Origin of the sequence: Mesorhizobium ciceri biovar biserrulae (assembly GCF_001618845.1) — a bacterium.
GTDB classification, from domain to species: Bacteria; Pseudomonadota; Alphaproteobacteria; order Rhizobiales; family Rhizobiaceae; genus Mesorhizobium; species Mesorhizobium ciceri.
Map to the genome: position 1 here is coordinate 57190 of NZ_CP015064.1, position 53969 is coordinate 111158.

Here is a 53969-nt window from a genome sequence, read left to right on the forward strand (position 1 = left end):
GAAAACGACATGATGACGATGATGATCGACGGTGCGATCAGGAACAGCAGCACGAGGCCGCCGAGGCAATAGAGCCATAGGCGTTGCCGGTGCGAGATAGGCAGGCCGAGATCCCTACTCATCGTGAACTCCACACGCCGGTGGCACGCGCGCCGAGCAGCCACTGGAACAGGCCGAGAAGCGCCAGCGTCACCACCAGCAGCACCACGCCCAGTGCTGCACCCGCGCCCCAGTTTGAATAGAGGCTGGTGGTCTGTTCCATGCGCATCGCCCACATGATGACCTTGCCGCCGCCCATCAAAGCCGGCGTGACGAAGAAGCCCAGGCAGAGCACGAAGACGATGACCACGCCCGAGGCGAGGCCTGGCAGCGACAGCGGAAAGAAGATCTGCCGGAAGGTGGCAGTCGGGCCGGCGCCTAGATTCATGCCGGCGCGCAGGCAGTCGGTGTCGATGGTCTTCATCGAAGCGTAGAGCGGCAGCACCAGGAACGGCAGCAAGATATGCGTCATGCCGATGACGACGCCGGAAAAATTGTTGGCGAGCGATAGCGGCTGGCTGATGATTCCGAGATCGATCAGCCAGCTGTTGATCAGTCCCTTGCGCTGCAGGATCACCAGCCAGGCATAGGTGCGCACCAGAACCGATGTCCAGAACGGCAGGATGACGAAGATCAGGCAGATCGACGCCGCCCGCCGCGGCAGTTGCGACAGCATGTAGGCCAAGGGATAGCCGAGCAGCACGCAGGCGCCGGTGACGATGAAGGCGACCTTGAAGGTGGTGATGAAGGTCTTGATGTAGGAGGCCTGCTCGAAGAATCGCGCATAATTGGCGACGCTGAAGCCGCCCGCTTCGTCGAACAGCGACAGCCAGAACAGCCAGCCGATCGGCACGATGATGATGGCGAAGACCAGAAGCAGGCTTGGCGACAACAGCGCCAGCAGCCTTAGTGATTCACGCCGGGCGTCGGCGTGAAGTCCCTGCGTGTTGAGCTCCCGGCCTGCGGCGCTGCCGATCTCTTCCATGAGGGCGGGCTGCGCGCTCATCAGTCTGCCGCCACCAGGATCGTGTCCTGCGCATCGAGACCGAATGAGACTGGCTGGCCGGGCGCCGGCATTTTGGCCAGCACATCGCTGCGGCAATAGTCGCGCAAAGTCAGCTGGCGGCCGTCGCGCAACGCCGCGTAGCAGACGAAGCTGTCGCCCTGATAGATGATGTCGCTGACTTTCGCCTCGAGCACGTTGACGCCGCTTGTCGGTTCGGCGTCTGCCAGGAGCCGCAGCTTTTCCGGCCGCACCACCATCAGGTGCTGGCCAGCTGCCGGCACTGGTGCCGCGGTATGGATTCTCCGGTCCTCGTACCAGACGGAGCCGTTGCGGCACTCGACCGGAATGAAATTCGATTCGCCGATGAAGCCGGCTACAAATCGCGTTTGCGGCCTGGCGTAGAGGGTTTCAGGCTTGTCGAGCTGTTCGATGCGCCCGGCGTTCATGACCGCGATGCGGTCGGACATGGTGATGGCTTCGCGCTGGTCGTGCGTGACATAGACGGTGGTCATGCCGAGCCGGCGATGCAGGGCGCGCAGCTCGATCTGCATGTGCTCGCGCAGGCCCTTGTCGAGCGCCGACAAGGGTTCGTCCATCAGCACGATGCGCGGCTCGAAGACGATGGCGCGTGCCAGCGCCACACGCTGTCGCTGGCCGCCGGAAAGCTGGTCGACCCGGCGTTCGCCCAGGCCCTGCAATTTCACCAGATCGAGCGCCTTCTCGACACGTTCGGCCGTCTCGGCGGCGGCGACGCCGCGCTGCTTCAGCGGAAAGGCGATGTTGTGGAAGACGTTCATGTGCGGAAACAGCGCGTAGTTCTGGAACACCATGCCGATGTTGCGCTTGTGCGGCGGCGTGGTGATGATCTCGTCGCCGCCGACCCTGATCGAGCCGGCATTGGCCCGCACGAAACCGGCCAGGATCATCAGCAGCGTCGTCTTGCCGGAACCGGAAGGGCCGAGCAGCGTCAGGAATTCGCCGGCCTCGACATCGAGGTTAAGGTCGCGCAGCACAGGCACGCTGCCAAATCGTTTCTCGATCCCGCGCATGCCGATGGGCAACGCGGATGGCGCAATGGACAAGATTTTTCGCTCCTTAGCCGCAGAGAACAGGTGGCGAGGCAGTGGCTGGTTACGCTGCCCGCCGTAAGCTTGTGTCCGCAGCCTATTGCTGGATCAGATTGTTGAACTTCTCCGTCGCCTCGATCAGATTGTCGCGCCAGAACTCGGCGTCCTGCAGCACCTGTTTCTTGACGTTTTCGGGCGCCGAATTGATGTCCTTGATCCTGTCCTGCGGGATCTTGCCGGTCTCGAAAGCCTTCTCGTTTACTGGGCCATTGTCGACGTAGAGCGGCAGATTGGCCTGCAGCTGCGGGCTGACGAACATCGCAAGCGCCTTCATCGCGGCTTCCTTGTTCTTGGCACCCTTGGGGATGACCATGCAGTCGGCGGTCAGCACGCCCTGGTCGAAGGAGAAACTGACCGGCGCGCCTTCCTTCTTCAAGGTGCCGGCGCGGCCGTTCCAGATGCTCGCCATGTCGACTTCGCCATCCTTGACCAATTGCATGGCCTGAGCGCCGGAGGTCCACCAGGCGTCGACATGGCCACGGATCTTGTCGACGGATTTCAGCGCGCCGTCGACATCCACGGGATAGACCTTGTCGATCGGCAGGCCCGAGGCGAGAGCCGCGACGCTCAGCGTTTCGGTCGCCTGGCTGCCGCTCAACGCGCGCCGTCCCGGAAACTTTTCCACGTTCCAGAAGTCGGCCCAGGTCTTGGGGCCTTTGTCGCCGAACACATCAGTCCGATAGATCAGCACGACGGAGGTGTAGGAAATGCCGACCCAGTCATCATGGACAAGCTTCGGATTGATGCCGCTCTTGTCGATAATGCCGTAGTCGAGCTTCTCGAACAGCCCTTCCTTCGAACCGCGTGCGCATTCGTCGGCGCCAAGCTCGGTGATGTCCCATTTCACCGCATTGCCGGTTACCTGCAGCCGGACGTCGTCGAGGCCGTTGGTGGTGTCCTCCTTGATGGTGATGCCGAGCGCGTCGGCTGTCGGCTTGAAGAACGCCTTGGTCTGCGCTTCCTGGTAGGTGCCGCCCCACGAGGCGACGGTGATGGTGTCGCCCGCCATTGCGGGGGCCGCGACCGCTGCCATGAGGGCGGCCACCGCGACAACGCTGATGCTTCTGGTCCTGTTCATTTTCGGCTCTCCACCGGTGTTCCCATTGTTTTTGATTTCGCATGCTATTTTGTATACAATTTTGAGTGTAGCTTCGGGATCAGCGATGTCAACACCGATCGGCGCGCCTGGGGTCGTCGACCCGGGCTGGGAGATGGGGCGCCGGGGCGTGGCAAACCGCGCCGACTTTGAATACAGCTATGCGTGAGAACATATGCCGGCGGAAAGACCGGAGAACTGGAAACGGAACTTGGCCAAGGAAACCAAAAACACGCTGCGCGACTCGGTCTATTCCGCGCTCAAGGCGATGATCGTGACCGGCCAGATCCCGCCGGGATCGCGCGTCACCGAGAACGACATCGCCGCAAAACTCAATGTCAGCCGCACGCCGGTGCGCGAGGCCTTCAACCGCCTCGAGCGCGACGGCCTGGTCACCGGCCGGCCGCGCCAGGGCTATGTCGTCACCGAGTTCGACATCAACATGTTCCGCGAGGCCTTCGAGATCCGCGAACTGCTCGACGGCCACGCGACGGAACTGGCCGCCGCTGCTGCGACGGAACAGGACAAGGCGCGGCTGCGTGCCATGCTGGCCGAATGCGAGCGGCTGGCCGCCATTCCGGAGCGCACCACGCGCGAAAAATTCCAGGAGCTCGAAGTCGGCATCGACCTGCACCGCGTCATCGCCGAAATCAGCGGCAATGCGATGCTGCATGGCATGCTGTGCGGCATCCTCGACAAGTGCCAGCACTATGTCTGGACCGAACTGTTGTGGCTCGACGAATGGAAGATCGCCCGCGACGAGCATGCCGAGATCGTCGAGGCGATCTGCGCCGGCGATGCCGCCCGAGCCGGCACGCTGGCCCGCGCCCACGTAAGGGGCTCGCGCGACAATGTGCTGCGCCTGCTGCAGGCGAAATCGGACTACCAGAGTTTTCTGGCCAAGGCGTCCTGAGCGGCGCTGGCGGCGGCGTCAGATGGTCCGAGCGGCCATGGATATTGCTATCGACAGCACTACTATATGTCTCACGAACTGCGACGAGGACGGTCCAGTGCTTCCCTCGACAGGGCTCGATCGGTTGAGCGCATTTTCGGATGGCGTGTTCGCCGTCCTCATCACGGTGCTGGTCCTCGACTTGCGCCCGCCGGAGTTGCCGACGTTCAAGGCGCTTCTGGAGCTCTGGCCGACATGGCTGAGCTACAGCGTCAGCTATCTCTTCATCGCCATCGTCTGGGCGAACCATCATCATCTGTTACGCCACGCCAGGGAGGCGACAGCCAGCCTGATGTGGTACAATTTCGCGCATCTGTTCTCGGTTTCGCTGCTGCCGCTGGCGACCGCGTGGATGGCGGTCAGCGAGCTGGCGCCGCAGCCGGTCGCCTTCTATGCCGCCGTCTTCTTCCTGGTGAACCTGACCTACATTCTTCTGATCCGCGAACTCATCGACCCGATGCCGGAGAACGCGGTTCCGCTCGCGGTGCGCAAGCGCATGCGCATCCGGTCGCTCGCGACGCTCTGCCTATTCACGCTGGCGGGGCTGGTCGCCCTGAAATATCCAGTCGCGGGCTTGGCGATCTGTTGCTGCTGCTTGGCCGTCTATCTCAGGCCGGAAGCGCCGGGGGCAGCCAAAAACTCGGGCAAAGGCTGAATTCTCGCACCCGACGCGTTGGACGGCTTCAGCCCTTGCGCTCCTGAAGGCTGTTGCCGCCATCGACCACCAGCAGGGCGCCGTTGACATAGCTGGCGCCTTCCGAGGCCAGGAACACGACCGCGGCGGCCACCTCATCCGGTCGCCCGGCCCGCGCCGGCGGCGTATTCAGGGCGGCTTGCCGCTCCATCTCGCTCGACGACCCTGTTTCGATCCAGCCGGGAGCCACTGCGTTGGCCGTGATGCCGTTTTTCGCCACTTCGAGCGCCAGCGTGCGTGTCAGGCCGACCATGCCGGCCTTGGCGGCGGAATAGGCTGATGTGCCTTCGAAAGACACCAGCGGTCCGGTGACTGACGCCACATTGACGATACGCCCATAGCCCGCTTCGACCATCGCCGGCAGAAACGCCTTGGTGACGAGGAATGCCGTCTTCAGGCTGACGTCGATCCCATGGTCCCAGTCGGCCTCGGTCATGGCGAGAAACGCCTTGTCGACCGATGGCGATGCCAGCGAGCCCATGCCGGCATTGTTGACCAGTATATCGACCGCGCCGACATCAGCCCGCAACCGCGCGACATCGGCAGCGATGGTGAGATCGGCGACCACGGCCTTGGCGTCGATGCCTTCTGCACGGAGCTCAACGGCGCGATCGAGCACACGCCCACTGGCACCGGTGAGAAAAACGGCATGGCCGGCATGGCCGAGCTGGCGGGCAATGGCGAAACCGATGCCGTCGGCCGCTCCGGCCCCGGTGATCAAAGCGCGCTTGATGGGGGTAGAGGTCATGGTCAAATCAGGCTCCGCTGGTTGCGCCTGTCGCGGTCTTACCACGCACATTGGGGTGATGGCGCTGCGAAGATTTGCTCTGCAACATCCCGCCCGCTGTGCGTTCTCGACGTGCGAAGACGAGCCGAACGAGGCGTGGCGATAGAGCGGGCGTGGCAAGGACGATCTTGATGCCCGAGATCCGGAAAATACCGTGTCTTCCGCAGGTGGGTGCTATGCGAGCGGGGCGAAACGGGCTCGGCGTGCAGCCAATCGCGCGGGTTAGATCCTCTTGTCTCAATTCCGATGTCGTAGCGCGTCGACGATGACCTTGAACGCGGGAAGATTCTGACGACGGCTCGGATAATAGAGGAAATAGCCGTCGAAGAACGGCGACCAATCGTCGAGGACCTGCACCAGCAGGCCCGAGGCGATGTGCCGCTCCACGATGTTCTCGGGCACATAGGCGATGCCGTAGCCGTGCACGGCTGCGTCGATCATGGCATAGGAATTGTTGAAGGTCAGCTGGCCGTTTACCCGGACGCGCAACGCCTGCCCATCCTTCTCGAACTCCCATGCATAAAGACCGCCGGCGGTCTCGTGACGCATATTGATGCAGACGTGGCGGATCAGGTCCTGTGGGTGCTCAGGCACACCACGCGCGGCGAAATAGTCGGGAGAAGCCACGGCCACCAAACGCCAGTCCGGACCAATTCGGACCGCGATCATGTCCTTCTCGACGCTCTCTCCCAACCGGACGCCCGCGTCGAAGCCCTCCTCGACGATGTTGCGGAACGTGCTGTCCAGGATCAGTTCGACACCGATATCGGGATAGGCGCTGAGGATCGGCTTCAGCTTGGGCCAAACCACGCTTTCAAGCGCGTGGTCGGACAGCGTCAGCCTGATCGAGCCCGAAGGTTTTTCACGAAACGCCATCAACGCGGCGATCTCATCCTCGATTTCGCCGATGCGCGGGGCGATCGTCTGTAACAGCCGCTCGCCTGCGGCGGTCGTCGCGACATTGCGCGTGGTGCGGGTCAGGAGGCGTATGCCCATTTGCGCTTCGAGCTGCTTGATCCTGTGACTGAGCGTCGACTGCGCGACGCCGAGCTTTGCCGCCGCCTTGGTGAAGCTGCGCTCCTCGGCGACGGCCTGAAACCACGTCAGTTGATTGAGGTCGGTTTTGGCCATGAGCTTCTCTCGTTTGCCATGCCGCAGCACATTATTCGATGCGGTCGATTAGTTCATGCGAATTTCGATGGCTAATCGCTTTATGGCAAAGCCACTAGTTTTGCGTTGCAACAATTCAGCAGGAGCAAACGACATGGCGATTGCCGCCGCAACCGATGCGGATAGCAAACCGGACGCCGCCTGGGGCGCGGTTCTTTCGATGGCACTGTGTGTGGCAATGCTGATCGCCTCGGAATTCATGCCGGTCAGCCTGCTCACCCCCATGGCCGAAGGATTGCGCGCAACTGAGGGACAGACCGGACAGGCGATATCGATCAGCGGTCTTTTCGCCATAGCGGCGAGCATGGTCATCACCACTGCCGCTGGAACGCTGAACCGCAAATGGGTCTTGGTCGCGATGACGGCTTTCATGCTGTTGTCACTGGTTCTGGTTGCGGCGGCCCCGAATTTCTCCGTGCTGATGCTCGGTCGAGGCCTGTTGGGCATCTGCATCGGCGGCTTCTGGGCACTGGCCACCGCCGTCATCATGCGGCTGGTCCCTGAAAGGGATGTGCCGCGCGCGCTCGCCTTGATGTATGGCGGACAGGCGATCGCTGCGGCCTTCGCCGCGCCGATCGGCAGCTATCTCGGCGCCGTGTTCGGCTGGCGCGCGGTGTTCTGGGCGCTGACGCCAATCGTCGCCATCAACCTCGTCTGGCACTTGATCGCGCTGCCGTCGTTGCCCGCGCGCCAGCGGCAGGATTTCCGGACGATGTTCGGCCTGCTGAAGCGCCCCCATTTCCTGCGCGGCCTTATTGCCTCGATGTTATCCTGGGGCTCGGCCTTCACCATGTTCACCTATCTGCGCCCCTTCCTGGAGCAGGTGACGGGCGTCAACGTGGGGACGCTCTCGATCCTGTTGCTTGTACTGGGCTGTGCGGGCTTCCTCGGAACATGGGCGGCAGGGCGTTTCGTGAGCGGCAATGTCGCACCGCTGCTGCGGTTGCCCGCGCTGCTGATGGGCGGCTGCACGCTGGGGCTCCTGCTTCTCGGCGGTTCGGTAGCCGCCGCCGGCCTCTTCCTTGCTCTCTGGGGCGCGGCGAACACCGCAATGTCTGTGATCTGGATGACGTGGATGTCCCAAAACGCGGACGATGCGCCGGAAGCCGCCGGAAGCCTGATGGTCGCAGCCATCCAGGCGTCGATCCTGCTCGGTGCCATGGTCGGCGGGCTGCTGCTGGATGGCATGACGGTCTTCGCGACCTTCGCCGGCAGCGTGGTTCTCGCCGGCCTTGCAATCGCCCTGATCGGCAATGGCCGGCGGTTGCTGAAGCCCGGACGCCCCGCACTGACGTTCGTTCAACGAACTGCCCAATCCCAATTCATACCAACAGGAGATCGGAAATGCCCATGAATACCCCTGACACGAAAAATTCGGCAAGCGTCATCCACCGGCGCGAACTGTTGAAGTTGACCGGCGCAGGCGTCGCCGCCTTCGGTGCAGTTTCAATATCCAACCCCTTCAAAGCAAAGGCTCAGAATATGTCAAAGCAATGGGATAAGGTCTTTCCGCTCAGCGATAAGATCGATCACGAGAAGATCACATTCAAGAACCGCTACGGCATCACACTGTCGGGTGATCTCTATCTGCCGAAGGACCGGGCCGGCGGACGTCTGCCGGCGCTTGCCGTCGGCGGTCCGTTCGGCGCTGTTAAGGAACAATCCTCTGGCCTTTACGCGCAGACGATGGCCGAGCGCGGCTTCGTCGCACTGGCTTTCGATCCGTCCTACACCGGCGAAAGCGGCGGCGAGCCGCGCAATCTCGCTTCGCCGGACATCAACACCGAGGATTTCAGCGCGGCCGTCGACTATCTCGGCCTGCACGCCGCCGTCGCCCGTGAGCGCATCGGCGTCATCGGCATCTGCGGCTGGGGCGGCCTGGCTTTGAATGCCGTCGCCGCAGACAAGCGCGTCAAGGCCGTGGTGGCGAGCACCATGTACGACATGACCCGTGTTATGTCGAAGGGCTACAACGACAGCGTGACCCCCGAACAGCGCGCACAGACATTGGAGCAACTGGGTCGGCAGCGTTGGACGGATGCGGAAAACGGCGCGCCAGCCTATCAACCACCCTACAACGACCTGCACGGCGGCGAGGCGCAGTTCCTGGTCGACTACCATGACTATTACAGGACGCCGCGCGGCTACCATGCGCGCGCGGTCAACTCAGGCAATTCCTGGACGCAGACCACGCCGCTGTCGTTCATGAATATGCCGATCCTGACCTACATCGCTGAAATCTCGCCGCGCCCGATCCTGTTCATCCATGGCGAAAAGGCCCATTCGCGCTACTTCAGCGAAACCGCCTTCGCGGCAGCGGCGGAGCCGAAGGAACTCATGATCATTCCAGGCGCCAGCCACACCGATCTTTACGACAAGGTGGACGTGATCCCGTTCGACAAGCTGACCAGCTTCTTCAACCAGCATCTCGCTGCCTGACCAGGTCGTATCGTCGAAGGGTGCGGCCGTGTGCAGGAACGATGGACATGGCCGCACCGACCGGGAGACTTTAAATGACACGCGCCGCCGTATGGCTTTCACGCCGCACCTTGCTGGCAGGTGCTGCCAGCCTCGCGCTCCCCTCTTCGGTGCGCTCTCAGACCGACGCAGCCACGGATAGGAAAGGAGCCACCATGCGCCTTAGATTCATCTTCGGGGATCAGGATTTCACGGCGACGCTGGAGGACAATCCTTCCGCGCACGATCTGGTCTCGATCCTGCCGCTGGATCTGACGATCGACGACTATTCGACCAACGAGAAGATCGCCTACCTGCCGCGCAAGCTCACCGAGGAAGGCAGCGGTCGCTTCGGCAACGAGGCGACTGGCGATCTCTGCTACTACGCCCCCTGGGGCAATCTGGCGATGTTTCATGGTCCCTACCGCTGGTCGCGCGGCCTGATCCGGCTCGGGCGACTGGACCAGGGCCCGGCGCCCCTTCTGACGCGCGGAGAACATCCGCTGCGCGTCGAAATGCTTTCCTGAACCCGGGAAGGCCGCTGCGCATGGGGACAATGCCGCGGATGCCGGAAAACCGAAGCAGGTTTCGAGTGACTGACACACGCCGACCAAGTGGCATGAGCGCCTGCTGACCTCGATCCATGATCTGATACAAATACATGATGCTCGCCTGTCGGGAGATCGCTGTCAGATCGTCGTCGGCACCATCCACATCAATCACCGCTTGGAACTCCGCTCCGGCCGCGTCGGAACTCCGCCAATCTGAAGAGCTTCGAACTCTTTACTGCCTAACGCCGCCGTTTCTACGCTTTTTCGCTCGCAGGCTATTCCCCGCTCGTCGCGTAGACACCAATTCGGCAGCTATATCGTCGCATAGAAACGATGAATGGTTTTGGCGCGCCCGAAGAGATTCGAACTCCTGACCCCCAGATTCGTAGTCTGGTGCTCTATCCAGCTGAGCTACGGGCGCGCAACAGGCCATGCTTTCCATGACCCCGCGATCCGATCGTGAACGACCGGTCGCGACGAGACGTGTTCCCTAGCGACTGAATTTCCGAAAAGCAAGCCGATCCGGTAAAAGTTTTGTCGCAGGCGTGTCATCCGGCAATGACAGCTCGCTTCTCGGCGCCTCAAAACAACCAAAGCGCATCGTGTCTGGGTGGTTCAGACGATGCGCTTTCCATGCATGCCGGCCTCTCAGGGCAAAAGGCCGTTTCGCGGGCGACATGTTTCTGGAAGGAAGGGGTGAGACCGAAAAGCTAGGTGTTGCCAAGCGGAAACCGGTCAAGAACCTCAGGCCGGGCGGCGCAGGCCGTTGCGGGCCTGGTCGAGCCGGACCGGCTGGTCGGGGATGGTGACGGCGAATGTGGTGCGCCCGCCAATGCTCTCGACCAGCTCGACCGTGCCGCCATGCGCGCGGATCAGTTCGTGCGCGATCGCCAGGCCAAGGCCGGTGCCGCCGCTGCGCGCCGAGCCGCGAAAGGCCGCGAACAGGTTTTCGCGCGCCTTGGGCGGCAGGCCGGGGCCGGTGTCGCTGACGGCGATGCGGCTGACGCTGCCCAGGCGCACGGCCGACACCGCCAGGCGGCGCACCAGGGCGCTTTCACTGTCGGCCGCCATCGCCTGCACGGAATTCCGGCACAGATTGGTCAGCACCCTGAACAACTGGTCGGAATCGGCATCGACCTCGAAGGCCGGCTCGACCGAATTGACGAACTCGATGCCTTGCTCGATGTCCAGCAGGCCGTGCACGTCCTCGACCAGTTGCCGCAGCCTCAGGCGTCGGCGCGCCGGCGGCGGCTCCTGCGTGCGGCCGTAGTGAAGCACGCCTTCGGAATAAGACACGGCGCGGTCGAGCGCGCGCAGCAGTTTCGGCGCGAAGGCCTGCACCGTCGGATCCTTGACCTGACGCAAGCGGTCCGACATCAGCTGCGCCGAAGCCAGGATGTTGCGCATGTCATGGTTGATCTTGGAAACCGCCAGGCCGAGATCGGCAAGATGCTTCTGCTCGGAGAGCATTTTTTGCAGCCGTTCCTGCATCTGCGACAGCTCGCGCTCGGCAACGCCGATCTCGTCGGCGCGGGCAGCCGGATGGATGATCCGCCCGGGATCGTCGGGCGCCTCGGAGAAAGATAGCATCGAGCGCGTCATCGTCCGGATCGGCCCGATCATGATCAGGTCGATGGCGGCGTAGACCAGCATGGCGGTGAACAGCGAGATCAGCAGCGAGACGAAGGCGACGTTGCGCGAATAGCGCAGCATCGCGTTGCGCAGGCTGTTGTCGGGCATGATCAGCTCGAACTCCTTGTCGGACTCGCCGACCGGACCGAAGACGCGCAGCATCCGGTCGCCGCCGAAAAACAACGTGTCGAGCGCGCCGGTCATGCCCTTGATCATGCCGATCGAGGCGATATCGATGTGTTCGTCGACCTTCGGCGGCATTTCGGCCACCACCAGCAGCCGCGAGACGCCTCCGTCGCGCACCGCGATCGCCTTGGCGCCGATCGCCATCAGCACGTCGTTCTGCGCCGTGCGCGACAGCGAGGTGGGTTCACCCTGCACCAGCACGATCGACACCGCCGCCGCCGTGCTCAGCCGCTCCTTCAGCCAGTTCAGCCGGTAGCTCGCGATCCAAGGCAGGAAAATCAGCACTTCGGCCAGCAGCACGAAGACGATGGTCAGCAGCAGCAGCTTGGTCGACAGGCCGCGCGACAGCGGAACCGTGCGCACGCTGGCCGGCGCCTCGGTGGACCCCGCCGTGCCGATCCCTTCCTGGGCCTGTATGGTTTCGCTCATGCGGCTAATGTCTTCACGATCACTTGATCAACGCAGATTAGGCGATTACGGCTTTTTTGCCAATTTCATCCTTGGTCGCAAACATAAACCGGCCTGAATGGCGAAGCTTTCGGCCCGACGACTCCGGATTGACTTCCAAAAGCCTTCTTTCTATAAGCCCGCACACGCTCGGGCCATTCGTCCCGGCGCGGTTTCGATCGCGCCAAAGCCGGCCCGGCAAAGCTCCTGTTACACAGTGACAGAATCAAGAAGGGCCGCACCCCGCGGTATTAAAACAAATGAAGCGTACCTACCAACCGTCCAAACTCGTCCGCAAACGTCGGCACGGCTTTCGTGCCCGCATGGCCACCAAGGGTGGTCGCGGCGTCGTCGCAGCTCGCCGCAACCGCGGTCGCAAGCGGCTCAGCGCCTGAACGGAAGACGAGATCGTTGTCCGCATCCGGCAAGCCAGTGGGACCAAATCCCAAGCGGCTTCTGAAGCGCGCGGAATTCCTGGCTGTCCGTCGTGGTGAAAAACGACGCGGGCGGCTTTTTCTCGTCGAAGTTCTCGACCGCGGCGACGGCCTGTCGCCGCGCGTCGGCTACACCGTCACCAAGAAGGTCGGCAATGCGGTTGTCCGCAACCGCGTCCGGCGGCGGCTGCGAGAAGCCGTCCGTACGCATGCGGCAAGTGACATGGCGCCTGGCAATGACTATGTCATCGTCGGGCGCGAAGACGTGCTTACCACTCCGTTCGGCCAGTTGAAGGCCGAACTCTCCCGCCGACTGCGCGGAACACGATAGGCCAAGGGCTTTCGATGGAAAACAACCGGAACTTCTTCATCACCATCGCGCTGTCGGTGCTGATCCTGGCGGTATGGCAATATTTTTATGTGTTGCCGCGCAGCGAAGCGCAGCGCGAGGCCGCCCGCGTCGAACAGCAGCGCGTCGAGGAGCAGAAGAAGGCCGCCGGCACCAGTCCCGGTACCGACACCGGAACGCCCGCCGCCCCTGGCGCCATTCCAAACGCACCCGGCACCGATGCCGTGACGCCGGCCGGCCGCGAACAGGCGCTCGCCACGACGACCCGCGCGAAGATCGACACGCCGAGCCTCGAGGGTTCGATCAACCTGACCGGTGCCCGTCTCGACGACCTCAAGCTCAAGCACTACACCGAGACGGTCGACAAGAACTCGCCCGAGATCAGCCTGCTCAACCCGGCGGCACTGCCCAACGGCTACTATGCCGAGATCGGCTTCGTCGGCAACGACAAGACCGGCGCGGTGCCCGGTCCCGAAACAGTGTGGGCTGTCGACGGCAATGCGACACTGACGCCGACGACCCCGGTCACGCTGACCTATTCGAACGACAAGGGCCTGACCTTCAAGCGCACCTTTTCCGTCGACACCAACTACATGTTCACGGTGTCCGACACGGTGCAGAATGCCGGCACGGCCGCCGTCTCGCTGTCCAATTACGGCCGCGTCACCCGCTTCGACAAGCCGCTCGTTGCCAGCACCTATGTGCTGCATGAGGGCCTGATCGGCTTCACCGGCACGGAAGGCCTGCAGGAACACAAATACGCGTCCATCGAGAAGGACAAGCAGTTCACGCCGGGCAAGTCGACCGACGGCTGGCTCGGCATCACCGACAAATACTGGGCGGTGACGCTGGTGCCGACCGAGAAGCAGCCGTTCCAGCCGCGCTATGCCTATTTCGAGGACGGCCGCCATCGCTACCAGTCCGACTTCCTCACCGACCCGATCACCGTCGATGCCGGCCAGTCGGCGACGGTGGAGAGCGAGATCTTCGCGGGCGCCAAGGAAGTCGGCAAGATCAACGCCTATGCGGAAGACCGTCATATCAAGCGGTTCGACCTTTTGATCGACTGGGGCTGGTTCCACTTCATCACCAAGCCGATGTTCTGGCTGATCGACACGCTCTACAAATTCTTCGGCAATTTCGGCCTGGCCATTCTCGCCACCACCGTCATCGTCAAGGCCATCTTCTATCCGCTCGCCAACAAGTCGTACGCGTCGATGGCTAACATGAAGAAGGTGCAGCCGAAAATGCTCGAGATCCGCGAGAAATACGCGGACGACAAGATGAAGCAGCAGCAGGCGATGATGGAGCTGTACAAGACCGAGAAGATCAACCCGCTTGCCGGCTGCTGGCCGGTGGCACTGCAGATCCCGGTCTTCTTCTCGCTCTACAAGGTGCTCTACATCACCATCGAAATGCGGCACGCGCCGTTCTTCGGCTGGATCCAGGATCTGGCCGCGCCCGATCCGACGTCGCTGTTCAACCTGTTCGGCCTGATCCCGGTCACCCTGCCGCACATGCTGATGATCGGCGTCTGGCCGCTGATCATGGGCGTCACCATGTTCCTGCAGATGCGCATGAACCCGACGCCGCCGGATCCGACGCAGGCTGCGATCTTCACCTGGATGCCTGTCATCTTCACCTTCATGATGGCGGGTTTCCCGGCCGGCCTGGTCATCTACTGGGCCTGGAACAACACGCTGTCGATCCTCCAGCAGGGCATCATCATGAAGCGCCAGGGCGCCAAGATCGAGCTGTGGGACAATCTGGTCGCGCTGTTCCGAAAGAAACCATCACCGGCCGAATAGAAGGCGCAGCGCTTTCTCCAGCCTTCAAAGCCCCGCCTCGCGCGGGGCTTTTCGTTTAAGCAGCTCCGGCATCACGTTCCCGTGATCGGCGAAACTTGCGCCCCCTCGGCGGCGTGACTGCCTGTGCGTTTCCAAAGGCTATCAATTCCGATCAGCCCTCACACGGAGGAAGACCACATGCGCTTGCCGTCATTCAGGATCATCGCCCTTTCCGCACTCGTCGCCGGCGTGGCGATTGCCGCGCCCGCCTATGCCAAGAACCCGAATGTCGGCGGCGCGCCGATGTACACAACCAAGAACATCGTCGAGAACGCCGTCAATTCGAAGGACCACACGACGCTGGTCGCTGCGGTCAAGGCTGCGGGCCTGGTCGACACGCTGCAAAGCGCTGGCCCGTTCACCGTCTTTGCCCCGACCAACGCAGCGTTTGCGAAACTGCCCAAGGGCACCGTCGACACGCTGCTGAAGCCGGAGAACAAGGGCAAGCTCACCAAGGTGCTGACCGCGCATGTCGTGGCCGGCAAGATCTCCGGCGCCGAGATGATGAAGAAGGCCAAGGCGATGGGCGGCAAGTACGAGATGAAGACCGTCTCCGGTGACACGCTGACCGCCGAAGTCAAGAAGGGCAAGCTCTACATCATGGATGAGTCAGGCGGCGAGGCGCGAGTGACGATCGCCGACGTCAACCAGTCGAACGGCGTCATCCATGTCGTCAACAAGGTGTTGTTGCCGAAGTAACGGCTTTCGGCAAAGGGGATCAAGGCAGGTCCGTTGGGGCTTTCTCGGGCCTGCCATCCCCGCCTCATGACGAGGTGCCATGTTTCTTGGGAAGTCGTATCGGCATCGGCCGGGGTCCTGTCCCTCACAGGACCCCGGTTTCTTTTTGGCTGCTGCCTGTGCAGCCGGATAAGTTTCGAGCGTCGTCACTCCATCACGGCGCTGTGGTCGATCTTGGCCGGAGTCGCCGGCTTGCGCAGCAACAGAACCAGCGGAATGGCGGCAAGCGACAGGATCATCATCAGCTTGAAGTCGTTCATATAGCTGATGATCGTGGCCTGCAGCGTGACCACGCCGTCGAGCGCGGCGCGGCCCGCGGCGCTGTAGGGATCCATTGCATGGAAGATCGCCGGATTGCTGAACGCCTGGTTGTAGGGCGTCACATAGGTAGCGATGTTGGCGTGGTTGATCTGCACGTTCTGCGTCAACAGCGCGGTGACCACCGAGATGCCGACGCTGGAGCCGATGTTTCGTGACAGATTGTACAGGCCGGTGCCTTCCGCGCGCCGCTCCGGCGCCAGCGTGGCGAAGGTGATGGTGGTCAGCGGCACGAACAGGAAACCCAGGCCCGCGCCCTGGATGAAGCCGGTGCTGATGATCGTCCATTGCGAGACGTCAGGCGTCCAGCCGGTCATGTCGTACATCGCCCAGGCGGTGACCAGCAGGCCGGTTAGAAGCAGCCAGCGTGTGTCCACCTTGCCGATCAGCCTGCCGACCAGGAACATGCAAGCCATGGTGCCGAGACCGCGCGGCCCCATGACGATGCCGGCCGTCACCACCGGATAGCCCATCAGCGTCTGCAGATAGGGCGTCATCAGGGCCAGCGAGGCCAGATAGGTGATGCCGATGATGAAGATGAAGATCATGCCGACGGCGAAATTCCTGTCGAGGAACAGCCGCGGGTTCACGAAGGTGTTGCGGGCGGTGAAGGTGTGGACGAGGAAGATGTAGAAGGCCGACGCGCAGATCAGCGCCTCGACGATGATCTCGGACGACGAGAACCAGTTGAGCTGCTCGCCGCGATCGAGGAACATCTGCAGCGACGCGATGGTGACGCTGAGCATGCCGAAGCCCAGCCAGTCCAGCCTGGCCTTGAGGTCCGTCTTGGTTTCCTGGACGAACATCGAGACGCCGGCGAAAGCCAGCGCGCCGATCGGTACGTTGATGTAGAACACCCAGCGCCAGCTGACATTCTCGGTCAGCCAGCCGCCGATGACCGGCCCGAGCACCGGCCCGACCATCACCGAAACGCCGAACAGCGCCATCGCCGAGCCGCGCTCCTCGACGCTGTAGATGTCGAGCAGGATGCTCTGCGCCAGCGGCACCAGGGCTGCGCCGAACAGGCCTTGCAGCAGGCGGAAGCCGACGATCTGCGGCAGCGACTGCGCGAAGCCGCACAGCACCGACGCGACGACGAAGCCGGTGATGGAGATCAGCAGGATGCGCTTGCGGCCGAAGCGATTGGCAAGATAGCCTGAAGGCGGCGTCATGACGGCCGCCGCGACGATGTAGGACGTCAGCACCCAGTTTATCTGGTCGGCGCTTGCCGAAACGCTGCCCTGGATATAGGGCAGCGCCACATTGGCGATGGTGGTGTCCAGCGCCTGCATGATCACGGCCAGGATCACGCACGCGGTGATGGCGCCGCGATTGGCGACCACGCCACCTGTCGCGGACGCGCCGGTCATGACTTTTGTCCGAACCGACCGAGGAGCTCCGTCACGAAGTCCGGCAGGCCGCGCGCATGGCCGGTATCGATGCCGACCACGACGCTCATCCCGCCGCGCAGCGGCGGCTTGCCCTGGAGATCGTCCACCGTCACGCGCATCGGAATGCGTTGCACGACCTTGACCCAGTTGCCGGTGGTGTTCTGCGCCGGAAGCAGCGAAAAGCTCGACGACGACGCCGGGCTGATCGAGGCGACCCTGCCGTGCCAGACGGCACCGGGATAGCTGTCGACGCTGATCGTCGCCGTCTGTCCCGGCCGCACATAGGTCAGTTCGGTTTCCTTAGGCTCCGCCGCGATCCACAGCTCGGTCGCCGAAATCAGGCTGAACGCCGGCTGCGAAGCCGGCAGGTACTTGCCGACCTGAAGCGCGTCGACATTGGTGACGATGCCGTCGAATGGCGCCTTGACGATGGAATCGGCAAGGTTGCGCTGGGCGTCGTCCACCGCCGACTGCGCCTGGAGATAGAACGGGTTCTTCTCCACCGGCTGGCTGGCGTCGCCGCCGAGCTGGGCAAGCGTCGCCTGTGCCTGCGCTTGGGCAACGGACACTTTCTGGCGGGCGGCGACGAGGTCGTGCTGGGCGCTGTCGAAGGTCGCCTTGGAGGAGGTGGAGGTCTTGAGCAGATCCTGCTGGCGTTGGAAAGCGGCCTCGTAATAGGGGATGTCGGCCTGCGCCTGCTCGATCAGCGCCTGCGACTGCTGGTAGCTCGCCTGCAAGGTCAGCACCTGGTTGCGCACTGTGCCGAGCTGTGCCTGGGCGGCGGCAAGAGCGGTTTCGAAAGAGGCCGGCCGCAACCGGAAAAGCACCTGGTCCTTCTTCACCGCCTCGTTCTCGTGCACGTCGATCTCGGACACAGTGCCGGAGACATCGGTGGAAACGCCGAGCGACTGCGCCTGGATGTAGGCATTGTCGGTCGTCATGACCTGGCCGCCGATGACGTAGTAATAGCCGCCGACGACCAGCGCGAACGGAAGCAGGGCAAACAGGATCGGCCGTGCCCGGCCGCGCTTGGGCTTGACCGGCGCCGGAGGCGCCACCGCAACCCCGGCCTGGCGTGGCTCCTTGGACGGAGCCTCGAGCGCCGCCGGCTCCAGGGCGACCGGTGCTTCGAGCTCGTCATTGTCGATGACGGTGCTGGCTCGCCTTTGCTCGCGTTCGCTGTCCAGCCGGATGACCTGGTCGCGCGCCCGGTCGGCGGCGGATCCGTCTTCTTCGACAGGCTTCTTTGGTGAGGTTGATTCAGCCATGTGTTTTCTCCCGGTCGGCGGCAGGCTGGGCGCAAGCCGCGAGCAGATTGGATTTGATGAGGGATAGGGTTTGCAGCAGATGCAGTTGCGCATCCGCGGAAAGGCCGACAAAGGCCTCGTCACGCGTCTTCCGCCCATTGCCGCGCATGATTTCGATCAGCGGATGGGCTTGCGGCTTCAGGTACAGCAGCCATGCCCGGCGGTCAGCGGGATCGGGCCGGCGCTCGATGAAGCCGCTTGCTTCCATCTTGTCGAGCAGCCGGGCGAGCGTGATCGGCGTGATCTCGATCAGGTCCGCCAGTTTGTTCTGGTGGATGCCTTCATGCAGGCTGAGATAGGCCAGCACCTGCCACTGGGCGCGGGTCAGCCCCGATGCCCGCGACCTCTGCTCGAACCGCTTTCGAAGCAGGCGCGCGACATCGTGCAGCACGAAGCTGATGTTGGGTGACGATGGCATGGGAGGTACTGGAGTTTTTCGGCGCAACTGTTAGTGAGCATGCTTATTATCATCATGCACATAATCTTGCTGGACGCGGTGCGCAAGACGGACTAAGCCCGCCTGGAAAAAATGACGCATGGGCTGCGACCCACCCAAAGGCTCAGGTAGCGGGCTGTTGCCGGGCAAGGATACGACGATGAATTGGCTGAAGATCGCGACCGTGGCGGCCATTGCGGGATGGCCGGGCATTGCGCTCGCAAAGGGCGCCGTCAGTTGCGGCGGCGCCGCCATGCTGGGTGGCGCGCAATTGAACTGCAGCCACGTCGAACCCCAGGCGCCGCCTCAGTTTTGCACTTATAGCTGGGCTCTCCACATGCCGGCCGGCGACCAGAAAATCGTCGAAGGCAGCTTCATGCTGCCGCCCGGCGCCACGAATGTCACCGTCTATCAGGGCAGCGGTTTCGACAGTGCGCTGTCCGATCCGATCGTGATTTGCCGCGGCAGCAAATGAGCAAGGCCGTCAAGGAAAGCTCGCTCGTCGCCCGATTGGTGCTATAGGGCGGATCACGCTATTTTGAACGGGCATTTGAGTTTCGGATGCACCTGGCGGCCATTTCTCTGACGGATTTCGACATGGACGGACCCAACCCAGACATCAAGCACCCGATCCCGATGCATACCCGCGTCGGCTTCCTCAAGGGACTGGTGAACGCGCCGAACATCGAGATCGGCGACTTCACCTATTATGACGACCCCGACGGGCCGGACAAATTCGCCGAGAAATGCGTCCTGCATCACTATCCGTTCATAGGCGACAAGCTGATCATCGGCAGGTTCTGCGCCATCGCCGAGGGCGCGCGCTTCATCATGAACGGCGCCAACCACGCCATGTCCGGCTTTTCGACCTATCCGTTCAATATTTTCGGCCATGGCTGGGAAAAGGGTTTTGATCCGGCGACCTGGTCGAAGGAGGTGCGCGGCGACACCATTGTCGGCAACGACGTCTGGATCGGCATGGAGGCGGTGATCCTGCCCGGGGTGGAAATCGGCCACGGCGCCATCGTCGCTGCGAAATCAGTGGTGACGCACGACGTGCCGCCCTATGCGATCGTCGCCGGCAACGCGGCCAAGGTGGTAAAGATGCGTTTCGACGACCGGACAATCAGGCGGCTGCTGGCGGTGGCGTGGTGGGACTGGCCGGTAGACAAGGTCAGCCGCAACCTCGATGCTATCCGGGGTGCCAATATTTCTCTTCTGGAGGCAGCAGCTTGAACGCTCTGAACAGCAGCATACTCGGCACCGAACTGTTTACGCGAGGGTGGATCTTCATCCGCGGCGTGCCGGCGATGAAGTTCCTGCCACCGGAAGGGCCGCCGGAAATCGCCTTTGCCGGCCGCTCGAATGTCGGCAAGTCGTCGCTGATCAATGCGCTGGTCAACCAGAAGGGGCTGGCGCGCACTTCCAACACGCCGGGGCGCACGCAGGAGCTCAACTATTTCGTGCCGGATGGATTTTCGGGCGAGGGCGCCGACCTGCCGCCCTTGGCGCTGGTCGACATGCCCGGCTACGGCTACGCCACCGCGCCGAAGGAGAAGGTCGACGAGTGGACCAAGCTGGTCTTCGATTACCTCAAGGGCCGGGTCACGCTGAAACGCGTCTATGTGCTGATCGACGCCCGTCATGGCATCAAGGCCAAGGACGACGAAGTGCTGTCGCTGCTTGACAAGGCGGCGGTGTCCTACCAGATCGTGCTGACCAAGACCGACAAGATCAAGACTGCCGGCGTGCCGAGGCTGATCGAGGAGACGCTGGCAAAGATCAAGAAGCGGCCGGCGGCGTTCCCGTTCGTGCTGGCCACCTCTTCTGAAAAGGCCGAGGGCCTTCAGGAATTGCAGGCAGCCATCGTGCTTGCCGCCAATGGCGGCTAAAGCATCCGCACCTTAGAGCAATTCTAGGAAAAGTGTGAAGCGGTTTTCCGTCCAGAATTGCGTCTAAACAAAGAGTTAGAGCATGGTCTGGCTAGGGCTTGGCCTCGATAGCAATCGTCTGATGGCCTTCTTCCGCCACAAGCCTTTCGGTGCCGTAGGCCTTCAGGAACATGCTGACGCCTGACCTGACGATGTGGTCGATCTCGTCCTGGGTCGGGGCCTTGGTGCGGTAGGCGAAGATGCACTGGCGGAACAGACCGGCCAGGCACAGTTCGGTGAACTGATAGGCGGCAAGATCGACATCGTCGATGCGCAGCAGGTCGCGCTCGATGGCGGCATTGAGAAAGGCCGCGACCTTGTCGTGGCCACGCTTGGGACCGCGCTCGTAAAAACGCGCGCCCATGTCGGGGATCCGGTCTGATGCCCCGATCACCGTGCGCTGCGCTTGGACGACCTTGGCCGACGTGATCTTGAGAGCCAGCACCTTGCCGAACTTCACCAGCGTCTCGCGCAGGTTGTCGGCGTTGTCCAGCACGTCATACATGTTCTTGAAGATGGTGCCGCGCTCTTCCTCGATCAGCGCCTCGAACAGCTCTTCCTTGTTGGCGAAGTAGACGTAGATCGTACCCTTGGAGACGCCGGCCTCGCGGGTGATGTCGTTCATCGAGGCGGCTTCGAAGCCCTTGTCGATGAAGACACGACGGGCGCCGTCGATGATCTGGCTGCGCTTGGCCGGATCCTGCCCCGCGGCCGGGCGGCCACGGCGCAAGCTTTCCAACAGGTCGTCACACGACTCGTTTTCGACATTGGGCGGGGTCTCGGCCATGAAAGTCACACCTCGAAAATAATTCGAACCAAGCGGTTCGATTGCCCTTGATATGGTCCTCTTTACGCGCTATGTCAACGGCCGGATCGAACCGAACGGTTCAGTATTATATTATAACTTTAGAGAGATGTCATGTCCTCGAACGCGCCGACCACTGCCGAAGTCCGTCCCTTCCCCAACGCCAAGGTTGCGCCGGCGACGGAAGCACCGGAAGTACCTGTCCAGCCCGTCTCGTCGCCGCCGGCAGAGGCTCCGGCCAGGAAGAAGCGTTCGGTGCGTTCCTTCCTGCTGCCGGTCATCGGTGTTGCCTTGCTGGGCGCCGGCGCCTGGTATGGGTACGACTACTGGACAACGGGCCGCTTCATGATCTCGACGGACGATGCCTATGTCCAGGCGGACATGGCGTTCATCTCGCCCAAGATTTCCGGCTATGTCGATCAGGTCAAGGTCAGCGAGAACCAGCTGGTCAAGGCCGGCGATCCGCTGCTCGTCGTCGATGACGGCGATTACAAGATTGCCGTCGCCCAGGCCGAGGCGCAGATCGCCACCTTGAGCAAGACGCTCGACCGTATCGACGCCCAGACCGACGCGGCCCGCGCCTCGCTGCAGCAGGCCCAGGCGCAGAAGGTCGCCGACCAGGCAGCGGCCGACAATGCAGCCAAGGTCGCGGCGCGCGCCTCCCAGCTGCTCAAGACCCATGTCGGCACGCAGGCGCAGCTGGACGACGCCCAGACCGCGGTCCAGCAGGCCGATGCCGCCCTTGTCGGCGCCGACGCACAGATCGCCGCCGCGCAAGCCAATATCGGCGTGCTGCAGGCGCAGCGCGCGGAATCGGCGAGCACGCTGGCGTCCCTGCAGCTCAGCCATGACAAGGCGCTGCGCGATCTTTCCTTCACCGTGCTCAAGGCGCCATATGACGGCATCGTCGGCAACCGCTCGGTCGAGCAGGGCGACCTTGTCAGCCCCGGCCAGAAGCTCGCCGTCATCGTGCCGATGGACAAGCTCTACATCGTCGCCAACTTCAAGGAGACACAACTTGCCCGGCTGGTTCCCGGCGAGAAGGTCAGGATCTCGGTCGATGCGACCGACGGCCAGGACTTCGAGGGAACCGTTTCGTCGCTGGCGCCGGCTTCGGGTGCCGTGTTCTCGCTGCTGCCGCCCGAAAACGCCACCGGCAACTTCACCAAGGTCGTGCAGCGCGTTCCGGTCCGCATCGATGTGCCGGCCGATGCGCTGAAGAGCGGTAAGCTGCGCGCCGGCCTGAGCGTCGTCGTCGCCGTCGACAGCCGCACCGCCCCATCCGGGTCGGCGTCAGTGGCAGCGTCGAATTGAGCGGCGGCCGGGGAGCAATGCCATGGCAACCGCAACCCTGACAGCAGGAGCGCCGCCGGCGAGGCCGGCTGTGCCTGACACCATTTCGACGCGGCGCGTCATCGCCTTCCTGGCGATGGTGTTCGGCATGTTCATGGCCATCCTCGACATCCAGATCGTCTCCGCCTCGCTGTCGGAGATCCAGGCCGGCCTGAGCGCCAGCTCCGACGAAATTCCGTGGGTGCAGACCGCCTACCTGATCGCCGAAGTGGTGATGATCCCGCTGTCCGGCTTTCTCAGCCGGATGCTGTCGACGCGCGTGCTGTTCACCATCTCGGCGGCAGGCTTCACCGCGGCCAGTGCGCTGGCGGCGACCGCCACCAACATCGACCAGATGATCGTCTACCGCGCCGTCCAGGGCTTCATCGGCGGCGGCATGATACCGAGCGTCTTTGCCGCTGCCTTCACCATCTTCCCGCCCTCGCGCCGCGCCGTCGTCTCGCCGATGATCGGCCTCGTGGCGACGCTGGCGCCGACCATCGGCCCGACCGTCGGTGGCTATATCAGCCATGCCATGTCATGGCATTGGCTGTTCCTGGTCAATGTCGTGCCCGGCATCCTGGTGACAACGGCGGCCTGGACGCTGATCGACTTCGACAAGCCTAACCTCAAGCTGTTCAGCAAGTTCGATTGGTGGGGCCTCGCCGGCATGGCGGCCTTCCTGGGCTGCATGGAATATGTGCTCGAGGAAGGCCCCAACAATGACTGGCTGCAGGACCAGGGCGTCTTCATCTGCGCCGTCGTCATGACCGTCGGCGCGGTGCTGTTCTTCTGGCGCGTATTCACCGCCGAGGAGCCGATCGTCGACCTGAAGGCCTTCACCAACATCAACTTCGCCTTCGGCTCGCTGTTCTCGTTCGTCATCGGCATCGGTCTCTACGGCCTGACCTATCTCTACCCGGTGTTCCTCGGGCGCATCCGCGGCTACGATTCGATGATGATCGGCGAGGCTTTGTTCGTCAGCGGCCTGGCGATGTTCTTCACCGCGCCGATCTCGGGCATCCTGTCGAACAAGATGGACCCGCGCCTGATGATGATGATCGGCTTCTTCGGCTTCGCCACCGGCACCTGGTGGATGACGCATCTGACCGCCGACTGGGATTTCTATGAGCTGCTCATCCCGCAGATCCTGCGCGGCTGTTCGATGATGCTGTGCATGGTTCCGATCAACAACATCGCGCTCGGCACCTTGCCGCCCGAGCGGCTGAAGAATGCGTCAGGCCTGTTCAATCTCACCCGCAACCTTGGTGGTGCCGTCGGCCTTGCGCTGATCAACACCGTGCTGATCGACCGCAACGCCTTCCACTACGCAAGGCTCTCCGAGCATGTGCAATGGGGCAGTGAAGCCGCGCAGACCAAGCTGCAGAACATGACCCGCAATTTCGAGCAGACCCCCGGCCTCGACGCCACAAGCGCTGCGATCTCCAAGTTGTCTGGCATGGTCCAGCAGCAGGCGGCGCTGTTGTCCTTCATGGACGTGTTCTTCATGCTGACGGTGCTGTTTGCGACGCTTGGCCTGTTCACCATGCTGATCCGCAAGCCGGCCGCACCGGGCGGCGGTGGTGGGGGGCACTGATACGGAGCAATTCCAGGAAAAGTGCGCAGCGCTTTCCCTTGGAGATTGCGACAAGACAAGGATACGTGGGCAGCGGTTTCGGGAAGCTCCTCCAGTCCACGCCCGAAAAGCTCTGACCGCGTAAAAAACTCCGGGCCGCAAGCCCGGAGTTTTTTGCATTCGAGTCTATGGACTCAGGCCGTGGCCGGTTTGAAGGTCAGCGCGACGCCGTTGATGCAGTGGCGCAGGCCGGTCGGCGCCGGACCGTCGTCGAAGACATGGCCGAGATGGCCGCCGCAGCGGCGGCAATGTGCCTCGGTACGCGTCATGCCGAGCGACCTGTCCACGGTCGTGCCGATCGCCTTGGGGATCTCTTGCCAGAAGCTCGGCCATCCGGTGCCGGAATCGAATTTCGTCTCCGACGAATAGACCGGCAGGTCGCAGCCGGCACAGGCGAAAATGCCCTTGCGGTGTTCGTTGAGCAGCGGGCTGGTGCCGGGGTACTCCGTGCCTTCCTTGCGCAGCACGTCGAAGGCGGCCGGCGACAGGATGGCTTTCCACTCGGCGTCGGTCTTGACGACCTCGAAGCTCTCGGCCGCTTGTGCTGCCTGCGGATCGCCCATGCGCAGCATCGTTGCCGCGGCCCCGATCACGCCGATGGCGGCGGCACCGCTCAAAAGAAAGTCGCGACGGTTCATGACCAGTTCCTCCTGATGTCCTTTTGCCAAACTACACCGCCGCGCGGAAATCAAAAGCCGGTGACGGTAGCCCCTCGAACGAACACTCCGCGCCCTCCCACATCCGAATGCAGGCGGGCGCGAAGTGCACGGGCCAATTGCGGATCACGGGAGCGGGATCGTGCAATCGACGGAGGGTCCTTGCCGTCAGTTCGCCGGCAGCAAGCCCCTTGTTACATCTTGGGCAAAAGAACGTTGTCGATGACGTGGATGACGCCATTGGACTGTTCGACATCGGCGATGGTCACATTGGCGACATTGCCGTTCTCGTCGGTGACCGTGATCTTGCCGCCGTCGGCCTTGAGCGACAATTCGCAGCCGCCGACCGTCTTGACCTTGTGGGTGCCGCCGTCAGCCTTGGCCATCGCGGCGACATCTGCTCCCATCGCCTTGGCGCCGATGACATGGCAGGTCAGGATCTTGGTGAGCTTGTCCTTGTTTTCGGGCTTGAGCAGCGTCTCGACCGTACCGGCCGGAAGGGCTGCGAAGGCTTCGTTGGTTGGCGCGAACACGGTGAACGGACCGGCGCCCTGCAGCGTCTCGACAAGCCCGGCGGCCTTCACGGCGGCGACCAGCGTGGTGTGATCCTTCGAGTTCACGGCGTTCTCGACGATGTTCTTGTTGGCATACATGGCGGCGCCGCCAACCATCGGGTTTTCGGCATAGGCGGCGGTGGCAAGGGCCGAAACGGCGATCGTACCGGCGAGCAAAAGGGTGGCGTATCTACGCATGATGTCGAACTCCTCGGGTTTTTCTCTTCCCATTTTTGGGGACGCGAGGAGATACGGAACAAACTCGCCCGAGTTTCAGAAATATTGTGATTTTTGATTTTATCCATGGCGCAGAGGGATTTCCCGAGCCATCGGCCGCCTGCCGACATGCTGTCTATGGGCATGTTCAGCGAAGGATAGACTTATGATAGTCTGTTGTGATTTTTCAGGTGAAGAGCCGGTCAGATGCTCTTCAGGTCGCCAGCGGCGACCACCGGTCCGGTCGGCTGTCCGGTCGGCGAACCGCCCGACGGCTCGAGGCTGACGGCAAGCACCGCGCCCTGGGCAAGTTTCTGATGGGCCGCCGGCGAGACGATAATATGCGCCGTTGCACCTGCCGGAATGACGCCCATCGAGACCGGCCGGTTCTTGCCCTCGATCATCCACAGCTCGAAGTCCTTGCCGGAAGCACGCTCACCGGAGACATGCGACAGGCCGACTTCGTGATGCGCGGCGTCGTAGACGGCAAGATATTTGACGTCGCTGCCTTCGGCGGCCAGCGAAGCGACGAGTCGCGCCTGCGGCTGCTCGACCGGTGGGTTGAGAATGGGCACGGCGATGTAAATCGCCAGTGCCGCAACCGCGGCTGCGGCAAGGCCGCGCCAGAAGGCCAGGCTGGACCACAGGCCGCCGCGCACTTCGGCGGGCCTGCTCACCGCGGCAGCGGTAGCGAACAGGCGGCGGTCGACCGCGGTCTTCACCGAAACCGGCGGCTCGACTTCCCGATAGGCGGCGGCAAGCGGTGAGAGACTGACCTCCCAGTCCTCGACAAGACGGGCGAAAACCGTATCCGCATCGATGCGGCGAGAGACGATCTGGCGTTCGTCGGCATCGAGCACGCCGAGAACGTACTCGGCGGCGAGCAGGTCGTCGCCTCCACGTTCCGGTCCTGTGTCTTCTGCCAGCGTCATCTTTCCAGGCATTCTCTGAGTTTCAACAGGCTGCGGCGCAGCCATGTACGCATCGTGTTCAGCGGCACGCCATGGCGCTCCGCCAGTTCGGCATAGCTCTCGCCCTTGAGATAGGCGCCCCGGACGGCTGCTGCCCGGTCCTTCTCCAGCTCATCGAGACAATGGTGGATACGTTCGGATTCGTCGCCCGCCACCGCCATCGCTTCAGGCCCCGGCGCCGGATCGGCCACGTCGAGCGCGGCATCGATGTCGGCGGCGGGTTTGCGCCGCGCTCTGATGCGATCGATCGCATGATTGCGCGCGATTGCCACCAGCCAGGAGATCGGGCTTAGATCGGAAACAGCAAAACGGTCGGCCTTCGTCCATATCTTGACGAAGACTTCCTGCAGCGCTTCTTCCGCGTCTCCCCGGTCGTTCAATACACGAAGACAGACGCCAAAAAGTTTCGCGCTGGTCTGCCGGTAAAGCAGATCGAACGCGGCCCGATCCTTCATCGAAGTCCGAACGATCAGCTTGGTGATGTCCTGCGGCGTCATTGCAGGCAAATTAGGCGATTGCCATGTATTTGCAACGACGGAAATAACCTTGTGCACGCCTAAGCTTTTGTGTGTCGCCGGCCCGGATCCGTCGATCGATTGCCAATGGAATTGCCACTGGCTAGCTTGCCTTCATTGATGGGGGAGCGCGCATGTCGGTCGAACGGATCCTTTGGGAAGAAGATGCCACCGGCCTCGCCAATCTGGTCCGCAAGGGCGAGGTTTCGGCCGTCGAACTGACCGACGCCGCGATTGCCCGCGCCGAGGCCACCCGTCCCGACATCAATGCCACGGCCGAACCGCTCTACGATGCTGCCCGCGCCCGCGCCAAGACCGTCGACCCCTCGCTGCCGCTGGCTGGTGTTCCCTTCGCCATCAAGGATCTTGGCATCGCCATCAAGGGCGTGCCGACGCATGGCGGCAGCCGCATTCCGGCATGGCTGGCCGACGTCAATTCGGCGCTGACCGACCGCTATCTCGCTGCCGGACTTATCCCGATCGTCACCTCGACATCGCCGGAGCACGGGCTTCGATTGATGACCGAATCAAGGGCCTTTGGCATCACCCGCAATCCGTGGAACACCGGCCATACCAGCGGCGGCTCTTCGGGCGGTTCGGCAGCACTGGTCGCAGCCGGCGTCGTGCCGGTGGCGCATGCCTCCGATGGCGGTGGCTCGATCCGTGTGCCTGCCGCCTGCACCGGACTTGTCGGCCTGAAGACGTCGCGCGGCCGTACACCGCTGACGCCCCTGGTGAGCGAAAGCTGGTACGGCATGGTCGTCGACCATGCGCTCACCCGTTCGGTGCGCGATTGCGCGCTGCTGCTCGACCTGACCCACGGGCCCGATCCTCTGTCGCCCTATGCCGCGCCGCGGCCGAAAGGCACGTTCGCGGCTGCCGCCGCGCGCGATCCCGGCAAGCTCAGTCTGGCCGTGTACCGCAAATCGCCGCTTGGCCTGCCGATCTCGGACGAGACGCTCAAGGCGCTCGACACGGCGGTGGCGCTTGCCCGCGAGGGCGGCCACACGGTCGAGGAGATCGACTTGCCCTTTATCGGCCGCGATTTCTTCGCCGATTTCTGCAGGACGGTTGCCTCCGCCGTCGCTGGCACGATGCGGGCCGAAGCGCTGCGCGTCGGCCGTTCCGTTGCCGGCGACATCGAGCGGGCCACGCGCGTGCTCGCCCGCTTCGGCGAACTGGTGTCGGCCGGCGAGACCTATGCCGACCTGCAGCGGCTGCATGCCGCCTCACGGCGGCTGATCGCAGAGACCGCGCAGTATGACGCCGTGCTGATGCCGATCATTGCCCACCCGCCGCTTGCCTGCGGCGCAATGGATCCGAAAGGCGCCGACGACCTCATCGAGAACCTGCTCGACAAGCTTCACCTGACGCCCTTGCTGAAGCTGAAGCCGTTCTTCGGCCAGTTGATGGACAAGAGCCTCTGGTTCACCCATTGGCCGGCGATCCAGAATGTCAGCGGCCAGCCATCGATCGCCCTGCCGGTCCATGTCACCGACGCCGGCCTGCCGATCGGCGTCCAGGCTGCCGGCCGTCCGGGCGACGAGGAGACGCTTTTGTCGCTCGCCGCGCAGATGGAGAAGATCTCGGGTTGGCCGGGTCGCAGGGCGCCGCTGATGGTGCCGACACGATGACGAGGTCGTGAAGCGCTCGAATATGACAGCAAAGCCATTTGCGGGCGGCGCCAATTCCCGCTAAGACGCCGCCGTCCTTACCGATCTCCAGGGAAAAAAGCCGATGACGGAAATAACCGCCACCGCCGAAATGCAGGCAGCCCTGTTGTCGCGGGCGCTGCCCTACATGCAGCGCTACGAGCACAAGACGGTCGTGGTGAAATATGGCGGCCATGCCATGGGCGACATCGAGCTCGGCAAGGCCTTCGCGCGCGACATCGCGCTGCTCAAGCAATCCGGCGTCAACCCGATCGTCGTCCACGGCGGCGGCCCGCAGATCGGCGCCATGCTGGCCAAGATGGGCATCGAATCCAAGTTCGAAGGCGGCCTGCGCGTCACCGACCAGAAGACGGTCGAGATCGTCGAAATGGTGCTGGCCGGTTCGATCAACAAGGAGATCGTCGCTCTGATCAACGCCGAGGGCGAATGGGCGATCGGCCTGTGCGGCAAGGACGGCAACATGGTGTTCGCCGAAAAGGCCCGCAAGACCATGATCGATCCGGACTCCAACATCGAGCGCGTGCTCGATCTCGGCTTCGTCGGCGAGCCGGTCGAGGTCGACCGTACCTTGCTCGATCTTCTGGCACGCTCCGAAATGATCCCGGTGCTGGCGCCGGTGGCGCCGGGACGCGACGGCCACACCTACAACATCAACGCCGACACCTTCGCCGGCGCCATTGCCGGCGCCTGCCAGGCGACGCGCCTGCTGTTCCTCACCGACGTGCCGGGTGTGCTCGACAAGAACAAGAAGCTGATCGACGAACTGACCGTGGCCGAGGCCAAGGCGCTGATCAAGGACGGCACGGTCTCGGGCGGCATGATCCCCAAGGTCGAGACCTGCATCGAAGCGATCGAGCGCGGCGTCGAAGGCGTCGTCATCCTCAACGGCAAGACCCCGCATGCGGTGCTGCTGGAACTGTTCACCGAACATGGCGCCGGCACGCTGATCGTGCCCTGAGGGGCTCGTCAGCCGGCTAACTTTCTCGCCTCGGAATCTTCAATATTGTCGATAGTGGGAATGGCGGGCTTTCTGGCCGGGCGTCGAACGGACATCGATTCCTCCTCGGCGTCCTGCGGCGCGCCCCAGAATTCGGCCAGCGTCGGGCCGTCTTTCACCCTGATGTCGCGGACCAGAAAGCCCCAGACCTCGCGGAACCACACGCGGCGGCCCATCTGTGTGTACCAGCGCATCGAATGGCGCTGCTCGGGATCCTTGTGGAACAGGATGCGGGCCAGCGCCTTCGGCCGTGATTGCACCGCCAGCTCGATCAGCTTGACGCTGAAGAACAGCATCCACGGCCTCAGCCGCGTCATCTGCAGCACCTGGTGCTTGTAGTCCCACAGGCGCGCATCCTGCTGGATCACCTTGCGATCCCGCGCGATGCGGAAGAACGGCGTCCAGCGATGCGGCGTCACATAAAGCGCCTGGATCTGGTCGGGGTCGTAGGCGATGAGTTGGCGAAAGCCGCGCCACAGGTCGCGAAATCCTTCGTCCTCGAAGCCGGACACCCAGGTCGCCATAGACAGGATGCCGCTGAGACGCAGCAGCCTTATCGCCTCGCGATCGGATGAGGTGCTGCCGCCCTTGCGGATCAATTGAAGCGTCTGCTCGTCGGTGTTTTCCATGCCGAGCAGCCAGCGGATGACACCGGCCTTGCGGTAGAGATGCAGGATGTCGGCATCGCGCACTATGTCGTCGGCACGGGTCGAACCGACGATCAGCACCGGCACGTTCTCGGCGATCAGGGCATCGAGGAAGGCCCGCCAGGCTTTCTTCGAGACCGTCGGATTCTCGTCGGCGAGATTGATGAGCTCGACGCCATGTTGGCGATGCAGCCATGCGATCTCCCTGGCGAATTTCACCGGATCGCGATGCCGCCAGCGGGTCCAGAAGCCGCGCTGGCCGCAATAGTTGCACAGATGCGGACAGCCGCGCGAAAACTGCATGACCACGGCCCGCTTGCCGCCCCAGTAGCTGTAACTGGTATGGTCGATCAGTTCCCAGCCGACGCGGTAGGCGTCGAGGTCGGCAATGGTCATGGCCGCCTGTGTGGCGAAGGGGCGGCTGAGATCGTCGCGATAGGCGATGCCGGCCACGCTCGCCGGCGGCTGGCGCATTTCCAGCCCTTCGACCAGCGCCACCACCGTCGCTTCGCCCTCGCCGCGCACGATGAAGTCGAAGGCATCGGTAGCGGCCAGGATGTCGCGCCAATGATAGGTCGGGAAAACGCCGCCATAGATGATGATGGTCGCCGGCTCGCGCTCCTTGATCATGCGCGCGATCGCCAAGGCGGTCGGGTGCGCCGAGGTCGAGCCGGAATGGCCGATCAGGACGAAGTCGGGGTGGTCCTCCAGTGCGCTGCGCACGACGTCATCGAGCGGCATCGGCCCGAACTCGGCGTCGACGAGGCGCACCTGATGGCCGGCATCGATCAGCGGCCCGCCGATCGCCAGCAGGCCGAGCGGCGGCAGGTGATCGTCGGGCACGCGGCTGCCGATGGCGGTGTGCGGCGGATTGATCAGGACGATTTTCATGGCGGACCTCCTGGGCAGTTGGTCCGCACAAGCTGGCCGGCGATGTGGACACGCGCTTGGCCCGTTTCAGCAGTTTGCGTGCAGCTTTTCCTCAAGGAGTGCGAAGGGCAGGCATTGTCATCGCCTGAGATGCCCGAGCGGCACATGGCCCGGGCCCTTGATGTTCTGCAGCACCAACTGCGTGTGGACGTCGCGCACGCCGTCGAGCCGCATCAGCCGGTGCATGACGAAAGCGTTGAGCTCGTCGACCGACGGCACCATGACATGCAGCAGAAAGTCATGGTCGCCGGTCATCGTCCAGCACGAGGAAACCTCGTCCATGCGCTGCACGGCGGCGATGAAGCTTTCGGGCGAGCCGTCGCTGTGGCTGACGAGGCGCACCTGGATGAACACCTCGACCATCAGCCCGACAGCGCGGCGGCTGATCACGGCGGCAAATCCCTTGATGATGCCGGCCTCCTGCAGCGCCTCGAAGCGCCGCGCGCATGGTGTCGTCGACAGGCCGATCTCTTGCGCCAGCTCTGAAACCGGTTTGCGCCCGTCGCGCTGCAGGACATCGAGCATCTTGATCTCGAAATCATCGAATCGAGGCATTTTCACTCCTTCCTGGGAATTTCTGAGTGAATATTATCCCGATTTCCGAATTCGAACCATCATCAAAACCGATTCGCCTCCGCAAATCCGCTTAACGTTCAGCACGTCAGCGATTTGCTTTGCGAGGAGAAAAACCATGACGACGATGAGCGTTGCCGAATACGCCCGCGACTGCGCGGCGCAAGGATTGCGCGGCGACTACTCGGTCTGCCGTGCCGATTTCACCGTGTCGCAGGGTCACGATTACAGCGATGAAGAGCAGGCGGTGTGGCGCACGCTGTGCGACCGCCAGACCAGGCTGACGCGCAAGCTCGCCCACCATTCCTACCTCGACGGCGTCGAAAAACTCGGCCTGCTCGACCGTATTCCCGACTTCGACGAGGTCAGCGCCAAGCTGCGCAAACTGACCGGTTGGCAGATCGTCGCGGTGCCGGGGCTCATTCCCGCGGCTCCGTTTTTCGACCATCTCGCCGATCGCCGCTTCCCGGTCACCAACTGGCTGCGGACCAGGCAGGAGCTCGACTACATTGTCGAGCCCGACATGTTCCATGATTTCTTCGGCCATGTGCCGGCGCTGTCGCAACCGGTGTTCGCCGATTTCATGCAGATGTATGGCGAGAAGGCCGGCGACATCATCGCGCTGGGTGGCGACGAGATGATTTCCCGGCTCTACTGGTACACGGCCGAATATGGCCTGATGCAGGAGGCCGGCCAGCCGCTGAAGGCCTTTGGCGCCGGCCTTATGTCGTCGTTTACCGAGCTGCAGTTCGCGGTCGAAGGCAAGGACGCCCACCACGTGCCCTTCGACCTGGAAACGGTGATGCGCACCGGCTACGAGATCGACAAGTTCCAGCGCGCCTATTTCGTGCTGCCGTCCTTCGACGCCTTGCGCGATGCCTTCCAGACCGCCGATTTCGCGGCAATCGTCGCCCGGCGCAAGGACCAGCCGGCGCTCGACCCGGCGACGCTTTAGAGCAATTCCAGGAAAAGTGTGAAACGGTTTTCCGTCCGGAATTGCGTCAAACAAAGAGTTAGAGCGGATCGCCGTTCCGTGAAACGGTGAACTGCCCTAGGCAGCATGCTGCCCTGCAGCCGTCAGGCGGTGACCACCTTGCTGAGATGGTCGCCCAGCCGGCAGGCCAGCGCGGTGATCGTCGTCGTCGGGTTGCATTGACCCGACGTGCAGAACACCGAGGAGCCGCCGACATAGAGATTGTCCATGCCGTGCACCTTGCAGTTGGCGTCGACCACGCTCTTGCTGATGTCGGTGCCCATGCGCGTGCCGCCCATATGGTGATGGCCCGCCGTCTCGTCGTTGGTCGGATAGTCCTGACCATTGCTGATCCAGTCGGCAATGCGCACGCGGCCGAGATTCTTCTCGATCAGCGTTGCGCCGAACAGTCTGAGCCCTTCGAGAAGGGTGCGATGTTCCAGTTCGGATTTCTTCCAGTGCAGTTCGATGCGCGGCACGCCGGCATGGTCGACATCGGTCTTCGACAACTCGATCTGGTTGGAGGCCAGCGGCGCCTGTTCCCAGGCGACGTAGAGCTGGGCCGCGCAGCGCAGTCTCTGACTGAGCTGGTAGGACATCCATTCCGCCATGCTGGGCGCCGTGCAGGCGAGGTCGGCGATAAGGCTCTTGACCCCGGGATACGGCGTCTCGATCAGCCGGATGCCGAAATTCATGATCTGCAGCCGCTCCATGGCGGCGAGTGTCGGCGAGAAGAAGGCCTCGTTGACGGCGTCGACCTCGAACGCGTTATAGTCGGCCAGGATGGCGTTGCCACCCTCGAAGGTCGGATGCTCCATCCAGTAGCGGCCAAGCGCAGTTGCATTCGGCACGACGCCGCCGTTCGAGCGCTGGTTGGACCACAGAAGCAGCCGCGAATTCTCCAGCCCACCGGTGCAGACGATGAAATAGTCAGCGCTGAAGGAGCCGGCATCCTGCCCGTTCGACCACAGCCTGGCGCCAGTCACGCGTCTGCCGTCGCCGGCAAGTTCGGTGGCACAAGTGTTGAGCACCACCGCGATGTTCGTGGCCTTGTCGAGTTCATCGCCGAACTTTTCGGCGAAGCGCACGGCCGGGCTCTTGATCAGCTGCACCCAGCGAATGTCGTCCGAGATCGGCATATCGGGCCGGAGGGCCGGAAGGTCGAGAATATCGCGCACTTCCGGCAGATAGGGTTCGATGTCGGTGCGGGCGATCGGCCAGCCCGTATCGGGTACCCAGGCCTTCGGCTCGAAATCCTGCTTGTCGAGCACGCGGCACCAGCCTGCCCAGTGGTTGGAACTGCCCCCCATGAACCGCAGCCGGGTGATGTCGAGATCGAAATAGAAATCCCCGACCGTGCTGCCCCGGTAAAAGTCCTGCGAGTCGTCCCTGAATTCGCGCGGACCGGCCTCCATCACCACCACCGGAATGCCGGCCGCGCCAAGCTTGCGGGCAATGGTCATGCCGGCCGGACCGGAGCCGAGGATGCAGACCTTCGGGGTGAAGTTCGCAGCGCGATACGCCTCGTAGCTGTCGAAGATCATGCCAGGTCGCTCCGCTTCAGGATCCAGCCACCGACCTCGACGATCTCGTTCGGGTCGGGCTTTGGACCGGCGGCATCGGCATCAGGCAGCTTGCGGAACAAAGACAGGGCAGGCAATGCGATCAACGCCTGCACGAGCGCGCGGCGTGACATTTTCTTGATGATGAAACTCATGGCTGGTCTCTCGGCTGGGCTTCGGCACTGCATGGCGTTCCCAGAACGGCAATTCCCGGAACGACACATGCATCACCGTGGAAGCCAGTATCGTGCCAAGTCTGGCCGCAAAGCAGTGAAAACCCGGCTAAGCGGTACAACCGAGTGCAAACAAGGTTAGAGTTTTCTTAACAGGCCGGTTGCGGCAGATCGGATCACGCCGCCTCGGAAATGCCGGTGTCGATGATCGTCAGGTTACGGCCCTGGTGCTTGGCCTGGTAGAGGCGCCGGTCGGCGGCGCGCATCAACTCCGACACGCTGGCTTCCTCGCCGCAGACAGTACCGCCGATGCTGACCGTGAGCGGAATGGTCCGCTCGTCGACGGGCCGGAAGCGGATCAGCTCGACTTCGCGGCGAATGCGCTCGGCGACGCGCTTGGCCTCCTGCTCGGTGGCGCCAACCAGAAAGGCGCCAAATTCCTCGCCGCCGATGCGGCCGAGCACATCGCCGCTGCGCACGCCGCGCTGAATCGCGCTGGCGATCAAAAGCAGCGCGTCATCGCCGGTCAGGTGGCCGAAATTGTCGTTGATGGTCTTGAAGTGGTCGGCATCGATGATCAGCAGCGCGCCGCGATCGGACTTGCGGCGCGAACCGTCGAGCGCGGCAAAGAAGCTTTCCCGGTTGAGCATGCCGGTCATGTCGTCGCGGCTCGCCTTTTCCGCCAGGCGGCGATGCGCGGCGGCGAGCTGGGCATGGGCTCGTGCGAGATCGCGATGCGCGTTTTTCAGCCTGTCGCTTTGCCAGAAAGTGCTTGCGCTGGCGGCCCACGCCAGCACCAGCGGACAGAGCGTGGAGGTCAGCCAGATCGTCCGGTTGACCGGAAATCCCATGGCCGGAACGATGATCAGGGTCAGCAGGAGAGAGGCCGCGACTGAGGCGAAAGCAACGGCGGCGGATCTCAGAATTATGCTGTTCATCGCTTGCTCCCACAAGACTGCCTCTCTGCCAGCAAGCCCTGAAGGCCACCTTTCCCAGATGCCTAAAATTTGAATCGTGAGACGATTTACGCAACCTCAACGAGCAGAAGTTGTGGATAAAGTCGCTTTCGGAATGCGCGTTTCATGCCATAAGGAGCCCATGACCACGCTCCCTGACCCCGCCCGCTTCGCCCATGTCACCGACTGGGTCTTCGATCTCGACAACACGCTCTATCCGCACCATTCGAATCTGTTCTCGCAGATCGACGTCAAGATGACCGCCTATGTCGGCGAACTGTTGGCATTGCCGCGCGACGATGCACGCAAGTTGCAGAAGGAGCTCTACCGCGAATATGGCACGACGCTGAACGGCCTGATGACACGCCACGGCATCGACCCCGACGATTTCCTCGAGAAGGTCCACGACATCGACTATTCATGGCTGGTGCCCGATCCCGTTCTCGGCACCGCCATCCGCCAGCTTCCCGGCCGCAAGTTCATCTTCACCAATGGCGACCGCAGGCACGCCGAGCGCACCGCGCGCCAGCTCGGCATCCTCGACCATTTCGACGACATCTTCGACATCGTCGCTGCGGGGCTCAATCCCAAGCCGGCGCGCCAGACCTACGAGAAGTTCGCCGAACTCCACGCCGTCACCGGCCACAATGCGGTGATGTTCGAGGATCTTGCCCGTAACCTTTCGGTGCCGAAGTCGCTCGGCATGACCACGGTGCTGATCGTGCCGCGCAATTTCGAGCCGACCTTTTCCGAAATCTGGGAGCGCGACCCGGCCAATGAGGATGATGTCGATTTCGTCACCGACGATCTGGCGGGGTTTCTGACGGCGATTGTGGAGAGGGGCGAGGGGAAATGAAGAAATGATGAAATGTCGAATTGGGGATCGATCCGAACGCAGAGCCGCTTCAATTCTTCATTTCCCCAATTCTTCATTTCCCCAATTCCCCTATTCCCCTACTCTCCTAACTTATAGAACCGGCTGATAATCCCCCACGCCTCATCCGCGGTGTCGACGAAGTCGATGATGTCCTGATCGCCGGGGCTGATCGTGCCCTGCTCGGCGAGGAAATCGAGATCGATCGCCCGCTTCCAGAAGGATTTGCCGAACAGGATCACCGGCACGCGCTCCATGCGCCCTGTCTGGATCAGGGTCAGCGTCTCGAAGAATTCGTCCATCGTGCCGAAGCCGCCCGGAAACACCGCGACCGCCTTGGCGCGCATGACGAAATGCATCTTGCGGATAGCGAAATAATGGAAGTTGAAGCAGAGCTCCGGCGTCACATAGATGTTCGGCGCCTGCTCGTGCGGCAAGACGATGTTGAGGCCTATCGACGGCGCGCCGACATCGTCGGCGCCGCGGTTTCCCGCTTCCATCACGCCAGGCCCGCCGCCGGTCACCACGACATATTCGCGGTAATAGGAGGTAGCCGATTGCTGCGAGCAGAGGCGGGCGAATTTGCGCGCTTCCTCGTAGTATTTGCTGTTCTCTTCGAGGTTCTTCTTCTGCGTCTCGTTCTTGGCCGCCCAGGCCTCGCCGCCGGGTTCCGGCAGGCGCGCGCCGCCGAACAGGATCACCGTCGAGCGGATGCCGCGTTCGGCTAGGATCATTTCCGGTTTCAGGAGTTCGAGTTGCAGCCTGACCGCGCGCAACTCGCGGCGCGTCATGAAGTCGGGATCGTTCCAGGCGAGCCGGTAGGTTTCGGCACGCGTCTGCGGCGTGTCAGGCACGCTCTTCGACCGCTCCAGATCCTCGTCCGAATGCGGCAGCGGCGTCCACCCCGCCTTTTCCATAGGAGTCATAACTACCCGTCCAATTCCCTTAACTGCGCCGTCCCGTGACGCACACGCGATTGACCCCCATTAAGCCTTAACATAGGGTCCGCGCGACTTTCAAAACAGGTTAAGGCTCAGTCCCTTAACAGCTTGGTAATGGAGCGAATTCATGTCGAAGCCCGATCTGGCGAGCCTCGAAAAGACCATCGAGAAGGCCTTCGAGGAACGCGATGCGATTTCGACTGCGACGCGCGGCGAAACGCGCGATGCCATCCAGTCGGCGCTTGACCTGCTCGACCGCGGCGCCGTCCGCGTCGCCGAGCGGCAGGCCGACGGCAAGTGGCATGTCAACCAGTGGCTGAAGAAGGCCGTGCTTTTGTCCTTCCGGCTCAACCCGATGGAGATCATCAAGGGTGGTCCCGGCGAAGCGACGTGGTGGGACAAGGTGCCGTCGAAGTTCGATGGCTGGGGCGCTGTCGATTTCGAAAAGGAGGGCTTTCGCGCCGTGCCGGGGTCGATCGTGCGTCGCTCGGCCTATATCGCGCCGGGCGCCGTGCTGATGCCGTCCTTCGTCAATGTCGGCGCCTATGTCGATACAGGCACCATGATCGACACCTGGGTCGGGGTAGGCTCCTGTGCCCAGATCGGCAAGAACGTGCATCTTTCCGGCGGCGTCGGCATCGGCGGCGTGCTGGAGCCGATGCAGGCAGGTCCGACCATCATCGAGGACAATTGCTTCATCGGCGCGCGCTCGGAAGTGGTCGAGGGCTGCATCGTGCGCGAAGGCTCGGTGCTCGGCATGGGCGTCTTCATCGGCCAGTCGACCAAGATCGTCGACCGCGCCACCGGCGAGATTTTCTACGGCGAAGTGCCGCCGAATTCCGTCGTCGTCGCCGGAGCGATGCCGGGCAAGCCCTTTCCGAACGGCGAGCCGGGTCCGAGCCTCTACTGCGCCGTCATCGTCAAGCGCGTCGACGCCAAAACCAGGTCCAAGACCTCGATCAACGAATTGCTGCGCGATTGATCTTTGCGCAAAGCGGGCGCACCTTCCGCCGGCGCGACAATCGGTCGCGCGGGTTCATCATGGAGGGGTGACATGGACTGGAAGTATCTGCTCACAAGTTTTGACGGTCGCATCAACCGTGGCAAGTTCTGGGCCGCGATTGGCGTTTTCATCGTCATTGGCATCGTTGCCTTTATTCTCGATGCGATCCTCGGTACACGCATCACCACGGCCAGTGGCGCCCAGATCGGCATCATCGGCATTCTCATCGCTCTGGCCTCGATCTATTTCGCACTCGCAGTCTACGCCAAGCGCTGGCATGATCGCGGCAAGTCGGGCTGGTGGAGCCTGATCATGCTGGTGCCATTGATCGGCCCGATCTGGTTTCTGGTGGAATGCGGCATTCTCGAAGGCGCCAGGGGCGCCAATCAATATGGACCGGACCCGCTTGCCTGACAGATCAGATCTCACCTGGCTTTTCTTCAAAACCTCGGGCCGCGTCAGTCGCGCGGCCTATTTTCTTGGCGGGTTGCTCGTCGCTATCATCCAGGCCTTCCCGCTCTACCGCTTCACGCTGGTGCCGGAAGGTTCGGCCGAGAGCAACATGTGGTCGTTCATCTTCTTCGTCGCCTTCATCGCCTCGCTGTGGTCGAACATTGCCCTGGCGGTCAAGCGGCTGCACGATTTGGACAAGCCGGGCATTGCGGCGCTGATCCTGTTCGTGCCGGTGGTCTCGATCGTGGCCTTCCTTGTGTTGTGCCTGTTTCCGGGGCAGCCTGGACCCAACCGCTACGGCCGGCGCACCAACGAGCCAGCACAACCCTGAGGTTCGATCGGACATGCGCTACCGTACGCTTGATCCGAAACTGATCATCGAGACCGCAGAACGGCTGGAGACGCGCGTTGCGGAGCGTTTCCCCGATGCCGGCCTGCGCGGCGTTGCCGCCGAACTGGTCTCGCTGTCGCGCGACCTGGCACAGGGCGCCAAGGCCCTGGAAGCGCCGATCTGGTGGCTGCGCGGCCTCATCGTCGCCGCTGTCGTTGCCGGCGCACTGATGTTCATCTTCGTCGGAACCGTATTGCCATTCGACCGCATTTCCAAACCGGGTGATGCCGTCCAGTCTGTGCAAGGCATCGAAGCTTCGCTCAACATGTTCATCCTCGCCATTGTCGGATTTCTCGCCTTGATCCGCTCCGAGGAGCGCATCAAGCGCAAGCAGGTCTTTCGCCAGCTGCATGGCCTGCGCTCGCTGATCCACGTCATCGACATGCACCAGCTGACCAAGGATCCGGCGGCGCTGTCGGCCGATTTCAAGCCGACGTCGCATTCGCCCGCCCGCATCACCAATGCCGCCGACCTGGCGCGTTACCTCGACTATTGCTCCGAAATGCTGTCGATCACCGGCAAGATCGCCGCATTGTTCGCGCAGTCGGTCAATGACGACGTGGTCATCGACGGCGTCAACGACATCGAGAACCTGGCGTCCAACCTGTCGCGGAAAATCTGGCAGAAGATCACGTTGATCGACGGCCGGCCGGTGCAACAATCTGCTCCGGCGCCAGGCCCGGCGAGCCAAGCCGCTCCGCTTCCGCCGCGCGCACCAAGGCGATGATCCGCTGAACCGTCGGCACGGGCGTGCCGGCCTTCCCCGCCAGCCGCAAGATGGCACCTTGCAAATCGTCGATCTCCGTCGGCCGGCCGCGCTGAAGATCGTCCCACATCGACGAGCGCGCCTGCGGGTCGATCGCCAGCATGCGCCGCGCCAAGAGCCTGAACAGCCAGTCCGGCAGCCTGAGCACTTTCGGCAGCAGCGCCGGCCGCAGGCCGGCGATCCGCGCCGGCTCGATGCCGGACGCTTTCAGTGCCGTCAGCGCCTCGTCGATCTGGCCGGCCAGGATCAGCCGCCAGCGTCGGTCGGCCAGTTCGGTTGCCAGCGGCAGGCCGGAAAGCGCCACCAGCGCGTTGTTCAGATTCATCAGCAGCTTGCCCCACAGCACCGCCTTCATGTCGCCATGCGCTTCAACCGCAAACCCTTCGACGCCAAGCAGGCCGACCAGGCCGGCATCGCCATCCTCGACCATCACCTTGCCGTCGCTGGCGCGGTGCACGCGCAGCGGCAGCTCGCCGTCCGGCGACTGCACCACATTGAACGGCACCATGCCGGCCAGCACCGTTCGCCGGCCAACTCCGGCACGCAGCCTGTCGGCATTGTCGACACCGTTCTGCAGGCTGATCACCACGGCGTCGGGCCGGGCATGAGCTTTGATAAGATCCGCCATGTCCTGAGTGGCGCCGCTCTTGACCGTGACCAGGATCACGTCCGCCTGCGGCAGGGTGGCGGCCGGATCGGTGGTGACGGCAAGCGCCTCCGGCTTGATCGAGCGATCGCGGCCCTGGAGGTCGCTGACCCGCAATCCGCCCTGCCGCAACGCTGCCTCGATGCGCGGCCGGGCCAGCAGAATGACCTTTCGGCTGGCCAGCGCCAGGCAGCCGCCGGCATAGCAGCCGATGCTGCCGGCACCGGCTATGACGATCCGTTTGTCCTTGTCTGCCATCCTGTCGCCCGCGCCGGGTCGCAACTATACGACATGAAAACCATAATATCGGCGGTATCGCCAGCCATGAGGCTGGCCCCTATGTCTGGCCGTGACAGGCCCTGCGCTTTCGACTATCGCTTTTGCCATGACGCTGCCGACCGATCCTGCCGAAAACCTCGCCGCCCTTATCCGTTGCGCTTCGGTGACGCCCGCTGAGGGCGGTGCGCTGACCGCGCTGGAGACGATGCTCAGACCGCTCGGCTTCCTGGTCGATCGGCCGGTGTTTTCCGAAGACGGCACGCCCGATATCGAAAACCTCTATGCAAGGCGTTCCGGCAATGGCCCGCATCTGATGTTCGCCGGCCACACCGACGTGGTGCCGGTCGGCGACGAAGCCGCCTGGACGCATCCGCCCTTCGCCGCCGAGATCGCCAATGGCGAGATGTATGGCCGCGGCGCCGTCGACATGAAGGGCGGCATCGCCTGTTTCATCGCCGCCGTGGCGCGCCATGTCGAGGCCAATGGCGGTCCGAAAGGCTCGGTCTCGCTGCTGATCACCGGCGACGAGGAAGGCCCCGCGATCAACGGCACGGTCAAGCTGCTCGAATGGGCGGCTTCCAGGGGCGAGAAATGGGATGCCTCTGTCGTCGGCGAGCCGACCAATCCGGACGCGCTGGGCGACATGATCAAGATAGGCCGCCGCGGCTCGATGTCCGGCGCCGTCACCGTCAATGGCCGCCAGGGCCATGTCGCCTATCCCTTGCTTGCCGACAATCCGGTGCGCGGGCTGATGAGCCTGGTCGATGCCTTGCTGCATCCGGTTTTCGACAAGGGAACCAGGGATTTCCAGCCGACCAATCTGGAAATCACCTCCATCGATGTGGGCAACCCGGCCACCAATGTCATCCCGGCCAAAGCGACCGCGACCTTCAACATCCGCTTCAACGACACCTGGACGGACGAGACCCTGCAGGCCGAAATCCACAACCGGCTCGACCAGGCGGCGAGGCGCAAGAAGTACCGGCAGGGCAAGAAGACGCCGGTCGACTACGAGCTCGTCTGGCGCGACCGGCCGAGCCATGTCTTCCTGACCCGTGACGACAGGCTGATCGAAACGCTGCGCGGCTCGATCAAGTCGGCGGTCGGCAAGGAGCCGACGCTGTCGACCTCAGGTGGAACCTCCGACGCGCGTTTCATCAAGGACTACTGTCCGGTGGTCGAGTTCGGGCTGGTCGGCAAGACCATGCACATGGTCGACGAGCGCGTCGCCATTGCCGACCTCGAGACGCTGACGCAAATCTACCAGCGCTTCATAGAAGACTGGTTCGGACAGGGCTGAACAGCATGCTTTCGGCGGACGAAACCCAAGCTTCGCTGACGGGCGCCTGGCGATTGATGCTCGGCAGAGCCGACGGCCTGCGCCTGCTCGACCTGTCGGCCGACGGCTTCTGGAATTCCTTCTTCGCCATTGTCGTTGCAGCACCGGCGCTGATCGTCGGCTGGGTCGGCATCGCCAACGAAATCGGCGATCCCGACGCCTTCGCGGGGCGCTTCAGCATGCTGGTGCGCCTGGCGACGGTCGACATCGGCTCCTGGGTGCTGCCGCTGGTTGCGCTCGCTTTCATCGCGCCGCGCGCCGGCATAGGCGGCCGCTTCGTCCACTACGTCGTTGCCAGCAACTGGGCTTCGGCCATCACCGCCTGGCTGATGCTGCCTTCGGCGCTGATCCGGCTTTTCCTGTCGTCCGCAAGCCAGGTTTCGAGCCTTGTGTCGCTGTTCCTCTTTGCCCTTTCTATGGTGCTGACCTGGCGCATGACAAATGCCACGATGGGCAGGGGCGCAGCGGTCGGCACGGCCGTTTTCGTCGGCATGTTCATTGCGTCGCTGCTGGTGCTGTTCGGCCTGCAGACGTTGCTCGGCATCACCGTCCCGGACGATGTCGGAGTTCAGAGCCTTTCCGGGCTCGTCTCGATCGGATAATCGACACCGGTGAGAAACAGCCCGTCGGGCGGCGCCACCTGGCCGCAGGCGGCGCGGTCGCGCGCCTCGAGCGCTGTTTTCAGGTCGGCCGCGCTCCAGCCGCCGTCGCCGACACGCTTGAGCGAGCCGACCATCGAACGCACCTGGTTGTGCAGGAACGAGCGCGCCGAAGCCCTGACCTCGATCATGTCGCCTTGTCGGCTCACATCGAGCCGTTCCAGCGTCCTGATCGGGCTGTTGGCCTGGCACTGGGTCGAGCGGAAGGTGGTAAAGTCATGCCGTCCGAGCAGGACCTTTGCCGCTTCGTGCATGGCGCCGGCGTCGAGCCGCTTCGGCACCCACCACACCTTGCCCTTGTCGAGCGCGGCCGGCGCGCGGCGGTTCAGGATGCGGTAGAGATAGTGGCGGCCAATGGCCGAGAAGCGGGCGTCGAAACTGTCGGAGACCACCGTCGCTTTCAGGATGGCGATGCACGCCCCGGCCGCCTGCAGATGGGCGTTGACGGCATCGCGCACCTTGTCGCTCGGCCACGCCTTGACGAGGTCGACATGCGCCACCTGCGCAGTCGCATGCACGCCGGCATCGGTGCGGCCGGCGGCGCGCAGCCTGATCGCTTCGCCGCAGAATTTTTCGATCGCCTGTTCGATCGCCTGCTGCACCGAAGGCTGATCCGCCTGGTGCTGCCAGCCGGCAAACAGGCTGCCGTCATATTCGATGTCGAGGCGAAAACGCGGCATTTGCGGCTAGAGCTCTCGCCTCGAGCAATTCCAGGAAAAGTGTGAAACGGTTTTCCGTTCGGAATTGCGTTAAAACAAAGAGGAGAACAGTTCGCCGTTTCCGTGAAAACGGCTGACTGTTCTACGCGGCGAGAGCGGTGAAGGCGGAGGCGTAGACCAGCCTGCCTGCTTCTGGCGCGTCACCCCAGGCCAGCGCCTGCAGCGCTTCGCCCTGGTATTCGCTTTCGAAGTTCTCGGCACGCGTGTGGCTATAGCCGAAACGCCCGTAATAGGTGGGGTCGCCCAGCACCACGGCCAGCGTCTCACCACCATCCTTGAGGCGAATATGCGCCTCGCGGATCAGCGCGCCGCCAATGCCGCTGCCATGGAACGAGGGCTCCACCGCCAGCGGCGCCAGCGCTACGGCCGCGAAGGTCTTGCCGCCATTCTGGACGAACAGCCGCGAAAACAGGATATGGCCGACCACCTGGCCGTCCTCTTCCGCAACCAGCTCGGCAACCGCGTCGCCGCCGGTCACCAGCGCGTCGACCAGACCGGCCTCCGCCTGCTGGCCGAAAGCGTGTTCCTCGACGAGGCGGATGGCCTCGCGATCCCGCGGCGTTGCCGCGCGTATCGACATCATGCTCATGAGAATTTCAGTCCTTTTTCGATCTTGGCCCCGCGCAGGAATTCCGACGCGGCAGCGGGCTTTCCGCCCGCCCGTTGAACTTCGACCAGCCTGATCGCGCCTGCCCCGCAGGCGACCGTCAGCCGGTCATCGAGAATTCCTCCCGACTCGCCCAAATCTTCCGAAGGCGACAGGCCTTGCGACAGCGTCGAGCGAAGCAGTTTCAGCCGCTCCTGGCGGCCGCCAATTCCTATCTCCGACCAGGCGCCTGGAAAGGGCGACAGGCCACGAATATGATTGTGGACCTCACTTGCCGAGCGAGTCCAGTCCACGCGAGTCTCGGATTTATCGATTTTCTTGGCGTAGGTCACCCCATCCACAGCTTGTGTGGTGAATGTCAGGGTGTTCCCTTCCAACCGCGCCAGCGCTTCCACCATCAAGGCAGCACCGACACTCATCAACCGATCATGCAGATCGCCGGCTGTCATATCGGGTTCGATGGCGCACTTTTCAACCAGCCCGACCGGACCGGTGTCCAGGCCCTCTTCCATGCGCATCACCATCATGCCGCTTTCCAGGTCACCGGCCATGATGGCGCGCTGGATGGGGGCGGCGCCGCGCCAGCGCGGCAGAAGCGACGCATGGCCGTTGACGCAGCCGAGCCGGGTTGCCTCCAGAACCGCCTTCGGCAGCAGCAAGCCATAGGCGACGACCACCGCCACATCGGCCTGCAAGGCGCGAAAAGCGGCCTGTTCGGCCTCGCCTTTGAGCGAAACCGGCGTCCGCACCTCGATGCCCAGTCGCTCCGCCTCGCGCTGCACCGGCGACGGCGTCAGCTCCAGCCCGCGTCGTCCGGCAGCGCGCGGCGGCTGGGTATAGACGACTGATATCTCATGGCCAGCCTCGGCGATCGCGCGCAAGGTCGGCACCGAAAACTCCGGCGTACCCATGAAGATGACGCGAAGGGGCATTTTTTCTTCCGGTATCCTGTCTTCTTGCTCGCGCAGTGTGCCGGCTCAGGCATCCGCTTCAAACGGGTTTACGAGCTTCAGGTCAAGGCCGTCGAAGTCGCGGGACGACCGTCGCGCTATCTTTCCGCTTCGATCTTCTCCATGATTTCCGCGTATTCATCGCCAATTGCGCTTTCAGATACGAAAGCCGAGCGAATTGCAGCCCACGCCGAGAGGCTCGACTCCTCTCGGGCCGGCCTCTCCGCAACTATGCCTTTGCGCAGAAGGCCGATGGCCTTGTCCGAGACGCTCTGGCCGACCTCGCGCGCCGCCAGTTCGATCTCGCGCTTCAAAGGCTCAGGAATGTCCCTGATCAGCATGTCGACCGTCGGCATCTCCATTTGGTGGCAATCCTGCCGACAATAGGCCTGGAGGGGACTCCCGTACCTTATCCCGCGAGCTTGCCCGGCACCTTGTCCCTGGCGAGCTTCTTGAATTTCTTTACCACCATGTCGCGCTTCAGCTTCGAGATGTGATCGATGAACAGGACGCCATTGAGGTGGTCGATCTCGTGTTGCAGGCAGGTCGCCATCAACCCCTCGGCCTCTATCTCCTGCAATTTGCCGTCGCGGTCGAGATATTTGACCCGCACGGAGGCGGGGCGTTCGACCTCGGCGTAATAATCCGGGATCGACAGGCAGCCTTCCTCATAGACGGAGCGCGCGTCGGCGCTCTCCAGGATTTCCGGATTGATGAAGACATGCGGCGCCGGCGTCTCGTCTTCCTTGGCGAGATCGATCACCAGCAAGCGCAGCGGCTCGCCGATCTGGATTGCCGCCAGCCCGATGCCCGGCGCATCATACATGGTCGCCAGCATGTCGTCGGCTAATTTGCGCAAAGGCGCGTCGACACGCTCTACGGGCTTGGAAACCTGGCGCAGGATGGGGTCGGGAAGGATGATGAGCGGCTTGATCGGCATGGCGTTCCACCTAAGACCTCCAGCGAAACGCGTCAACCGGTTGGCATCAGGCGCGTTCACGTTTTGATCTATGCTATCGCGGCGAATCGTCTATGCTGTCCACATGAATGATTTGAGCACCATCCTTTCGGAGCCTGTCGCCCGGCTTGGCGCCACAACGATCACGCTCGGCCATGCGCTGGCCTTCGGCGTTTTGCTGTTTCTGGCCCTGTTCGTGGCGCTGGTCATTGCGTTGTGGCGGTCGGCCAAGGCGCGCGCCGTGGCGGCCGCGGAAGCCGCCGATCATGCCCGCGATGCGGAAGTGCGGATGGCCGGCATTCTGCAAAGCCAGGCCGAAATGCAGGGCCGCATGGGCGCCATTGCGGAAGTGTTCGGCGCACGGCAGGCGGAACTGACGCAATCGATCGGCCAACGCCTCGACGCCATGACCGGCCGGCTCGGCCAGACCATGACCGAGCAGACCAAATCCACGCATGAGAGCCTGGCCAAATTGCAGGAACGGCTGGCGATCATCGACGTCGCGCAAGGCAACATCCAGTCGCTCGCCGGCCAGGTCGTGCAATTGCAGGCGATCCTCTCGAACAAGCAGACGCGCGGCGCGTTCGGCCAGTCGCGCATGGAGGCGATCGTTGCCGACGGCCTGCCGCACGGTGCCTATGAGTTCCAGGCGACGCTGTCGAACGGCAGCCGGCCCGACTGCCTGGTGAAGATGCCGAATGGCGCGCCGTCGCTGGCCATCGATGCAAAATTTCCGCTGGAAGCCTGGAACGCCATCCGCGCCGCCGATGGCGCCGATCTGCAGAAGGCAGCTTCGCAGGCCTTCCGCCGCGACATCGAGATCCATGTCCGCGATATCTCGGACAAATACCTGATCCAGGGCGAGACGCAGGACACTGCCTTCATGTTCGTGCCGTCGGAATCGGTGTTCGCCGAGATCCACGAGAATTTCGAGGCGATCGTGCACAAGGCGCACCGTGCGCGCGTCGTCATCGTCTCGCCGTCGCTGCTGATGCTGTCGATCCAGGTCATCCAGGCGATCCTCAAGGATGCCCGCATGCGCGAACAGGCGCACCTGATCCAGGGCGAGGTCATCCGGCTGATGGAGGATGTTGCGCGTGTCGATGAGCGGGTGCGCAAGCTGCAGGTGCATTTCGGCCAGTCGGCCAAGGACATCGACGACATACTGGTTTCGACGTCGAAGGTCACCAAGCGCGGCCAGAAGATCGAGGCGCTGGAATTCGGCGCGCAGCCCGACGGCGATGCCGCCGTAGACGCCGCGTCACGAGGTCCCGCCGCCAAGGTCGATACCGGCGCGCGCGTTGCCGATTCGAAAACCGGGCAGCTCAGGCTGAGGGTCGTCGAAGGCGACGATTGAGGCGCGGTGCCGGACCGGCGCTACTGCTCCTCCAACGTGGTCATGCCCTGAAATTCAGGCAGCCAGTGCAGCGCCGAGCGGTGCCATTTCTGCTGTGTCGGGATCAAATCCTGGCGCTGCCGCGCGGTCCCCACGCGAATTCCATAGACCTTCGGACCATCTCCGACAGACGTGGCGTAAAGATGCGAACCGCAGTCGGCGCAAAAGGCCTGGGTGCGCTTGGCGCCGCTCGCCACGATCTTGATGTAGATTTTCGGCGTGCCCTTGGTGATGCGATAGTTGCTTTCCGGCGCCGGAACCGTAAGGCGAAAAGCCGTGCCGGTCAGTTGCTGGCAATCCGTGCAGTGGCAGATCGTGGTCTCTTCCGGATCGACCTCCGCCTCGTAGGTGATGGCGCCACAATGACAGCCGCCGTCTATTCTCATCTTCGTTCCTCCAAAGCCCCTTCAATCTAGCGGCGCTAGGCCGTGAGGCAATGGCACGGTTTTAGTCCTGGGCAGGATCGGATGCGGAATCGATCAGCCTGCGCCGCTGCTCCCAGGTGCCTGACGTCTGCGGCTTGACGAACAGCCGTGTGATCTCCGGCATTTCCTTCTTCAACTGCGCCTCCAGGCGCTCGACGCAAGCTTCGATCTCGGGCGCCGTCAAATGGTCCTCGAACTCGATGCTGAGCCCGGCGACGATCTCTGTCGGCCCCATATGGACGGTCAGGACGCCGTTCGCCCGCTGCACCGCCGGATCCTGCTGGGCGATCGCCAGCACTTTCATCTGCACCTCGGGCGACGCCGGCTCGCCGATCAGCAGGCCCTTGCTTTCGCGGGCCAGGAAGATCGCGGTCGCGCCAAGGATCAGCCCGATGCCGATAGAGGCGGCGCCGTCGAGCTCCGGCATCTCCAGCAGTTCCGCCGCCAATATGCCGGCGAAAGCGACGATCAGGCCGAGAAGTGCCGCACTGTCCTCGAACAGCACGGTGTAGACGCTCGGATCCTTGCTCGACTGCACGGCCTGCAGCCAGCCTTGCCTGCCCTTCTGCCGGCGAAACTCCTTCAGCGCCACCCACCACGAACTGCCTTCGAACAGGAAGGAAAGGCCCAGAACAATATAGTTTACCTTGGCGTTGGCGACCGGCTCCGGCGCCATGATATGGACCACGCCTTCGTAGAACGACACGCCGGCGCCCAGCGCGAAGACGAGGAGCGCGACGATGAAGCTCCAGAAGTAGAGTTCGCGGCCGTGGCCGAGCGGATGCGTGCGATCGGCCGGGCGAGCGGCGCGGTGCATGCCGTAGAGCAGCAGGCCGCCATTGCCGGTATCGACCAGCGAATGGACGCCCTCCGACAGCATCGCCGAACTGCCGGTAAAGGCGGCGGCGGCGAACTTGGTCAGCGCGATGGCGAGATTGCCGGCGAGCGCCGCGTAGATCACCTTTTTTGAGCCGCCGTGCCCGGCCATGGCATTTGCCCCCGTTCAAGGCGCAGTCTAGCGGCCAGGCCGCTAAAGCTCCACAGGCATCACACCGCGCGAATGTCGGGTCGTCCACGGCAGCGGCCATGAGAGATCGGTCTATGGAAAACGGCGACTACTCGATGATCTCGCTGGTCCACACCTTGAAGCCGGCAAGCGTTCCCGGGCCGAAAATATGGGTCAGCGGCACGTCGGCGGCGTCGCGGCCGGAGGCGATCAGGATGCGGCCGATGCGCGGTGCATTGTTGCGCGGGTCGAAGACATGCCAGCGGCCGCCGAGATAGACTTCCATCCAGGCGCAGAAATCCATGCTTGCCCATGGCTTCGGCATACCGATGTCGCTGATGTAGCCGGTGCAATAGCGCGTTGGGATGTTGAGTGCCCGGCAGAAGGTGACGGCGAGATGCGCGTAGTCGCGGCACACGCCGCTCTGTTCACGATAGGCTTCCGCCGCGGTGCGCGTCGGCCGTGCATTGCCGTAGTTGAAGACGATGTGGCTGTGGACGAAGTCGCAGACCGCCTGCACGCGCGGAATACCCAGCGGCGTGTTGCCGAACAGCCGCCACGCCTCGTCAGCCAGAAGGTCGCTTTCGCAAAAACGGCTGGGCAGCAGGAACAGCAATGTGTCCGCCGGCAGGTCGCGCACCTCGTGCTGCCAGGCCATCAGGTCGCCCATCTCGAAGGTGCCGGGGTCGCGGATCACCGCGTCGGTGCCGAAGGTGAAGCGCCCGGGCGGCGCGACAAGCCGGTTGCACCAATTGCCGAAACTGTCGCGATAGCTTTCGATCGGCACCGGTGGATTGGAGATCAGGAAATCCGGCCGCTCGAGATCGGAGGCCCGCGAATAGTGCACATTCAGCATCGCGATGAGCGGCGTTTCCTGCGGAAAGTCGAAGCTCATCTCGCAGCCGATGTGGATTCGCATTGTCGTCCTGACGGCCTGCCTGACGATCACCCGGCGAAGCTCGGGTCGATGCTGCAGTGCGAAAATGACCATGGCACGGACCGCCATGGTTTACGAGCAAATTAGAGCAATTCCAGGAAAAGTGTGAAGCGGTTTTCCCTCCGGAATTGCGTCAAAACAAAGAGTTAGAGCAATTCACTGTTTCCGCGAAACGGTGAATTGCTCTAGAAACCGGTTGAAAGCGATCCGCTGTCGGCGGCAACAGTCGCTAACCCCTTGCGGTCGGGCGGTTCTCTTGTTTCACTTGGCTTCTCACATCAGGAGGAACGAATCATGGCTAAAGGTGCGATGAAGGCAGGCAAGGAAGCCCGCAAGCCGAAGAAGGACGCCAAGAAGCCCGCTCCGGCTCCGGCGCTGAAGGCGCCGCCGGTCAAGGCGATGAAGCTCAAGGACAAGTAGGTCCGGCGATCCACTTCGCAATAAGATTACGGCCGGCGACACTTGTTGCCGGTCGCTGTTGCTCGAGCGCCCGAAATTCTTATATTGGCGTGGCGGGGACGACCTCGCGCTTCCCCAAATCCGGACGGGACGACCCGCCATTGTTTGACTGATCGTCGGGCGCCGAAATACCTTTCGGGTCCGATGCTCTGATGGAGCGTTGTCGATGTCGTGGATTCTTCTCTTTTTCGCTGGCTTGTTCGAGATCGGCTGGGCAATCGGCCTCAAATACACCGATGGCTTCTCGAAGCTGGTGCCGACCGTGCTGACCGTTGCCTCGATGGTCGTCAGCCTCACTCTGCTCGGCCTGGCGCTGAAGGCGCTGCCCGTCGGCACCGCCTATGCGGTGTGGACCGGCATCGGCACCGTCGGTACGGCACTGCTCGGCATCTGGCTGCTCGGCGAACCGGCCACCGCGATCAGGCTGGCCTGCATCGCGCTCATCGTCTGCGGCATCATGGGGCTGAAGTTCGCCGCCTGACGGTAACGCTTAGGTCTCTTGGTTTGCGCATGTCGTCCTCCCAGAGCCGGGACCAGGGCGACATGCATGGGACAAACACGTTCAGGGCCGCTGCGAGGCGACCCTGGTTCTCGAAGCAGATTGCTCCGTAGCCGAGAGCTAGCGGGCGGAGAAGCCCGGAGGCGTCCTGCCGGTACGCTGCTTGCGTGCCGCATAACGCGCGTCGCGCTTGGCCTTGCGTTCGGCTTCGTCGGCCAGAAGACGGGCGATGCGCTCGTTCTCTTCGGATTCCCGAATCTTGGCCTCGGCCTGTGCAGCTTCCTCGGCGGCGATACGTGCCGCTTCGGCTGCTGCCTCGCGCTCGGCCTTCTCGACCGCTTCGCGTGCCAGCTTCTCCTGCTTCAGCCGGGCCTTTTCGGCCTCGCGGATTTCGCGGGCCGCAAGGATAGCCTTGCGTTCAGCCTGCCGCGCCAGCACTGCGGGATCATCCGCCGCCGGCTTTGCCTTGAAGCGCTCGAGGAGCGCCTTCTTTGCCTCGTTTGCGGCATTGCGCCGCTCGAAAACGTCTTTTTCCCTGTAGATAGCCAAGTCCACTTCCCTGAAGTCAATTCGCGACGCTTACATACGCGCGAAAACCGAGAGTTCAAGCGCCAAAACGGCATGGCAGCCATGAAATTGTCGGCTGTTGCACTCGGGAGACGCCTTTGGAGCAATTCCAGGAAAAGTGTGAAGCGGTTTTCCGTCCGGAATGGCGACGAAGAGATAGAGCCGAAACCGACATGCACTGTTCACCGTCCGCCCCACTGGCGGCGCGGCTGAGGCGTCGCTACGTCTAGCCCGAAAACCCAACACCAGGATGACATCAAATGGAACTCGGTCTCTACACATTCGCCGACGTCAGCCCGCAGCCGGGCCCCGGTGCCATCGGCCCGCATGAGCGGCTGCGCAACCTGATCGAGGAGATCGAGCTGGCCGACCAGGTCGGCCTCGACGTCTTCGGCCTCGGCGAGCATCACCGGCCCGACTATGCCGCCTCCGCACCGGTCGTGGCCCTGGCCGCGGCGGCCGAGCGTTCGAAGCGCATCAAGCTGACCAGCGCGGTCACCGTTCTGTCTTCCGATGACCCGGTGCGCGTTTTCCAGCAATTTGCCACGCTCGATCTTCTGTCGGGCGGCCGCGCCGAGATCATGGCCGGGCGCGGCTCGTTCATCGAATCCTTCCCGCTGTTCGGTTTCAACCTCGAGGATTATGACGAGCTGTTCGCCGAAAAACTCGGTCTGCTGCTTGCCATCCGCGACAGCGTGAAGGTCACCTGGTCGGGCAATCTGCGTGCGCCGATCAATGATCGCGGCGTTTATCCCCGGCCCTTCCAGGACAGGCTACCGGTCTGGATCGCCATTGGCGGCACGCCGCAGTCTGCCGCCCGCGCTGGCGCGCTCGGCCTGCCGCTGGCGCTCGCCATCATTGGCGGCGAGCCGGCGCGTTTCGCGCCGCTGTTCGATCTCTACCGCGAAGCCGCCAAGCGCGCCGGCAGTGATCCGGCGGGCCTTGCCACCAGCATCAACGTGCACGGCTTCATCGCCGAGACGACCGAGCAGGCGGCGGACGATTTCTACGGCCCGCAGGCGGAAGTGATGAATCGCATCGGCCGCGAGCGCGGCTGGGGTCCGACCTCGCGGGCGCATTTCGACCAGTCGCGCGGCCCCACAGGCGCCCTGTTCGTCGGCAGTCCCGAGCAAGTGGCTGAAAAGATCGTCGCCCAGCACAAGATCTTCGGCAATGACCGCTTCCTGCTGCAGATGGCGATCGGCACCATGCCGCATGCCAAGATCATGAAGGCGATCGAACTCTACGGCACCAGGGTGGCGCCGATCGTTCGCAAGGAAACAGCCAAGCCCGCCACAGCCGTCACGTCGCCGGCAGCCTGACCCGGAGCCGGCGCGAGCGGCCTCAATCCCGAAGCCGGCTCATGGAACCCTCGCCCGTAACTCTGCGTTTCATGGAGGCGATTGCCGTGCGAAGGGGCGCCGGCTTGAGGGGTGACCATGAAAACCGAACCCACAGCCTGGGGTCAGGACGTTTCCGATGAACCGGATTCGCGCGTCGCGGCTCGCGCCGACACGCGTCTGATGCGCTCGTTGCTGATCGGCATCTTTCTGTTCATGGCCATCTACGCGCTCTATTTCGCCCGCGCCTTTTTCATGCCAGTGCTTCTGGCTTTCCTGCTGGCGCTGACGCTGACGCCGATCGTCCGGCTGCTGCGCAAGCACGGTATCCCGGAAGTGATCTCGGCAACCCTTCTGGTGCTGTTGTCCCTTTGTGTGTTCGCCACCGCCGGCTATCTGCTCAGTGGCCCGATCATCGATCTTATCAACAATACCTCGTCGATCGGCCAGAAGCTCACCGAACGGTTGGCGCAATTGCGACAGCCGCTCGAGAAGATCATGCAGATTTCGCATCAGATCGAACAACTGACCGAGACCTCGCAGGAGTCGGGTATTCAGAAGGTGGCGGTAGCGCAGTCCGGCATCCTGTCGGCGGCCGCCAGCAACATCCTGTCGGCGGGAACAGGCCTCACCATCATCTTCGTGCTGTCGCTGTTCCTGCTCGCCTCCGGCACGATGTTTTATGAAAAGA

Annotated in this window: 60 protein-coding genes and 1 tRNA gene (2 of these 61 only partly in view); 29 read left to right on the plus strand and 32 right to left on the minus strand. The window is 63.1% G+C overall.

The genetic code is table 11. From position 1 onward, the window contains the following. From A4R29_RS00260 to A4R29_RS00275, 4 genes are all read right to left on the minus strand, one after another. Window positions 1–122, minus strand: partial view of an ABC transporter permease gene (locus A4R29_RS00260; RefSeq protein ID WP_027161127.1) — the beginning only. It extends 679 nt beyond the left edge of the window; 122 of the gene's 801 nt are visible here — the first part of the coding sequence; its start codon is at window positions 120–122; the stop codon falls past the left edge of the window. After that, window positions 119–1045 (minus strand): ABC transporter permease, encoded by a 927-nt coding sequence (locus tag A4R29_RS00265; protein WP_082827264.1) that lies wholly within the window; start codon window positions 1043–1045, stop codon window positions 119–121. Before A4R29_RS00265 ends, A4R29_RS00260 begins: the two co-directional genes overlap by 4 nt. After that, window positions 1045–2127, minus strand: coding sequence for an ABC transporter ATP-binding protein (locus A4R29_RS00270; protein ID WP_013528516.1), 1083 nt, complete (start codon window positions 2125–2127; stop codon window positions 1045–1047). Before A4R29_RS00270 ends, A4R29_RS00265 begins: the two co-directional genes overlap by 1 nt. Before the next feature lie 82 nt (window positions 2128–2209). After that, on the minus strand, window positions 2210–3250 hold the full coding sequence (locus A4R29_RS00275) for an ABC transporter substrate-binding protein (RefSeq protein ID WP_063170931.1): 1041 nt from the start codon (window positions 3248–3250) through the stop codon (window positions 2210–2212). A gap of 229 nt (window positions 3251–3479) precedes the next feature. Here A4R29_RS00275 and A4R29_RS00280 point away from each other — a divergent pair, with 229 nt between their 5' ends. Continuing rightward, the gene (locus A4R29_RS00280) at window positions 3480–4181 is read left to right on the plus strand and encodes a GntR family transcriptional regulator (protein WP_027161124.1); all 702 of its coding nucleotides are present in this window, start codon (window positions 3480–3482) and stop codon (window positions 4179–4181) included. 124 nt (window positions 4182–4305) lie between these two features. Beyond that, window positions 4306–4875: a TMEM175 family protein gene (locus A4R29_RS00285; protein WP_167355163.1), complete on the plus strand. Its 570-nt coding sequence runs from the start codon at window positions 4306–4308 to the stop codon at window positions 4873–4875. Between the two features lie 28 nt (window positions 4876–4903). On the opposite strand, the gene A4R29_RS00290 is transcribed toward A4R29_RS00285, so the two are convergent. Next, window positions 4904–5662 (minus strand): SDR family NAD(P)-dependent oxidoreductase, encoded by a 759-nt coding sequence (locus A4R29_RS00290; RefSeq protein ID WP_063170932.1) that lies wholly within the window; start codon window positions 5660–5662, stop codon window positions 4904–4906. Window positions 5663–5938: 276 nt separating this feature from the next. After that, complete coding sequence (locus A4R29_RS00295; protein WP_063173508.1) at window positions 5939–6832, minus strand: LysR family transcriptional regulator; 894 nt, start codon at window positions 6830–6832, stop codon at window positions 5939–5941. Between the two features lie 262 nt (window positions 6833–7094). On the opposite strand from A4R29_RS00295, the gene A4R29_RS00300 reads away from it, so the two are divergent. The 3 genes from A4R29_RS00300 to A4R29_RS00310 all read left to right on the plus strand — a co-directional run bounded on the left by A4R29_RS00300 (window position 7095) and on the right by A4R29_RS00310 (window position 9855). After that, window positions 7095–8225 carry an MFS transporter gene (locus tag A4R29_RS00300; RefSeq protein ID WP_244506986.1) on the plus strand — a complete coding sequence of 377 codons (1131 nt, stop codon included), beginning with the start codon at window positions 7095–7097 and terminating at the stop codon, window positions 8223–8225. Continuing rightward, window positions 8216–9310, plus strand: coding sequence for an alpha/beta hydrolase (locus A4R29_RS00305; RefSeq protein WP_063170934.1), 1095 nt, complete (start codon window positions 8216–8218; stop codon window positions 9308–9310). Before A4R29_RS00300 ends, A4R29_RS00305 begins: the two co-directional genes overlap by 10 nt. A 74-nt stretch (window positions 9311–9384) precedes the next feature. Continuing rightward, window positions 9385–9855: a cyclophilin-like fold protein gene (locus A4R29_RS00310; RefSeq protein ID WP_024502099.1), complete on the plus strand. Its 471-nt coding sequence runs from the start codon at window positions 9385–9387 to the stop codon at window positions 9853–9855. Window positions 9856–10223: 368 nt separating this feature from the next. Here the strand turns inward: A4R29_RS00310 and A4R29_RS00315 are convergent. Beyond that, window positions 10224–10300, minus strand: a tRNA-Arg gene (locus A4R29_RS00315). 323 nt (window positions 10301–10623) lie between these two features. Beyond that, on the minus strand, window positions 10624–12126 hold the full coding sequence (locus A4R29_RS00320) for a sensor histidine kinase (RefSeq protein WP_063170935.1): 1503 nt from the start codon (window positions 12124–12126) through the stop codon (window positions 10624–10626). 278 nt (window positions 12127–12404) lie between these two features. On the opposite strand from A4R29_RS00320, the gene rpmH reads away from it, so the two are divergent. The 4 genes from rpmH (at window position 12405) to A4R29_RS00340 (ending at window position 15473) form a co-directional block, all read left to right on the plus strand. Then, window positions 12405–12539 carry a 50S ribosomal protein L34 gene (rpmH, locus tag A4R29_RS32505; RefSeq protein ID WP_008833937.1) on the plus strand — a complete coding sequence of 45 codons (135 nt, stop codon included), beginning with the start codon at window positions 12405–12407 and terminating at the stop codon, window positions 12537–12539. A 16-nt stretch (window positions 12540–12555) separates the two neighbouring features. Further along, window positions 12556–12909 (plus strand): ribonuclease P protein component, encoded by a 354-nt coding sequence (rnpA, locus tag A4R29_RS00330; protein WP_063173509.1) that lies wholly within the window; start codon window positions 12556–12558, stop codon window positions 12907–12909. Between the two features lie 14 nt (window positions 12910–12923). Beyond that, a complete protein-coding gene (gene yidC / locus A4R29_RS00335; protein WP_063170936.1) occupies window positions 12924–14735 on the plus strand; it encodes a membrane protein insertase YidC in 1812 nt (603 codons plus the stop codon). Window positions 14736–14912: 177 nt separating this feature from the next. Beyond that, the gene (locus A4R29_RS00340; RefSeq protein ID WP_013528503.1) at window positions 14913–15473 is read left to right on the plus strand and encodes a fasciclin domain-containing protein; all 561 of its coding nucleotides are present in this window, start codon (window positions 14913–14915) and stop codon (window positions 15471–15473) included. Window positions 15474–15658: 185 nt separating this feature from the next. On the opposite strand, the gene A4R29_RS00345 is transcribed toward A4R29_RS00340, so the two are convergent. Genes A4R29_RS00345 through A4R29_RS00355 form a run of 3 tightly spaced genes read right to left on the minus strand, consistent with a single transcriptional unit; the run spans window position 15659 to window position 18946 of the window. Next, window positions 15659–17200, minus strand: a complete 1542-nt coding sequence (locus A4R29_RS00345; protein ID WP_024502098.1) for a DHA2 family efflux MFS transporter permease subunit — start codon at window positions 17198–17200, stop codon at window positions 15659–15661. Further along, complete coding sequence (locus A4R29_RS00350; RefSeq protein ID WP_024502097.1) at window positions 17197–18489, minus strand: HlyD family secretion protein; 1293 nt, start codon at window positions 18487–18489, stop codon at window positions 17197–17199. Before A4R29_RS00350 ends, A4R29_RS00345 begins: the two co-directional genes overlap by 4 nt. After that, window positions 18482–18946 (minus strand): MarR family winged helix-turn-helix transcriptional regulator, encoded by a 465-nt coding sequence (locus A4R29_RS00355; protein ID WP_013528500.1) that lies wholly within the window; start codon window positions 18944–18946, stop codon window positions 18482–18484. The genes A4R29_RS00350 and A4R29_RS00355 overlap by 8 nt, the downstream gene beginning before the upstream one ends. A 178-nt stretch (window positions 18947–19124) precedes the next feature. Between A4R29_RS00355 and A4R29_RS00360 the strand changes: the two genes are divergently transcribed. From A4R29_RS00360 to yihA, 3 genes are all read left to right on the plus strand, one after another. Continuing rightward, on the plus strand, window positions 19125–19439 hold the full coding sequence (locus A4R29_RS00360; RefSeq protein WP_024502096.1) for a hypothetical protein: 315 nt from the start codon (window positions 19125–19127) through the stop codon (window positions 19437–19439). A 122-nt stretch (window positions 19440–19561) separates the two neighbouring features. Beyond that, window positions 19562–20200 carry a CatB-related O-acetyltransferase gene (locus A4R29_RS00365; RefSeq protein ID WP_027161114.1) on the plus strand — a complete coding sequence of 213 codons (639 nt, stop codon included), beginning with the start codon at window positions 19562–19564 and terminating at the stop codon, window positions 20198–20200. Continuing rightward, on the plus strand, window positions 20197–20856 hold the full coding sequence (gene yihA / locus A4R29_RS00370; RefSeq protein ID WP_063170937.1) for a ribosome biogenesis GTP-binding protein YihA/YsxC: 660 nt from the start codon (window positions 20197–20199) through the stop codon (window positions 20854–20856). The genes A4R29_RS00365 and yihA overlap by 4 nt, the downstream gene beginning before the upstream one ends. A gap of 91 nt (window positions 20857–20947) precedes the next feature. Here yihA and A4R29_RS00375 read toward each other — a convergent pair whose 3' ends face one another. After that, on the minus strand, window positions 20948–21682 hold the full coding sequence (locus A4R29_RS00375; RefSeq protein WP_013528496.1) for a TetR/AcrR family transcriptional regulator: 735 nt from the start codon (window positions 21680–21682) through the stop codon (window positions 20948–20950). A gap of 132 nt (window positions 21683–21814) precedes the next feature. On the opposite strand from A4R29_RS00375, the gene A4R29_RS00380 reads away from it, so the two are divergent. Both A4R29_RS00380 and A4R29_RS00385 read left to right on the plus strand, forming a co-directional pair. After that, window positions 21815–23014, plus strand: a complete 1200-nt coding sequence (locus tag A4R29_RS00380) for an HlyD family secretion protein (RefSeq protein ID WP_013528495.1) — start codon at window positions 21815–21817, stop codon at window positions 23012–23014. A 22-nt stretch (window positions 23015–23036) separates the two neighbouring features. Beyond that, window positions 23037–24629 (plus strand): DHA2 family efflux MFS transporter permease subunit, encoded by a 1593-nt coding sequence (locus tag A4R29_RS00385; protein ID WP_063170938.1) that lies wholly within the window; start codon window positions 23037–23039, stop codon window positions 24627–24629. A gap of 173 nt (window positions 24630–24802) precedes the next feature. Here the strand turns inward: A4R29_RS00385 and msrB are convergent, their stop codons facing one another. The 4 genes from msrB to A4R29_RS00405 all read right to left on the minus strand — a co-directional run bounded on the left by msrB (window position 24803) and on the right by A4R29_RS00405 (window position 27562). Continuing rightward, the gene (gene msrB / locus A4R29_RS00390) at window positions 24803–25306 is read right to left on the minus strand and encodes a peptide-methionine (R)-S-oxide reductase MsrB (protein WP_013528493.1); all 504 of its coding nucleotides are present in this window, start codon (window positions 25304–25306) and stop codon (window positions 24803–24805) included. 212 nt (window positions 25307–25518) lie between these two features. Next, a complete protein-coding gene (locus A4R29_RS00395) occupies window positions 25519–26076 on the minus strand; it encodes a fasciclin domain-containing protein (protein WP_063173511.1) in 558 nt (185 codons plus the stop codon). A 221-nt stretch (window positions 26077–26297) separates the two neighbouring features. After that, complete coding sequence (locus A4R29_RS00400; RefSeq protein WP_082827267.1) at window positions 26298–27026, minus strand: anti-sigma factor; 729 nt, start codon at window positions 27024–27026, stop codon at window positions 26298–26300. Further along, window positions 27023–27562, minus strand: a complete 540-nt coding sequence (locus A4R29_RS00405; RefSeq protein ID WP_013528490.1) for a sigma-70 family RNA polymerase sigma factor — start codon at window positions 27560–27562, stop codon at window positions 27023–27025. Before A4R29_RS00405 ends, A4R29_RS00400 begins: the two co-directional genes overlap by 4 nt. 152 nt (window positions 27563–27714) lie before the next feature. Here A4R29_RS00405 and A4R29_RS00410 point away from each other — a divergent pair, with 152 nt between their 5' ends. After that, complete coding sequence (locus A4R29_RS00410) at window positions 27715–29214, plus strand: amidase (RefSeq protein WP_063170940.1); 1500 nt, start codon at window positions 27715–27717, stop codon at window positions 29212–29214. A gap of 103 nt (window positions 29215–29317) precedes the next feature. Further along, window positions 29318–30211, plus strand: coding sequence for an acetylglutamate kinase (gene argB, locus A4R29_RS00415; RefSeq protein WP_013528489.1), 894 nt, complete (start codon window positions 29318–29320; stop codon window positions 30209–30211). Between the two features lie 8 nt (window positions 30212–30219). On the opposite strand, the gene bchE is transcribed toward argB, so the two are convergent. Together bchE and A4R29_RS00425 are read right to left on the minus strand one after the other, a co-directional pair. Then, on the minus strand, window positions 30220–31788 hold the full coding sequence (gene bchE / locus A4R29_RS00420) for a magnesium-protoporphyrin IX monomethyl ester anaerobic oxidative cyclase (protein WP_063170941.1): 1569 nt from the start codon (window positions 31786–31788) through the stop codon (window positions 30220–30222). 117 nt (window positions 31789–31905) lie between these two features. Continuing rightward, entirely contained in the window at window positions 31906–32382 is a 477-nt protein-coding gene (locus tag A4R29_RS00425) for an Lrp/AsnC family transcriptional regulator (RefSeq protein WP_024502088.1), read from the minus strand. A gap of 136 nt (window positions 32383–32518) precedes the next feature. Between A4R29_RS00425 and phhA the strand changes: the two genes are divergently transcribed. After that, window positions 32519–33355 (plus strand): phenylalanine 4-monooxygenase, encoded by an 837-nt coding sequence (phhA, locus tag A4R29_RS00430; protein WP_063170942.1) that lies wholly within the window; start codon window positions 32519–32521, stop codon window positions 33353–33355. A gap of 122 nt (window positions 33356–33477) precedes the next feature. Here phhA and A4R29_RS00435 read toward each other — a convergent pair whose 3' ends face one another. The 3 genes from A4R29_RS00435 to A4R29_RS00440 all read right to left on the minus strand — a co-directional run bounded on the left by A4R29_RS00435 (window position 33478) and on the right by A4R29_RS00440 (window position 36046). Continuing rightward, entirely contained in the window at window positions 33478–34917 is a 1440-nt protein-coding gene (locus tag A4R29_RS00435) for a GMC oxidoreductase (RefSeq protein WP_063170943.1), read from the minus strand. Beyond that, window positions 34914–35090: a hypothetical protein gene (locus A4R29_RS32510; protein ID WP_013528484.1), complete on the minus strand. Its 177-nt coding sequence runs from the start codon at window positions 35088–35090 to the stop codon at window positions 34914–34916. The genes A4R29_RS00435 and A4R29_RS32510 overlap by 4 nt, the downstream gene beginning before the upstream one ends. 194 nt (window positions 35091–35284) lie before the next feature. Continuing rightward, entirely contained in the window at window positions 35285–36046 is a 762-nt protein-coding gene (locus tag A4R29_RS00440; RefSeq protein ID WP_013528483.1) for a GGDEF domain-containing protein, read from the minus strand. Window positions 36047–36206: 160 nt separating this feature from the next. Between A4R29_RS00440 and A4R29_RS00445 the strand changes: the two genes are divergently transcribed. Next, window positions 36207–36920 (plus strand): pyrimidine 5'-nucleotidase, encoded by a 714-nt coding sequence (locus A4R29_RS00445; RefSeq protein ID WP_013528482.1) that lies wholly within the window; start codon window positions 36207–36209, stop codon window positions 36918–36920. Window positions 36921–37018: 98 nt separating this feature from the next. Here the strand turns inward: A4R29_RS00445 and A4R29_RS00450 are convergent, their stop codons facing one another. After that, on the minus strand, window positions 37019–37864 hold the full coding sequence (locus A4R29_RS00450; protein WP_013528481.1) for an LOG family protein: 846 nt from the start codon (window positions 37862–37864) through the stop codon (window positions 37019–37021). A gap of 142 nt (window positions 37865–38006) precedes the next feature. Here A4R29_RS00450 and dapD point away from each other — a divergent pair, with 142 nt between their 5' ends. From dapD to A4R29_RS00470, 4 genes are all read left to right on the plus strand, one after another. Continuing rightward, window positions 38007–38861 carry a 2,3,4,5-tetrahydropyridine-2,6-dicarboxylate N-succinyltransferase gene (gene dapD, locus A4R29_RS00455; protein WP_013528480.1) on the plus strand — a complete coding sequence of 285 codons (855 nt, stop codon included), beginning with the start codon at window positions 38007–38009 and terminating at the stop codon, window positions 38859–38861. Between the two features lie 72 nt (window positions 38862–38933). Beyond that, on the plus strand, window positions 38934–39296 hold the full coding sequence (locus tag A4R29_RS00460; protein ID WP_013528479.1) for a DUF805 domain-containing protein: 363 nt from the start codon (window positions 38934–38936) through the stop codon (window positions 39294–39296). Beyond that, window positions 39289–39666 (plus strand): DUF805 domain-containing protein, encoded by a 378-nt coding sequence (locus A4R29_RS00465; protein ID WP_024502086.1) that lies wholly within the window; start codon window positions 39289–39291, stop codon window positions 39664–39666. Before A4R29_RS00460 ends, A4R29_RS00465 begins: the two co-directional genes overlap by 8 nt. A 13-nt stretch (window positions 39667–39679) precedes the next feature. Continuing rightward, window positions 39680–40453, plus strand: coding sequence for a hypothetical protein (locus tag A4R29_RS00470; RefSeq protein ID WP_063169724.1), 774 nt, complete (start codon window positions 39680–39682; stop codon window positions 40451–40453). Here the strand turns inward: A4R29_RS00470 and A4R29_RS00475 are convergent. Next, entirely contained in the window at window positions 40356–41396 is a 1041-nt protein-coding gene (locus A4R29_RS00475) for a 2-dehydropantoate 2-reductase (RefSeq protein WP_027161102.1), read from the minus strand. The genes A4R29_RS00470 and A4R29_RS00475 overlap by 98 nt on opposite strands. 127 nt (window positions 41397–41523) lie before the next feature. On the opposite strand from A4R29_RS00475, the gene dapE reads away from it, so the two are divergent. Both dapE and A4R29_RS00485 read left to right on the plus strand, forming a co-directional pair. After that, entirely contained in the window at window positions 41524–42717 is a 1194-nt protein-coding gene (gene dapE / locus A4R29_RS00480) for a succinyl-diaminopimelate desuccinylase (protein WP_063170944.1), read from the plus strand. A 5-nt stretch (window positions 42718–42722) separates the two neighbouring features. Next, a complete protein-coding gene (locus tag A4R29_RS00485; RefSeq protein ID WP_063169726.1) occupies window positions 42723–43358 on the plus strand; it encodes a hypothetical protein in 636 nt (211 codons plus the stop codon). Here the strand turns inward: A4R29_RS00485 and truA are convergent. From truA to def, 5 genes are all read right to left on the minus strand, one after another. Further along, entirely contained in the window at window positions 43325–44095 is a 771-nt protein-coding gene (gene truA, locus A4R29_RS00490) for a tRNA pseudouridine(38-40) synthase TruA (RefSeq protein ID WP_063170945.1), read from the minus strand. The genes A4R29_RS00485 and truA overlap by 34 nt on opposite strands. A gap of 121 nt (window positions 44096–44216) precedes the next feature. Next, the gene (locus A4R29_RS00495) at window positions 44217–44723 is read right to left on the minus strand and encodes a GNAT family N-acetyltransferase (RefSeq protein WP_013528472.1); all 507 of its coding nucleotides are present in this window, start codon (window positions 44721–44723) and stop codon (window positions 44217–44219) included. After that, complete coding sequence (fmt, locus tag A4R29_RS00500; protein WP_063170946.1) at window positions 44720–45673, minus strand: methionyl-tRNA formyltransferase; 954 nt, start codon at window positions 45671–45673, stop codon at window positions 44720–44722. The genes A4R29_RS00495 and fmt overlap by 4 nt, the downstream gene beginning before the upstream one ends. Window positions 45674–45789: 116 nt before the next feature. Then, complete coding sequence (locus A4R29_RS00505; RefSeq protein WP_244506880.1) at window positions 45790–46032, minus strand: plasmid stabilization protein; 243 nt, start codon at window positions 46030–46032, stop codon at window positions 45790–45792. Window positions 46033–46100: 68 nt separating this feature from the next. Beyond that, the gene (def, locus tag A4R29_RS00510) at window positions 46101–46631 is read right to left on the minus strand and encodes a peptide deformylase (protein WP_063170947.1); all 531 of its coding nucleotides are present in this window, start codon (window positions 46629–46631) and stop codon (window positions 46101–46103) included. Between the two features lie 103 nt (window positions 46632–46734). On the opposite strand from def, the gene A4R29_RS00515 reads away from it, so the two are divergent. Then, window positions 46735–48006, plus strand: a complete 1272-nt coding sequence (locus A4R29_RS00515; RefSeq protein ID WP_063170948.1) for a DNA recombination protein RmuC — start codon at window positions 46735–46737, stop codon at window positions 48004–48006. A gap of 20 nt (window positions 48007–48026) precedes the next feature. Here the strand turns inward: A4R29_RS00515 and A4R29_RS00520 are convergent, their stop codons facing one another. From A4R29_RS00520 to A4R29_RS00530, 3 genes are all read right to left on the minus strand, one after another. Then, window positions 48027–48431, minus strand: coding sequence for a GFA family protein (locus A4R29_RS00520; protein ID WP_063170949.1), 405 nt, complete (start codon window positions 48429–48431; stop codon window positions 48027–48029). A 61-nt stretch (window positions 48432–48492) separates the two neighbouring features. Beyond that, the gene (locus tag A4R29_RS00525) at window positions 48493–49458 is read right to left on the minus strand and encodes a cation diffusion facilitator family transporter (RefSeq protein WP_063170950.1); all 966 of its coding nucleotides are present in this window, start codon (window positions 49456–49458) and stop codon (window positions 48493–48495) included. A gap of 127 nt (window positions 49459–49585) precedes the next feature. Continuing rightward, window positions 49586–50395, minus strand: coding sequence for a transglutaminase-like domain-containing protein (locus A4R29_RS00530; protein WP_027161100.1), 810 nt, complete (start codon window positions 50393–50395; stop codon window positions 49586–49588). Between the two features lie 312 nt (window positions 50396–50707). Between A4R29_RS00530 and A4R29_RS35300 the strand changes: the two genes are divergently transcribed. Together A4R29_RS35300 and sugE are read left to right on the plus strand one after the other, a co-directional pair. After that, window positions 50708–50833: a hypothetical protein gene (locus tag A4R29_RS35300; RefSeq protein WP_013528464.1), complete on the plus strand. Its 126-nt coding sequence runs from the start codon at window positions 50708–50710 to the stop codon at window positions 50831–50833. Window positions 50834–51038: 205 nt separating this feature from the next. Then, entirely contained in the window at window positions 51039–51353 is a 315-nt protein-coding gene (gene sugE / locus A4R29_RS00535; RefSeq protein ID WP_013528463.1) for a quaternary ammonium compound efflux SMR transporter SugE, read from the plus strand. 138 nt (window positions 51354–51491) lie between these two features. Here sugE and A4R29_RS00540 read toward each other — a convergent pair whose 3' ends face one another. Next, window positions 51492–51920 (minus strand): DUF6481 family protein, encoded by a 429-nt coding sequence (locus A4R29_RS00540; RefSeq protein WP_013528462.1) that lies wholly within the window; start codon window positions 51918–51920, stop codon window positions 51492–51494. 278 nt (window positions 51921–52198) lie between these two features. On the opposite strand from A4R29_RS00540, the gene A4R29_RS00545 reads away from it, so the two are divergent. Next, window positions 52199–53260, plus strand: coding sequence for an LLM class flavin-dependent oxidoreductase (locus A4R29_RS00545; RefSeq protein WP_063170951.1), 1062 nt, complete (start codon window positions 52199–52201; stop codon window positions 53258–53260). Between the two features lie 117 nt (window positions 53261–53377). Next, window positions 53378–53969, plus strand: the 5' portion of a protein-coding gene (locus A4R29_RS00550; RefSeq protein ID WP_013528460.1) for an AI-2E family transporter. It continues 578 nt past the right edge of the window; the window shows 592 of its 1170 coding nt (coding positions 1–592); its start codon is at window positions 53378–53380; its stop codon lies beyond the right edge, outside the window.

Bases quoted from the DNA above. Each gene is read 5' to 3' on its own strand.
- A4R29_RS00530 (WP_027161100.1), bottom strand. From the start codon at position 50,395: ATGCGAATCCACATCGGCTGCGAGATGAGCTTCGACTTTCCGCAGGAA.
- A4R29_RS00350 (WP_024502097.1), bottom strand. From the start codon at position 18,489: ATGGCTGAATCAACCTCACCAAAGAAGCCTGTCGAAGAAGACGGATCC.
- A4R29_RS00425 (WP_024502088.1), bottom strand. From the start codon at position 32,382: ATGCCTCGATTCGATGATTTCGAGATCAAGATGCTCGATGTCCTGCAG.
- A4R29_RS00505 (WP_244506880.1), bottom strand. From the start codon at position 46,032: ATGCTGATCAGGGACATTCCTGAGCCTTTGAAGCGCGAGATCGAACTG.
- A4R29_RS00495 (WP_013528472.1), bottom strand. From the start codon at position 44,723: ATGAGCATGATGTCGATACGCGCGGCAACGCCGCGGGATCGCGAGGCC.
- A4R29_RS00275 (WP_063170931.1), bottom strand. From the start codon at position 3,250: ATGAACAGGACCAGAAGCATCAGCGTTGTCGCGGTGGCCGCCCTCATG.
- bchE (WP_063170941.1), bottom strand. From the start codon at position 31,788: ATGAAAATCGTCCTGATCAATCCGCCGCACACCGCCATCGGCAGCCGC.
- msrB (WP_013528493.1), bottom strand. From the start codon at position 25,306: ATGAACCGTCGCGACTTTCTTTTGAGCGGTGCCGCCGCCATCGGCGTG.
- A4R29_RS00515 (WP_063170948.1), top strand. From the start codon at position 46,735: ATGAATGATTTGAGCACCATCCTTTCGGAGCCTGTCGCCCGGCTTGGC.
- A4R29_RS00400 (WP_082827267.1), bottom strand. From the start codon at position 27,026: ATGACGCTGGCAGAAGACACAGGACCGGAACGTGGAGGCGACGACCTG.
- dapD (WP_013528480.1), top strand. From the start codon at position 38,007: ATGTCGAAGCCCGATCTGGCGAGCCTCGAAAAGACCATCGAGAAGGCC.
- A4R29_RS00290 (WP_063170932.1), bottom strand. From the start codon at position 5,662: ATGACCTCTACCCCCATCAAGCGCGCTTTGATCACCGGGGCCGGAGCG.
- A4R29_RS35300 (WP_013528464.1), top strand. From the start codon at position 50,708: ATGGCTAAAGGTGCGATGAAGGCAGGCAAGGAAGCCCGCAAGCCGAAG.
- A4R29_RS00460 (WP_013528479.1), top strand. From the start codon at position 38,934: ATGGACTGGAAGTATCTGCTCACAAGTTTTGACGGTCGCATCAACCGT.
- A4R29_RS00485 (WP_063169726.1), top strand. From the start codon at position 42,723: ATGCTTTCGGCGGACGAAACCCAAGCTTCGCTGACGGGCGCCTGGCGA.
- def (WP_063170947.1), bottom strand. From the start codon at position 46,631: ATGCCGATCAAGCCGCTCATCATCCTTCCCGACCCCATCCTGCGCCAG.
- A4R29_RS00295 (WP_063173508.1), bottom strand. From the start codon at position 6,832: ATGGCCAAAACCGACCTCAATCAACTGACGTGGTTTCAGGCCGTCGCC.
- A4R29_RS00410 (WP_063170940.1), top strand. From the start codon at position 27,715: ATGTCGGTCGAACGGATCCTTTGGGAAGAAGATGCCACCGGCCTCGCC.
- sugE (WP_013528463.1), top strand. From the start codon at position 51,039: ATGTCGTGGATTCTTCTCTTTTTCGCTGGCTTGTTCGAGATCGGCTGG.
- truA (WP_063170945.1), bottom strand. From the start codon at position 44,095: ATGCCGCGTTTTCGCCTCGACATCGAATATGACGGCAGCCTGTTTGCC.
- A4R29_RS00365 (WP_027161114.1), top strand. From the start codon at position 19,562: ATGGACGGACCCAACCCAGACATCAAGCACCCGATCCCGATGCATACC.
- A4R29_RS00545 (WP_063170951.1), top strand. From the start codon at position 52,199: ATGGAACTCGGTCTCTACACATTCGCCGACGTCAGCCCGCAGCCGGGC.
- A4R29_RS00320 (WP_063170935.1), bottom strand. From the start codon at position 12,126: ATGAGCGAAACCATACAGGCCCAGGAAGGGATCGGCACGGCGGGGTCC.
- A4R29_RS00355 (WP_013528500.1), bottom strand. From the start codon at position 18,946: ATGCCATCGTCACCCAACATCAGCTTCGTGCTGCACGATGTCGCGCGC.
- rpmH (WP_008833937.1), top strand. From the start codon at position 12,405: ATGAAGCGTACCTACCAACCGTCCAAACTCGTCCGCAAACGTCGGCAC.
- A4R29_RS00375 (WP_013528496.1), bottom strand. From the start codon at position 21,682: ATGGCCGAGACCCCGCCCAATGTCGAAAACGAGTCGTGTGACGACCTG.
- A4R29_RS00305 (WP_063170934.1), top strand. From the start codon at position 8,216: ATGCCCATGAATACCCCTGACACGAAAAATTCGGCAAGCGTCATCCAC.
- A4R29_RS00360 (WP_024502096.1), top strand. From the start codon at position 19,125: ATGAATTGGCTGAAGATCGCGACCGTGGCGGCCATTGCGGGATGGCCG.
- A4R29_RS00405 (WP_013528490.1), bottom strand. From the start codon at position 27,562: ATGACGCCGCAGGACATCACCAAGCTGATCGTTCGGACTTCGATGAAG.
- phhA (WP_063170942.1), top strand. From the start codon at position 32,519: ATGACGACGATGAGCGTTGCCGAATACGCCCGCGACTGCGCGGCGCAA.
- A4R29_RS32510 (WP_013528484.1), bottom strand. From the start codon at position 35,090: ATGAGTTTCATCATCAAGAAAATGTCACGCCGCGCGCTCGTGCAGGCG.
- A4R29_RS00435 (WP_063170943.1), bottom strand. From the start codon at position 34,917: ATGATCTTCGACAGCTACGAGGCGTATCGCGCTGCGAACTTCACCCCG.
- A4R29_RS00345 (WP_024502098.1), bottom strand. From the start codon at position 17,200: ATGACCGGCGCGTCCGCGACAGGTGGCGTGGTCGCCAATCGCGGCGCC.
- A4R29_RS00470 (WP_063169724.1), top strand. From the start codon at position 39,680: ATGCGCTACCGTACGCTTGATCCGAAACTGATCATCGAGACCGCAGAA.
- A4R29_RS00385 (WP_063170938.1), top strand. From the start codon at position 23,037: ATGGCAACCGCAACCCTGACAGCAGGAGCGCCGCCGGCGAGGCCGGCT.
- A4R29_RS00440 (WP_013528483.1), bottom strand. From the start codon at position 36,046: ATGAACAGCATAATTCTGAGATCCGCCGCCGTTGCTTTCGCCTCAGTC.
- A4R29_RS00525 (WP_063170950.1), bottom strand. From the start codon at position 49,458: ATGGCCGGGCACGGCGGCTCAAAAAAGGTGATCTACGCGGCGCTCGCC.
- A4R29_RS00265 (WP_082827264.1), bottom strand. From the start codon at position 1,045: ATGAGCGCGCAGCCCGCCCTCATGGAAGAGATCGGCAGCGCCGCAGGC.
- dapE (WP_063170944.1), top strand. From the start codon at position 41,524: ATGACGCTGCCGACCGATCCTGCCGAAAACCTCGCCGCCCTTATCCGT.
- A4R29_RS00395 (WP_063173511.1), bottom strand. From the start codon at position 26,076: ATGCGTAGATACGCCACCCTTTTGCTCGCCGGTACGATCGCCGTTTCG.
- A4R29_RS00475 (WP_027161102.1), bottom strand. From the start codon at position 41,396: ATGGCAGACAAGGACAAACGGATCGTCATAGCCGGTGCCGGCAGCATC.
- A4R29_RS00340 (WP_013528503.1), top strand. From the start codon at position 14,913: ATGCGCTTGCCGTCATTCAGGATCATCGCCCTTTCCGCACTCGTCGCC.
- A4R29_RS00520 (WP_063170949.1), bottom strand. From the start codon at position 48,431: ATGAGAATAGACGGCGGCTGTCATTGTGGCGCCATCACCTACGAGGCG.
- A4R29_RS00380 (WP_013528495.1), top strand. From the start codon at position 21,815: ATGTCCTCGAACGCGCCGACCACTGCCGAAGTCCGTCCCTTCCCCAAC.
- argB (WP_013528489.1), top strand. From the start codon at position 29,318: ATGACGGAAATAACCGCCACCGCCGAAATGCAGGCAGCCCTGTTGTCG.
- A4R29_RS00450 (WP_013528481.1), bottom strand. From the start codon at position 37,864: ATGACTCCTATGGAAAAGGCGGGGTGGACGCCGCTGCCGCATTCGGAC.
- yidC (WP_063170936.1), top strand. From the start codon at position 12,924: ATGGAAAACAACCGGAACTTCTTCATCACCATCGCGCTGTCGGTGCTG.
- A4R29_RS00300 (WP_244506986.1), top strand. From the start codon at position 7,095: ATGGCCGAAGGATTGCGCGCAACTGAGGGACAGACCGGACAGGCGATA.
- A4R29_RS00445 (WP_013528482.1), top strand. From the start codon at position 36,207: ATGACCACGCTCCCTGACCCCGCCCGCTTCGCCCATGTCACCGACTGG.
- fmt (WP_063170946.1), bottom strand. From the start codon at position 45,673: ATGCCCCTTCGCGTCATCTTCATGGGTACGCCGGAGTTTTCGGTGCCG.
- A4R29_RS00310 (WP_024502099.1), top strand. From the start codon at position 9,385: ATGACACGCGCCGCCGTATGGCTTTCACGCCGCACCTTGCTGGCAGGT.